The organism is Meiothermus sp. (genome assembly GCF_025060375.1).
Taxonomy (GTDB): domain Bacteria; phylum Deinococcota; class Deinococci; order Deinococcales; family Thermaceae; genus Meiothermus.
Genome location: NZ_JANXCG010000056.1, coordinates 1 through 57,671 on the forward strand (window position 1 = coordinate 1; position 57,671 = coordinate 57,671).

At 65.8% G+C, this 57,671-nt stretch carries 47 protein-coding genes (1 of these 47 running past the window's edge); 30 read left to right on the top strand and 17 right to left on the bottom strand.

Going from position 1 to position 57,671, the window contains the following annotated elements; translation table 11 throughout:
* The first annotated feature begins 480 nt into the window (after nucleotides 1-480).
* Nucleotides 481-1,665: an N-acetylmuramoyl-L-alanine amidase gene (locus NZ849_RS07135; RefSeq protein WP_295405636.1), complete on the top strand. Its 1,185-nt coding sequence runs from the start codon at nucleotides 481-483 to the stop codon at nucleotides 1,663-1,665.
* A 38-nt stretch (nucleotides 1,666-1,703) separates the two neighbouring features.
* Nucleotides 1,704-2,669, top strand: a complete 966-nt coding sequence (locus tag NZ849_RS07140) for a calcium/sodium antiporter (RefSeq protein ID WP_295405637.1) — start codon at nucleotides 1,704-1,706, stop codon at nucleotides 2,667-2,669.
* A 2-nt stretch (nucleotides 2,670-2,671) separates the two neighbouring features.
* Here the strand turns inward: NZ849_RS07140 and holA are convergent, their stop codons facing one another.
* Nucleotides 2,672-3,580, bottom strand: a complete 909-nt coding sequence (gene holA, locus NZ849_RS07145) for a DNA polymerase III subunit delta (RefSeq protein WP_295405638.1) — start codon at nucleotides 3,578-3,580, stop codon at nucleotides 2,672-2,674.
* Nucleotides 3,577-3,900 carry a DUF4160 domain-containing protein gene (locus NZ849_RS07150; RefSeq protein ID WP_295405639.1) on the bottom strand — a complete coding sequence of 108 codons (324 nt, stop codon included), beginning with the start codon at nucleotides 3,898-3,900 and terminating at the stop codon, nucleotides 3,577-3,579. The genes holA and NZ849_RS07150 overlap by 4 nt, the downstream gene beginning before the upstream one ends.
* A gap of 49 nt (nucleotides 3,901-3,949) precedes the next feature.
* Here NZ849_RS07150 and NZ849_RS07155 point away from each other — a divergent pair, with 49 nt between their 5' ends.
* Nucleotides 3,950-4,615, top strand: coding sequence for a hypothetical protein (locus NZ849_RS07155; RefSeq protein WP_295405640.1), 666 nt, complete (start codon nucleotides 3,950-3,952; stop codon nucleotides 4,613-4,615).
* Here NZ849_RS07155 and carA read toward each other — a convergent pair.
* From carA to NZ849_RS07175, 4 genes are read right to left on the bottom strand one after another with little or no spacing between them, the layout of a single operon-like run.
* Entirely contained in the window at nucleotides 4,612-5,778 is a 1,167-nt protein-coding gene (gene carA / locus NZ849_RS07160; protein WP_295405641.1) for a glutamine-hydrolyzing carbamoyl-phosphate synthase small subunit, read from the bottom strand. The genes NZ849_RS07155 and carA overlap by 4 nt on opposite strands.
* Nucleotides 5,779-5,796: 18 nt before the next feature.
* Nucleotides 5,797-6,351: an N-acetyltransferase gene (locus NZ849_RS07165; protein ID WP_295405642.1), complete on the bottom strand. Its 555-nt coding sequence runs from the start codon at nucleotides 6,349-6,351 to the stop codon at nucleotides 5,797-5,799.
* Complete coding sequence (gene argH, locus NZ849_RS07170; protein WP_295405643.1) at nucleotides 6,348-7,742, bottom strand: argininosuccinate lyase; 1,395 nt, start codon at nucleotides 7,740-7,742, stop codon at nucleotides 6,348-6,350. Before argH ends, NZ849_RS07165 begins: the two co-directional genes overlap by 4 nt.
* An 8-nt stretch (nucleotides 7,743-7,750) precedes the next feature.
* Nucleotides 7,751-8,944 carry an argininosuccinate synthase gene (locus NZ849_RS07175; RefSeq protein ID WP_295405644.1) on the bottom strand — a complete coding sequence of 398 codons (1,194 nt, stop codon included), beginning with the start codon at nucleotides 8,942-8,944 and terminating at the stop codon, nucleotides 7,751-7,753.
* A gap of 250 nt (nucleotides 8,945-9,194) precedes the next feature.
* Between NZ849_RS07175 and NZ849_RS07180 the strand changes: the two genes are divergently transcribed.
* The 5 genes from NZ849_RS07180 to NZ849_RS07200 are packed head-to-tail and all read left to right on the top strand — an operon-like array spanning nucleotide 9,195 to nucleotide 14,239.
* On the top strand, nucleotides 9,195-9,749 hold the full coding sequence (locus NZ849_RS07180) for a glycerol-3-phosphate acyltransferase (protein WP_295405645.1): 555 nt from the start codon (nucleotides 9,195-9,197) through the stop codon (nucleotides 9,747-9,749).
* A gap of 43 nt (nucleotides 9,750-9,792) precedes the next feature.
* Nucleotides 9,793-11,187 carry a TldD/PmbA family protein gene (locus NZ849_RS07185; RefSeq protein WP_295405723.1) on the top strand — a complete coding sequence of 465 codons (1,395 nt, stop codon included), beginning with the start codon at nucleotides 9,793-9,795 and terminating at the stop codon, nucleotides 11,185-11,187.
* Nucleotides 11,188-11,203: 16 nt separating this feature from the next.
* Nucleotides 11,204-12,520 (top strand): TldD/PmbA family protein, encoded by a 1,317-nt coding sequence (locus NZ849_RS07190; protein ID WP_295405646.1) that lies wholly within the window; start codon nucleotides 11,204-11,206, stop codon nucleotides 12,518-12,520.
* A 1-nt stretch (nucleotide 12,521) separates the two neighbouring features.
* The gene (locus NZ849_RS07195) at nucleotides 12,522-13,046 is read left to right on the top strand and encodes a DUF402 domain-containing protein (RefSeq protein WP_295405647.1); all 525 of its coding nucleotides are present in this window, start codon (nucleotides 12,522-12,524) and stop codon (nucleotides 13,044-13,046) included.
* A gap of 41 nt (nucleotides 13,047-13,087) precedes the next feature.
* Entirely contained in the window at nucleotides 13,088-14,239 is a 1,152-nt protein-coding gene (locus tag NZ849_RS07200; RefSeq protein ID WP_295405648.1) for a pyridoxal phosphate-dependent aminotransferase, read from the top strand.
* An 18-nt stretch (nucleotides 14,240-14,257) separates the two neighbouring features.
* On the opposite strand, the gene NZ849_RS07205 is transcribed toward NZ849_RS07200, so the two are convergent.
* Nucleotides 14,258-15,118, bottom strand: a complete 861-nt coding sequence (locus NZ849_RS07205; protein WP_295405725.1) for a GNAT family N-acetyltransferase — start codon at nucleotides 15,116-15,118, stop codon at nucleotides 14,258-14,260.
* Between the two features lie 70 nt (nucleotides 15,119-15,188).
* On the opposite strand from NZ849_RS07205, the gene NZ849_RS07210 reads away from it, so the two are divergent.
* Both NZ849_RS07210 and NZ849_RS07215 read left to right on the top strand, forming a co-directional pair.
* Complete coding sequence (locus NZ849_RS07210) at nucleotides 15,189-16,082, top strand: diacylglycerol kinase family protein (RefSeq protein ID WP_295405650.1); 894 nt, start codon at nucleotides 15,189-15,191, stop codon at nucleotides 16,080-16,082.
* A gap of 83 nt (nucleotides 16,083-16,165) precedes the next feature.
* Nucleotides 16,166-18,160 carry a sensor domain-containing phosphodiesterase gene (locus tag NZ849_RS07215; protein ID WP_295405652.1) on the top strand — a complete coding sequence of 665 codons (1,995 nt, stop codon included), beginning with the start codon at nucleotides 16,166-16,168 and terminating at the stop codon, nucleotides 18,158-18,160.
* A 227-nt stretch (nucleotides 18,161-18,387) separates the two neighbouring features.
* Here the strand turns inward: NZ849_RS07215 and NZ849_RS07220 are convergent, their stop codons facing one another.
* The 5 genes from NZ849_RS07220 to aceB form a co-directional block, all read right to left on the bottom strand.
* Entirely contained in the window at nucleotides 18,388-18,987 is a 600-nt protein-coding gene (locus NZ849_RS07220; RefSeq protein WP_295405654.1) for a ribonuclease H family protein, read from the bottom strand.
* A gap of 73 nt (nucleotides 18,988-19,060) precedes the next feature.
* Entirely contained in the window at nucleotides 19,061-19,606 is a 546-nt protein-coding gene (msrA, locus tag NZ849_RS07225; RefSeq protein WP_295405655.1) for a peptide-methionine (S)-S-oxide reductase MsrA, read from the bottom strand.
* A 12-nt stretch (nucleotides 19,607-19,618) separates the two neighbouring features.
* On the bottom strand, nucleotides 19,619-20,398 hold the full coding sequence (locus tag NZ849_RS07230; RefSeq protein ID WP_295405657.1) for a PaaX family transcriptional regulator C-terminal domain-containing protein: 780 nt from the start codon (nucleotides 20,396-20,398) through the stop codon (nucleotides 19,619-19,621).
* A 68-nt stretch (nucleotides 20,399-20,466) separates the two neighbouring features.
* Nucleotides 20,467-22,020: a tyrosine-protein kinase family protein gene (locus tag NZ849_RS07235; protein WP_295405659.1), complete on the bottom strand. Its 1,554-nt coding sequence runs from the start codon at nucleotides 22,018-22,020 to the stop codon at nucleotides 20,467-20,469.
* 154 nt (nucleotides 22,021-22,174) lie between these two features.
* Nucleotides 22,175-23,752, bottom strand: coding sequence for a malate synthase A (gene aceB / locus NZ849_RS07240; protein ID WP_295405661.1), 1,578 nt, complete (start codon nucleotides 23,750-23,752; stop codon nucleotides 22,175-22,177).
* Nucleotides 23,753-23,874: 122 nt separating this feature from the next.
* Here aceB and NZ849_RS07245 point away from each other — a divergent pair, with 122 nt between their 5' ends.
* The gene (locus NZ849_RS07245; RefSeq protein WP_295405664.1) at nucleotides 23,875-24,687 is read left to right on the top strand and encodes an IclR family transcriptional regulator; all 813 of its coding nucleotides are present in this window, start codon (nucleotides 23,875-23,877) and stop codon (nucleotides 24,685-24,687) included.
* 4 nt (nucleotides 24,688-24,691) lie between these two features.
* Here the strand turns inward: NZ849_RS07245 and speD are convergent, their stop codons facing one another.
* The gene (speD, locus tag NZ849_RS07250) at nucleotides 24,692-25,132 is read right to left on the bottom strand and encodes an adenosylmethionine decarboxylase (protein ID WP_295405667.1); all 441 of its coding nucleotides are present in this window, start codon (nucleotides 25,130-25,132) and stop codon (nucleotides 24,692-24,694) included.
* 241 nt (nucleotides 25,133-25,373) lie between these two features.
* Between speD and NZ849_RS07255 the strand changes: the two genes are divergently transcribed.
* The 4 genes from NZ849_RS07255 (at nucleotide 25,374) to NZ849_RS07270 (ending at nucleotide 29,940) form a co-directional block, all read left to right on the top strand.
* Nucleotides 25,374-26,126 (top strand): succinate dehydrogenase, encoded by a 753-nt coding sequence (locus NZ849_RS07255; RefSeq protein WP_295405669.1) that lies wholly within the window; start codon nucleotides 25,374-25,376, stop codon nucleotides 26,124-26,126.
* A 12-nt stretch (nucleotides 26,127-26,138) separates the two neighbouring features.
* On the top strand, nucleotides 26,139-27,968 hold the full coding sequence (locus tag NZ849_RS07260; RefSeq protein ID WP_295405671.1) for a fumarate reductase/succinate dehydrogenase flavoprotein subunit: 1,830 nt from the start codon (nucleotides 26,139-26,141) through the stop codon (nucleotides 27,966-27,968).
* Between the two features lie 2 nt (nucleotides 27,969-27,970).
* Nucleotides 27,971-28,741, top strand: coding sequence for a succinate dehydrogenase/fumarate reductase iron-sulfur subunit (locus NZ849_RS07265; RefSeq protein ID WP_295405673.1), 771 nt, complete (start codon nucleotides 27,971-27,973; stop codon nucleotides 28,739-28,741).
* Between the two features lie 131 nt (nucleotides 28,742-28,872).
* A complete protein-coding gene (locus NZ849_RS07270; protein WP_295405675.1) occupies nucleotides 28,873-29,940 on the top strand; it encodes a GGDEF domain-containing protein in 1,068 nt (355 codons plus the stop codon).
* Here NZ849_RS07270 and NZ849_RS07275 read toward each other — a convergent pair.
* The 4 genes from NZ849_RS07275 to mnmA form a co-directional block, all read right to left on the bottom strand.
* Nucleotides 29,937-30,860, bottom strand: coding sequence for a sodium:calcium antiporter (locus tag NZ849_RS07275; RefSeq protein ID WP_295405677.1), 924 nt, complete (start codon nucleotides 30,858-30,860; stop codon nucleotides 29,937-29,939). The two genes, NZ849_RS07270 and NZ849_RS07275, sit on opposite strands and share 4 nt — an antisense overlap.
* Nucleotides 30,861-30,870: 10 nt before the next feature.
* Nucleotides 30,871-31,791: an alpha/beta fold hydrolase gene (locus tag NZ849_RS07280; protein ID WP_295405679.1), complete on the bottom strand. Its 921-nt coding sequence runs from the start codon at nucleotides 31,789-31,791 to the stop codon at nucleotides 30,871-30,873.
* A 13-nt stretch (nucleotides 31,792-31,804) separates the two neighbouring features.
* Nucleotides 31,805-32,860: an acyltransferase gene (locus NZ849_RS07285; protein ID WP_295405681.1), complete on the bottom strand. Its 1,056-nt coding sequence runs from the start codon at nucleotides 32,858-32,860 to the stop codon at nucleotides 31,805-31,807.
* Nucleotides 32,861-33,142: 282 nt separating this feature from the next.
* Entirely contained in the window at nucleotides 33,143-34,240 is a 1,098-nt protein-coding gene (gene mnmA / locus NZ849_RS07290; RefSeq protein ID WP_295405684.1) for a tRNA 2-thiouridine(34) synthase MnmA, read from the bottom strand.
* A 255-nt stretch (nucleotides 34,241-34,495) separates the two neighbouring features.
* Here mnmA and pyrR point away from each other — a divergent pair, with 255 nt between their 5' ends.
* From pyrR to crtI, 15 genes are all read left to right on the top strand, one after another.
* The gene (gene pyrR / locus NZ849_RS07295; protein ID WP_295405687.1) at nucleotides 34,496-35,041 is read left to right on the top strand and encodes a bifunctional pyr operon transcriptional regulator/uracil phosphoribosyltransferase PyrR; all 546 of its coding nucleotides are present in this window, start codon (nucleotides 34,496-34,498) and stop codon (nucleotides 35,039-35,041) included.
* On the top strand, nucleotides 35,038-35,970 hold the full coding sequence (locus tag NZ849_RS07300; protein WP_295405690.1) for an aspartate carbamoyltransferase catalytic subunit: 933 nt from the start codon (nucleotides 35,038-35,040) through the stop codon (nucleotides 35,968-35,970). Before pyrR ends, NZ849_RS07300 begins: the two co-directional genes overlap by 4 nt.
* Before the next feature lie 2 nt (nucleotides 35,971-35,972).
* The gene (locus NZ849_RS07305; RefSeq protein ID WP_295405693.1) at nucleotides 35,973-37,277 is read left to right on the top strand and encodes a dihydroorotase; all 1,305 of its coding nucleotides are present in this window, start codon (nucleotides 35,973-35,975) and stop codon (nucleotides 37,275-37,277) included.
* A gap of 36 nt (nucleotides 37,278-37,313) precedes the next feature.
* Nucleotides 37,314-37,799, top strand: coding sequence for a hypothetical protein (locus NZ849_RS07310; protein ID WP_295405695.1), 486 nt, complete (start codon nucleotides 37,314-37,316; stop codon nucleotides 37,797-37,799).
* A 464-nt stretch (nucleotides 37,800-38,263) separates the two neighbouring features.
* On the top strand, nucleotides 38,264-38,746 hold the full coding sequence (locus tag NZ849_RS07315) for a hypothetical protein (protein WP_295405698.1): 483 nt from the start codon (nucleotides 38,264-38,266) through the stop codon (nucleotides 38,744-38,746).
* A gap of 8 nt (nucleotides 38,747-38,754) precedes the next feature.
* Nucleotides 38,755-41,481, top strand: a complete 2,727-nt coding sequence (locus NZ849_RS07320; RefSeq protein WP_295405700.1) for a hypothetical protein — start codon at nucleotides 38,755-38,757, stop codon at nucleotides 41,479-41,481.
* Between the two features lie 11 nt (nucleotides 41,482-41,492).
* A complete protein-coding gene (locus NZ849_RS07325; protein WP_295405703.1) occupies nucleotides 41,493-42,617 on the top strand; it encodes a hypothetical protein in 1,125 nt (374 codons plus the stop codon).
* Entirely contained in the window at nucleotides 42,614-48,085 is a 5,472-nt protein-coding gene (locus NZ849_RS07330) for a hypothetical protein (protein ID WP_295405706.1), read from the top strand. Before NZ849_RS07325 ends, NZ849_RS07330 begins: the two co-directional genes overlap by 4 nt.
* On the top strand, nucleotides 48,082-51,462 hold the full coding sequence (locus NZ849_RS07335) for a DUF11 domain-containing protein (protein ID WP_295405708.1): 3,381 nt from the start codon (nucleotides 48,082-48,084) through the stop codon (nucleotides 51,460-51,462). Before NZ849_RS07330 ends, NZ849_RS07335 begins: the two co-directional genes overlap by 4 nt.
* A gap of 42 nt (nucleotides 51,463-51,504) precedes the next feature.
* On the top strand, nucleotides 51,505-52,482 hold the full coding sequence (locus NZ849_RS07340; protein WP_295405710.1) for a folate-binding protein: 978 nt from the start codon (nucleotides 51,505-51,507) through the stop codon (nucleotides 52,480-52,482).
* 73 nt (nucleotides 52,483-52,555) lie between these two features.
* The gene (locus tag NZ849_RS07345; RefSeq protein ID WP_295405712.1) at nucleotides 52,556-53,743 is read left to right on the top strand and encodes a CinA family nicotinamide mononucleotide deamidase-related protein; all 1,188 of its coding nucleotides are present in this window, start codon (nucleotides 52,556-52,558) and stop codon (nucleotides 53,741-53,743) included.
* On the top strand, nucleotides 53,740-54,306 hold the full coding sequence (thpR, locus tag NZ849_RS07350) for an RNA 2',3'-cyclic phosphodiesterase (RefSeq protein WP_295405714.1): 567 nt from the start codon (nucleotides 53,740-53,742) through the stop codon (nucleotides 54,304-54,306). The genes NZ849_RS07345 and thpR overlap by 4 nt, the downstream gene beginning before the upstream one ends.
* Entirely contained in the window at nucleotides 54,257-55,303 is a 1,047-nt protein-coding gene (gene recA / locus NZ849_RS07355; protein ID WP_295405716.1) for a recombinase RecA, read from the top strand. Before thpR ends, recA begins: the two co-directional genes overlap by 50 nt.
* A gap of 199 nt (nucleotides 55,304-55,502) precedes the next feature.
* Nucleotides 55,503-57,245: a ribonuclease Y gene (rny, locus tag NZ849_RS07360; protein ID WP_295405718.1), complete on the top strand. Its 1,743-nt coding sequence runs from the start codon at nucleotides 55,503-55,505 to the stop codon at nucleotides 57,243-57,245.
* 52 nt (nucleotides 57,246-57,297) lie between these two features.
* A protein-coding gene (gene crtI, locus NZ849_RS07365; RefSeq protein ID WP_295405720.1) for a phytoene desaturase family protein crosses the window boundary here: on the top strand, nucleotides 57,298-57,671 show its start. Its footprint extends 1,261 nt past the window's final position; the window shows 374 of its 1,635 coding nt (coding positions 1-374); the start codon lies at nucleotides 57,298-57,300; its stop codon lies beyond the right edge, outside the window.

The following is a 57,671-nucleotide window of genomic DNA, read 5'->3' on the forward strand; positions in this document are numbered from 1 at the left end:
GGAGTTCCCGGGCCTTCCGCGCTCCCCGCAAAACCTCTTTGCCAACCGTGGTAAGCTGCATCCGTGGGGACCCCCTCTCTCCTGGAGTGGTCCCCACATTTTTACTCCTCCAGTCTCACATGTGTCTGGCCGGGTTCAGGGATGGGCCATGCGGCCCCAGCCCCTAGGGTTCTTTTGAGGCCAGCCTCTACGATCCGAACACCCCCGCTCAGGCCTCCGCCATCCTGTCTGCCCCTCCGGTCCTGCTAACCCCGCCCGCACCCCCCCAACTGCCCGGCCCAGGCCGGACAGACCAAGCGGTGTCCGAACCGACGGTTCCGGTTCCAGGGTGCTGAGCAGCGGCCAGGCCACCCTCCCCTCGCAGGCCGGCAAAAACCGCTTGCAACGGTCCGTAGCAAAACCCGAAGGCCATCCCAACTCGGAGACCTGCCGACGAAGACCCATCCTACTTCTCGAAAGAGCCTTTAGACTAAGGCCGCTTTGAGGACCCTACCGCTCCTTTTGCTCCTTTTGGCAACAGGCGTGCGAAGCCAAGACATCCCGCCGGTGCGCGTGGGTGGACACCCGGGTTTCACCCGGGTGGTTCTCGACCTGCCCAAAGGGGCCACCTACGAGATAGAGCCCCTGGGCGCAGCGCTTCGGGTTACCCTGAGAGGGGTAGGGGTAAGCCCTGGGATACGGTTCGTAGAGCGGCCTGAGCTGGCCGGGTACGTGCTGGAACAGCACGAGGATAGGGCGGTGTTGCTGTTGCTCACCCCCCAGGGCGCCACCCCTCGATCGGGCTACCGCACCTTATCCCTCCCCGCTTTGGAAGGGGAGGGTGAGCGGCTGGTGGTTGACCTCTCAGGGGCCTTCGTGGATAGGAGCCCGCTTACCCCACAACCCGCCTTCCGCTTCGTTAGGGCCAGCGGACGGCGCTTCTCGGTGGTGGTGGACGCCGGTCATGGGGGAAGCGACCCAGGAGCCCTAGGACCGGTGGCGGAGAAATGGGTCACCCTGGAGCTAGCCCTACGGGTGCGCCGCTTCCTCCAGGAGGCTGGGGTAGAGGTGGTCTTGACCCGAGAGGGGGATACGGCCCTTTCCGCTGACAAGCGGACCGACCTGTCGTACCGAGCGGCGCTGGCCAACGGCAAACACCTGTTCGTCTCCATCCACGCCAACGCTGCCCCGCCTGGGAAGGCCGAGGGATGGTGTGGTCTGGAGGTCTACTACCACGGCCCACCCGGGGCACGGCCCTTTTTCCCCTCCCCTGCACCGCTGCCCCCCACCCCATCCCCTCTGGTCACCACGCCCATGGAGCTCGCCGCACCGCTTCAGCCGGGAGGGCTCGAGCCCACCCCAACCGACCTCGAGGACACCCCCTCCCCCGCTCCAAGGATGAACTCTCTGCGCCGTCAGGAGCTCTCCCGGAGCCTGGCCAGCCGCGTGCTGGCCCACATGCTGGGGACCACCGCAGCCTTCAACCGAGGGGTGCGCAGCGCCGACTTCTACGTGTTGCGCCACACCACAGTGCCAGCTGTTCTGGTTGAGGTTGGCTACCTTAGCCACCCCCTGGAGGGGTTGAACCTCACCGACCCCCACTACCTCGACCGGCTGGCCTACGGCCTTGCTCAAGGGGTGCTCGCCTACCTGGAAAACGACCACCCGCTGGAACCCAGCCCCTAGGCTGGCAGCGTCCGGCCCCGTCTGCTACCCTACTGGGCATGGACTGGCTCCTGAACCTCCTGCTGATTGCGCTAGGCGTGGTGCTCCTGTACTTTGGGGGAGAGGCCTTGGTCAAAAATGCGGTGGTGTTGGCCCGAAGCTGGGGGGTGAGCACCATGGTGGTGGGGCTGACAGTGGTGGCCTTCGGGACCAGCAGCCCCGAGCTGGCCGCCAGCCTGGCAGCCGCGCTTTCAGGCAGTCCAGCCATCGCCCTTGGGAACGTGGTGGGCTCCAATATCCTGAACATCTTGCTCATCCTGGGCCTCACAGCCCTAATTCAACCCATCAGAACCCAGGCCCTTTTCATCAAACGGGAGATGCCCATCTTGATTGGAACCACGGCCCTGCTCTTTCCCATGGTCTACTTTGACGGGCAGATCGGCCGCGGGGAGGGAATCTTGCTGCTGCTTCTGCTCGGCCTTTACATCTGGTTCCTGTTCCGGGATGGTGAGGAAAGCGCGGAGGTACAGCAAGAATTCGACCAGGAGTACGGCCGGCCCTCGCAGGCAAGCTGGAAAAGCTACCTTGGGGTCGTTCTAGGGCTGGTGCTGCTGGGCGTGGGGGCTCGCGTCCTCACGAAAGGATCGGTTGCCCTGGCCCAGGCCCTTGGGGTGCCCGAGCTGGTCATCGGCCTCACGGTGGTTGCTTTGGGCACCAGCCTCCCCGAGGTGGCGGCCTCCATTACCGCCGCCCTGCGGCATGAGCCGGACATCGCTTTGGGCAACATCGTAGGCTCAAACATCTTCAACATCCTGGGTATCCTGGGCGCCACGGCCTCGGTGGCGCCGATAAGCCTCCCTTGGGAGAGCGTGGCCCGGGACGCATGGGTAATGCTTGGGGCCAGCCTTTTGCTCTGGCCTTTTCTGGCCACAGGGCTACGCCTAGGGCGACGCGAAGGTGGGGTTTTTCTGGGCCTGTATGCCCTTTACATCGTCTGGATTCTGCACAGCTCGCAAGGGGCCTAGCCCTAGGGGGAGCAAAGCCCCACCACTGCCCGCTCCAGGGCCAGGCGTGGGTCCTTCCCGGTTTTGGCCGCCAGCTCGGCTTCCAAAAGGATTTCCAGGGCCCGCCCCACTGCCTCGCCGCTCATCCCCTTGGCCAGGGACAAGGCCTGCTTGGCGGCGAGAGGGTGAAGGCCAAGGGCTTTCGCCAAAGCCCCCTCCCCAAGGAAAGGTTCATCCCGCAGGAGGGCCCAAGCCTTGGCCACCTGCACGTACTGCCAGGAAAGAGCCGCCAGGATGCGCAAAGGGTCTTCACCCCGCTCCAGAAGGTCGCGCCCTAGGCGCAAGGCTTGGGTGAGCCGGCCCTCCGCAGTGGCGCGCACCAGCTCAAACCCCGAAAGGGGAGGGTCCAGGGCCACCAGGGCCTGTACCTTTTCCAGGGTGAGGGGAGGGGTTGCTAGGGTGAGCTTGCGCAGCTCCTGATCGAGGGCCTCCAGGCCCATGGGGTTCTCCCTACCCCCCACCAGGCCAGCCAGGTAGGAGGCAACCGCCCCGCTCAGCCTAAGCCCGTGGTGGCGGGCGCGGTTGGCTACCCACTGGGCCAGCTCCCTGGGGCCTGGGACGGGGTGGTCGCGCCTTTGGGCCCTCTCGGCGTACCAGCGGCCCCGGGACGCGCTCGGCTTGGGATCAAGGAGCAGGACCACAGCCCCTTTAGGCAGGGCTTCCAGCACCTCCCGCAAGGGCTTCCAGTCGGCCTCGGCCAGCTCGCGCAGGTCCACCAGGGCTCCACCAGGACCAAACAGCCCCCCCTGAACCTCCTGAGCCACGAGAGCGGCGTCGGGAGGCACCAAGCGGAGCGGAAGACCCTGCAGGCGGGCCTCCTGCAGGAGGGCCTCGCGAGCTAAGAAGGGCTCACCGGTGAAGACCAGTATCATTGCGCCGGCGTCTCGGTCTCGGGCGCGGTGGAAAGGGGGGCGGGCTTTCGAGGGTCTTCCTCCTCAGGAAGCCGGACCCCTTGGGTTTTGGCGTAATCCCACCAGAGCTGCAGGAGCTGGGGCTCGAGCTCCATGGTCATCCCCTGGGCCCGGTTGAGCTCGTTGCGGGGCAGGCCGTTGTTGACCACCAGCCCCACCGGGTCTAGGGTAAACTTGGCCCAGGCCTGGCCGTCCCGGGTCACGTACACATGCGGCTTCTCCTGGGCGCTGCCCGACTTTACGTAGAAGCGGAAACCAGCGCGGCGCAAAAGGGTCAGCACGCCCTTAGTCTACTGTCTTGAACCCAGCGCCGGTAGAATTGCAGGAGCGGTGCTGCGGCTTCGGTTTATCCTGGCTCTGGCCATACTGGCGGGGTTCTTCTTCTACAGCTGGCGCGGCTTGGGCGAGCTTTTCCGGGAGCGAGGCCGCTACACCGATGCGCTGGGTCTGATCCCCGCGGCCACCCCTCCACTGCGGTTTGGGGTGCCCTCTTTGCAGGAGCTGGCGGTCCGCTACCACCTGGACCCCAAACAGGCCACCTGCGCCCTCTGCCATGTAGGGGCCGAGGGGAGTGGGAATTTCAACCCTTTCGGCCAGGACTACCGGGCCGCAGTGCAGCGGCTCTTAGCGGAGATGGAAGGTGCCGAGCGCAAGAGCATCTTCCAGCTCAGCCCGACCCAGGTTCGCCAGGCCCTCGCGGAGGCTACCCGCGACGGTTTGGACTCGGATGGGGACGGCTACGACAACGACCTGGAGCTGCTCTTCGGCTTCCACCCCGGGGACGGGGCCTCTCGGCCCAGTCGGCCGGCCGAGGTTCTGCTGGTCCATCGGGAGCGGCTACGCCAGGCGGCGCGCTCGAGCCAGCTCGAAGCCCTCCTGCGCCGGGGAGCAGGAAGACCAGCGGACCCGGGTTTCTGGGGTCACCCGGAAGGAGGCATCCCCCTAGTGCGGCTCGAGCGGCTGGCGCTATACCAGGCCGCGCTGGAGGCCCCCTAGATGCCCAGGCTCCCCACCCGCTGCTTCTCCACCGGAAGCCCAGTCAGCCCGTTGAAGGCGTCTACCTCCTCCAAGAAGCGGTGGAACAGGTAAAGCGAGTCGTGGGGGCCAGGACAGGCTTCGGGGTGGTACTGGACGCTGAAGACCGGATAGCGCAGGTGGGCCATACCCTCCAGCGTCCCGTCGTTGAGGTTGATGTGGGTAGGCCTGAAGTCCTTGAGGGTGTCAGGGTCTACCGCGTAGCCGTGGTTTTGGCTGGTGATTTCAATCTTGCCGGTGAGCAGGTTCTTGACCGGGTGGTTGGCCCCCCGGTGGCCGAACTTGAGCTTAAAGGTGCGCCCCCCTGCCGCCAGGCCCAGCAGCTGGTGCCCCAGGCAGATGCCAAAGGTAGGCAGAAGGCCCATCAGCTTCCAGAGGGTCTCGTGGGCGTAGCGGGGCATGCTAGGGTCGCCGGGTCCGTTGGAGACGAAGAGGCCGTGGGGCTCTAGGGCCATAATCTGCGCCGGGCCGGTCTTGCCCGGCACCACGATCAGCTCAAACCCCAGCTCGGCCATGTAGCGCATCTGGGCGTGCTTGATGCCGAAGTCCATCACCACCACCCGGCGGGAGCCTTTGAAGGTGGGGAACTGGTAGGGTAGCGGGGTGGAGACCTCCGGCGTCATGTCCCGCCCGTCAATGTCGGTCCAGCGGCGCGCCTCTTCCTGCAGGGCCGAGAGGTCTTCTGGGGTAAAGCGATGGTCAGGTGAACCAAAGTAGCTGGCATGGGCAATCACCCCCTTGAGCACACCCCCCTCGCGAATTTTGCGCACCAGGGCCCGGGTATCTATGCCCTCCAGCCCCACCACACCGGTGTCCTGAAGGAACGCCTCCAGGCTCTGCTGAGCCCGGGGGCCCGCAGCATAGCGGCTGAACTCCCGGGCCACAAAGCCTCGCACCCAGGGCCGGTTGCTCTCCATGTCAAAGACGTTCACCCCATAGTTGCCCTGGTGGGGGTAGGTCATCACCACAATCTGCCCGTTGTAGCTAGGGTCGGTCAGGATTTCCTGATAACCGGTCTGGGCGGTGTTGAAGACCACCTCCCCCACACTCTTGCCCCGGTGCCCAAAGGCGTAGCCGTGGTAGACGGTCCCGTCCTCCAGCACCAACACTGCGCGCTCTCTCATCTCATCCCCCACTCCATCCTACGGGCCACTGGTGGGCCTTTTGTAAGCCTCTTCCGGGCTCAGGATCTTGGTCACCCCAATCTCACGGCAGTTGTCGTAAAAGGGGCAGGCGCTGCACTCGGCGTAGACCTTGGGCGGCAGGGCTTCGCGGGTGGTCACGTGGTAGCCCAGGCTGGTGAAGAACCGAACCTGCAGCGTCCAGGCGAAGATCTGAGGAATGCCCAGGTCCTTGGCCTCCCGCTCGGCGGCCAGGGCAATCCAGCGCCCCAAACCCTGCCCCTGCCGCTCAGGGTGGATGGCCAGCCCCCGCACCTCAGCGATGTCGTGCCAAAGGATGTGCAGGGCCCCGCTCCCAACGATGTGGCCGTCCTCGTCCTCAAGTACGAAGAAGTCGCGCAGGTTCTCGTAGAGGTGGTTGTGGCTGCGCACCAGCATCAGGCCCCGTTCGGCCCAGTATCGGATGAGCTGGTAAATCTGGTCCACATCCTTTATGCGGGCCTTGCGCAGCTCCACGTCGGCCTCGCGGCGCACCTTGGGCAAAGGGGTGGTGGCCAGTTCAACGGGGTCGCTCATGCCTCTACCTCAATCTTGGCCTGGCTAAGGGCCTGCCGCACCGCTTCAGGCGCGGTACCCCCGTAGCTTTTTCGGCGGTGGATGGCCGTCTCCAAACGGGTGAGGGATAGGGCCTCCTCGCCGAACAAAGGATGGAAGCCTTGCAGCTCAGCGAGGCTCAGGTCGCGCAGCTCCTTGCCCGACTCAGCGCAGTGGCGCACAACGCGCCCTACCACATGGTGGGCCTCCCGGAAGGGCACCCCCCGCAGGGCCAGGTAGTCGGCCAGTTCGGTAGCCAGGGAAAAGCCCGACTCGGCGGCTCGAGCCATGGCTTCGGGGTTCCAGCGGAGGCCCGGCAACATGGCCGCAAGCAGCCGGACCGAGGCCCGGTAGGTGTCCACCGCATCGAAGAGGGGTTCCTTGTCCTCCTGGAGGTCTTTGTTGTAGGCCAGGGGAAGCCCCTTGGTCAGGGTGGCCAGGGCCACGAAACTCCCCAGCACCCGCCCCACCTTGGCCCGGATCAGCTCCGCGTGGTCGGCGTTCTTCTTCTGGGGCATGATGGAGGAGCCGGTGGAGAAGGCATCCGGCAGGGTTACAAAGCCGAATTCAAAGGTGGAGTAGAGGACTATCTCCTCGGCCAGCCGCGAGAGGTGGACCTGACCAATGGTCAAAGCGGCCAGAGCTTCTAGGACGAAGTCGCGCGAGGCCACCGCATCCAGGGAGTTGCGCATGGGCCGGTCAAAACCCAGCGCCTGGGCCGTGTAGTGGCGGTCTATGGGAAAGCCCGTTCCCGCGAGCGCCGCCGCTCCCAAAGGGGACTCGTTGAGCCGCCTTAGCGCATCCTGGATACGTCCTGTGTCGCGGGTCAGCATCTCGTAGTAGGCCAAGAACCAGTGGGAAAGGAGGACCGGCATGGCCCTCTGCAGGTGGGTATAGCCGGGCAGGACGAGGGGAGGCTCGAGGTACCGCTCAGCCTCCTCCACCAGCACCCTGCGCAAGGTCCTGAGTTCCTCCAGCAAGGCGGTGAGCTCACCCCGCAACCACAACCGCAGGTCAGTGGCCACCTGGTCGTTGCGGCTGCGAGCGGTGTGCAGCTTGCCCCCCACCGGGCCCACCAGCTCGGTGAGGCGGGCCTCTATGTTCATGTGCACGTCCTCGAGCTCCTCCCGCCAGGGAAAGCGGTCCTCCAGAATTTCCTGGCGCACCCTCAGAAGCCCCTGGCGAATCTGCTCGGCCTCCTCGGGGCTCAGGATGCCCTGGCGGGCCAGCATGGCCGCATGGGCCAGCGAGCCCTCAATGTCCACCAGGGCGAGCCGCTGGTCGAAGCTCCAGGAGGCGTTGAACTCCTGCGCAATCTTGCTGGGCGCCTCGCTGAAGCGCCCTCCCCAGGTCCTCTGCAGCTTCCCGCTCAACGCCCCTCCTAGTCCTTGGGCTGGGCCTTGGCCCGCACCCGAAGGCGCAGCGCGTTCAACTTGATGAAACCCTCGGCGTCGGCCTGGTTGTAGCCGCCCTTCTCGTCAAAGGAGACCAGGCTCTTATCGTAAAGCGAGAGCGGCGACCTGCGACCCACCATGATGATGTTCCCCTTGTAGAGCTTGAAGCGCACCGTTCCGGTCACGGTCTTGGCCACATGGTCCATATAGGCCTGCAGGGCCTCCCGCTCGGGGGCAAACCAGAAGCCGTTGTAAACCAGCTCAGCGTACTTAATCCCGAGTTGGTCGCGCTGACGCAACACCTCCCGGTCCACGGTGAGGCTCTCTATGGCCCGCCGGGCGTGGTAGATGAGGGTACCCCCCGGGGTCTCGTAGACCCCGCGCGACTTCATGCCCACAAAGCGGTTTTCCACCAGGTCTACCCGCCCAATCCCATGCCGCCCACCGATCTCGTTGAGCCGGGCCAGCAGGCTCGCAGGGGAAAGCCGCTCGCCGTTTACCGCCACCACGTCGCCGCCCTCGAGCTCTAGCTCCACCAGCTCAGGCTCATCGGGGGCGTCCCAGGGGTCCTGGGTCATGCGGAACATCCCCGAGGGGGGCTCAGCCCAAGGGTCCTCCAGAACGCCGCCCTCAAAGGAGTTGTGCAGCAGGTTGGAGTCCACGCTGTAGGGTTTTTCGGGGGTAGTGGGCACCGGGATGCCGTGGAGGGCAGCGTACTCCATCATCTGCGTGCGGCTTACCAGGTCCCACTCCCGCCAAGGCGCAATGACCTTTATGTCGGGTTTTAGGGCATAGGCGGTGAGCTCAAAGCGCACCTGGTCGTTGCCCTTGCCGGTGGCCCCGTGGGCGATGGCCTCAGCCCCCTCCTCCTGAGCAATGCGCACAAGGTGCTTGGCGATGAGGGGGCGAGCAATAGAGGTACCCAACAGATAGTAGCCCTCATACAAGGCCCCGGAACGCATCATGGGAAAGACAAAGTCCCGCACGAACTCCTCGCGCAGGTCCAAGGCGTAGGCCTTGGACGCCCCAGTTCTCAAGGCTTTCTGCCGCGCCTCTTCCACTTCCTCGCCTTGACCAATGTCGGCGGTGAAGGTGATGACCTCGGCGTTGTAGTTCTCAATCAGCCACTTGAGGATAATGCTGGTGTCCAGGCCGCCGGAGTACGCAAGCACGATCTTCATCCATTCACCTCTTGAGCCGGGAAGACGCCCCGCACGAAGCTACACACTACAGCCTCGCCCCGGCGGACACAACCACCGTCCACCCCCAACGCATCGCATAAGTATACGAAGCCCCTCCTGGTCAGTCAAGTTCTCTCCCCCGGAGGGCAGGAGAAACCGCCTCCTTATCTGCATTTTTATAAAAGCCGTGGGGACAGCCCGCCCAAGCCTTCACCCCAACGGGGAAGGGGGCTTCTGGTAGCCTGGGCCCATGGAGTGGATGTACGCCGGTCTGGCCGGCTACCTGCTGGGCTCGCTGCCCTTCGCCTACTGGTTTGGGATACTGCAAAACAAGAACCTGTTGACCGAAGGCTCAGGAAACATCGGTGCCCGCAACGCCTGGCGGGTGCTGGGGGCGGTGCCTGGGCTTATGGTGCTGGTGCTGGACATCGCAAAGGGCCTGATGGCGGTGGCCTTGGGAGAGTTCCTGGCCCAGCACCCTGGGGGAGGGCTCCTGGGGGGAAGCCTGGCGGTGTGGGGCCACTGCTACTCAGTCTGGCTCCTGGGACGGGGCGGAAAGGGCATTGCCCCCAGCCTAGGGGTTCTCTTCGCAGTCCACCCAGCGCTGCTGGGGGTGGCCTTTGGGTCTTTCGGGCTGGCCTACCTGCTCACCCGCCACCCCTACCGAAGCGTTCTGCTTTCAGCGCTGGTCTTTCCGCTGGCCTCGAGCTCGCTGGGGGCAAGTCTGGCCTACCTCTGGTTCGGCTTTGGGGTGGCTGTACCAGTGGTGCTCAAGCACCTGGCCGATTGGAACCGACGTCCCTAAGACACAGCCCAAGGAGCTGCTAAGCTTGCCCTAGGTGAGAAGGATGCTGGACGAGACGCTGGTTAGCGAGGTGTTGGGACAGGCCCGAAGAGGAGGGGCCAGCTTTGCCGAGCTGTACGTGGAGCGCTGGCGGCGGCGGGCTGTGCGGCTGCTCTCTGGCGAGGTGAAGGAGGCCACCAGCGGGATAGAGTACGGGGCAGGGCTCAGGCTCTTCTACGGCACTGAGGTGGTCTACGGCTACACCAACGACCTAAGCCCAGAGGGGCTGCTGGAGGTCAGCGAGACCTTGGTGCGCTTGAAGGGCCAGGCCGGCCAGGTGGACCAAGCCGGGCGGGGCGGGCTCGACTTTCGCAAGGCGGTGGCCCAAGGGCTGCACGCCCCGGTGGTACCCCTTTCCGCACGGGACAAGCGCTACCGGCTGGAGCGCCTTCTGGAGGCCGAGGCGGGGGCCCGGGTGGGCCCCGAGATCGTACAGGTGCAAACCCAGCTTCTGGAGTGGGAGCAGGAGGTGCTGGTGGCCAACAGCGAGGGGGCCTGGTGCGAGGACCGCCGGGTGCGCACCCGGCTCTACGTAACCGCCATCGCCCAGGGCGAGGGGGGCCTACAGACCGGGGTGGCAGGACCAGGCCTCTCGGTGGGCCTGGAGCTCTTTGACCGCTACCCCCCTGCTGAGGTAGGGCGCAAGGCGGGCCTGCAGGCCCTCACCAACCTGCGGGCCAAGCCCGCACCGGCAGGTCCTATGCCGGTGGTCATCGGCAACGGCTTCGGGGGGGTCATCTTCCACGAGGCCTTAGGTCATCTGCTCGAGACCACCTCCGTGGCCCGCAAGACCAGCGTCCTGGCCGACCGACTGGGCGAAAAGGTGGCTGCCGACTGCGTGACCTACATTGACGACGGAACCATCCCGCACGGCTGGGGCTCCTCGGAGTTCGATGATGAGGGCCGGCCTACCGAGCGCACCGTGCTGATCGAAAACGGGGTGCTGAAAAGCTACATGGTAGACCGCTGGGGCAGCCTCCTCACCGGCTACCGGCCCACCGGCTCGGGCCGCCGCCAAGACTACACCTTCGCCCCCACCAGCCGGATGCGCAACACCTTCATTGCCCCCGGCAACACGCCCAAGGAGAAGCTCTTTGAGGGCGTTGAGTTCGGCCTCTATGCCGCCGACTTGGGCGGCGGACAGGTGTTGCCCGGCTCTGGGGAGTACAACTTTGCCGTGAAGGAAGGCTACATCATCCGCCATGGGCGCGTTGAGGAGCCCGTGCGGGGGGCCATGCTGGTGGGCAAGGGTCCTGAGAGCATAAAGCGCATCGTGGCGGTGTCGGACGACCTGGAGATGGGCCCCGGTATGTGCGGCTCGCTTTCGGGCAGCCTACCGGTGGAGGTGGGCCAGCCCCACCTGCTCATTTCGGAGATTGTGGTAGGGGGACAGGCCTGAGCCTGAGGGAGGGCACATGACCTTTGAGGAAGCCAAAGACTACCTTTTGCGCAAGGCTCGGGAGCTGGGGCTGGAGCTCGAGGTGCTGGCCGCAAAGAACCGCGAGCTCGCGGTGCAGGCCCGGGAGGGCCGGATTGAGGAAATCACCCAGGCCAACCAGGGTGGCGTGGGGGTCCGGGCAGTGGTGGCGGGCAAGACCGGCTACGCCTACACCGAGGAGCTGACCCCAGAAGCCCTGGACTGGGTCTTGCAGGAGGCCCGCGAAAACGCCCTGTTGCAATCGGAGGCAGGGGGGTTCCTACCGGTCGGCGGAGCGCTGGGCCGGCACGACCTTCTGGGCGAAGGGCTTTCGGCCCCGCTGGAGCAAAAACGCCAAAAGGCCCTGGACCTCGAGGCGGGCCTGCGGGTTGACCCTCGGGTCAAACAGGTGCAGATGACCCGTTACGCCGAGCACGAGACCCAGGCCATCCTGGGCTCCACCGGGGGGGTCTCTGGGGCTTTCCGCAACGGCTATGCCCTGCTCCTGACCAACGCCGTGATGGGCGAGGGGCAGAGCCTCAAACAGGGCTACGAGTTCGAGCTGGCCAAGGAGTTCCACGCTCTCGAGCCAGGCCGCACCGCCCAGGCGTTCCTACAGAACACCGGCCGCCTGCTGGGGGCCCGCCCCCTCAAGACCGGGCGCTACAGGGCCTACTTTGAACCCAAAGCCTTCGCCCAGCTGCTGGGCACCATGGGCTGGTTCCTGCTCTCGGCTAAGAACGTGCTGGAGGGTAAGAGCCTCCTGGCAGGCAAAATCGGCCAAAAGGTAGCCTCGGAGATCTTCACCCTGGTAGACGACCCCACCCTCCCGGGCGGGCTGGCCTCCCGCCCCTTTGACGCCGAGGGCACCCCCTCCAAGCGGACGGTGCTTATTGAGCGGGGGGTCTTGCGCACCTTCGCCCACAATGCCGAAACCGCCCGCAAGATGGGGGCCGAGAACACCGGCCACGCCGCCCGCAGCTACAAGGGGGTGCTGGGCGTCGCCCCTACCAACCTCTTCGTGGAGCCGGGCCAGGGGGTCAGACCCGACAGAGGGGTTGTGATCACCGACCTGATGGGCCTGCATGCTGGGGCCAATCCCATCTCGGGCGAGTTCAGCCTACAGGCCCTGGGCCTCTGGGTGGAGGGGGGCGAGGTAGCCTACCCGGTGGAGAACTTTACCGTGGCGGGGAATTTCCTGGAGCTCCTCTCCCGCATCACCGCCTTGGGAACGGAGCTCGAGTGGAACCCCATGATGGGCATCGTGGGCTCGCCCATGGTAGAGGTAGCCGAGCTGTCCTTTGCTGGGGCTTAGAATGCGCGGCTACCGGGTCGGGCAGGCCCTGCGGGTTGAGTTTTGGAAATACCCCGGCCACACCCTCCACTACTGGTGGGAAGCAGAGGTGGCCGAGCTACGGGAGGAAGGGGTGCTGGTCCACATGCCGATCGGCTTTCGCTTCCACCACGAGAGCAAAGGGCGCGTGGTGGAGGTGCCCCACCAGGCCTACGTGGCCTTCTTTGCGGACCGCTGGTACTCAGGAGGGCCCGACCTGGACGCCCAAGGACGGGTTCTGGAGTACTACTGGAACATCCAGACCCCTCCGCAGTTTGAGGAGGGCCGCATCTGGCAGTACGACCTAGAGATAGATGTCCGGTGCAAGGCCGACCACACCTGCCAAACCCTGGACCTAGAGGAGTTCGCCACCAAGCTCCCGTTCTATCCAGCCGAGTGGGTGGAAAGGGCCAGGAAAGCGGTGGAAGAGGTGGAGGCCCATATGCGGCGGTGGGCCTGGCCTGTGCGGCCGCCAGCCCAGGGAGGAGACTGGCTGGAGCGGGTCTGAGGGCTTGACCCCACACCCCAGGCGGGGGACAATCTACGGATATGCGAGGCCTGTCCAACCGTGTCCGGACCCTGAAGCCCTCCGCCACCGTAGCGGTGAACGCCAAGGCCATGGAGCTACGGCGACAGGGGGTAGATCTCATCGCCATGACCGCCGGGGAGCCCGACTTCGACACCCCTCAGTTCATCAAGGAGGCGGCCATACGGGCCCTGGCCGCGGGCAAGACCAAGTACGCCCCGCCCGCCGGCATCCCAGAGTTGCGGGAGGCCATCAGCGCGAAGTTCAAGCGCGAAAACGGACTGGAAATACCCCCGGAGGCCACCGTGGTCACGGTGGGCGGCAAGCAGGCCCTATTCAATCTCTTCCAGGCTATCCTCAACCCTGGGGACGAGGTCATCGTCATCGGCCCTTACTGGGTTAGCTATCCCGAGATGGTGCGCTTCGCCGAGGGGGTGCCGGTGGAGGTGCTCACCGGCCCCGAGTCGGGCTTCATCCCCGACCCTGCCGATATCGAGCGCAGGATAACCTCCCGCACCAAGGCCATCGTGGTCAACTCCCCGGGAAACCCCACCGGTGCGGTCTACCCCAAGGAGGTGCTCACGGCCATCGCCGAGCTGGCCCAGAAATATGACCTCTACGTGGTTTCCGACGAAATCTACGAGCACCTCATCTACGAAGGCGAGCACTTCTCCCCCGCGCGGGTCGCCCCTGAGCATACCATCACCGTCAACGGCGCGGCCAAAGCCTTCGCTATGACTGGCTGGCGCATCGGCTATGCAGGTGGCCCTAAAGAGGTCATCAAGGGCATCATCGATGTTTCCAGCCAGTCCACCACCAGCCCCGATACCATCGCCCAGTGGGCTATGGTGGAGGCCCTAAACAACGTGGAGGAAGCCCAGCGCTTTATCACCATGGCCCGTGAGGCCTACCGGGCCCGTCGGAGCATCATCGTGGAGGGGCTCAACGCCCTGGGCCTGCCCACCCCGCGGGTTAGCGGAGCCTTTTACGTTCTATCCGATGTCTCGCGCGTAGACCCCGACGAGCAACGGGCCGCGCTCAGGCTGCTCAACGAGGCCCGGGTAGCGGTGGTCCCGGGCACCGACTTCGCCGCCCCACGGCACGTGCGCTTCAGCTACGCCACCAGCGAGGAGAACATCCGCAAGGCCTTGGAGCGAATCGCGGCCGTTCTCTAGGCGAGGCGCTCCTCTAGCCTAGAACTCCATAGCGTAGGTCATCACCGCGCTCTCTTCGCGAAAACCCAAACCGCGGTAGAGGGTCTGTGCGGCTTTTTCGTGGTCATGGGCCCGCACCCGGAGGAGCTCAACGGTGGGCTGGGCAAAGGCCCAGTCGGCCACAGCACCCAGCAGGGCCCGCCCCAGGCCTCTACCCCGGGCCTCGGGCACCACCCCAATGTAGGCCACCTCAGCCTCCTTGTCCCCCAGCTCGAGCTCAGCCAGGCCCACCGCCTGCCCCTTTCGGCTGTAGGCCAGGAAAAGCTCCACCCCAGCCTCCAGAAAGTGCTGGCAGAGCTCCTCGTCGGTCCAGCGCAGGCGCAGGCTCCAGCCATCCTCAACCCGGCTGTAGAGCTCCCGGTAGACCTCAGGGTCACAGCGCTCAACCCGCTCAATCCGAAAACCCTGGGGTACCGGGCAGGAAAGGTCGGCCCGCCCGATGGTGTAGAAGTAGGTGGTGTGCTGGGCAGAAAAACCCATCCCTTCCAAGAGGCTTCGGACCCTTTGGTTGCGGGCCTCAGGAAAGGCGTACAGGGCAGAATAGCCCCGCTGGCGGGCTTTGCGGATGAGGTGGGCCAGCAAGGCCCGGCCATCCCCTCCTCGGACGATGGGGCCCTCGAGCGCCGCCCCATCCCAAAAGGGCACCAGGGCCCCGTAGCCCTCCACCCGACCTCCCTCGAGCCAAACCCAGGCCTGCTCCTCGCCCACCAGAAGCTCCCACCAAAGGCCTTCGGGGGTACGGGCCTCTGGGGCCAGAGCCCGACGCTCGGGGGCCTGATCCATCCAGGCCAAAAGTTCGGCGAGCTGGGAAAGGTGCTGCTGGGTCACCGGTCGGTTCACCGCACACCCCCGCAAACGGCGTTTTTCGTATTGTACTACGCCCACTTTTGTTAGAATCGGGCCACGCAAAATGAGCCCTTATGTCCTCTTTGTCGTCAATCCCGCCGCCGGGCGGGGCAGGGTCGGCCGGATGCTGGAGCACCTGCAGCGCCTCATCCAGCGGCGGGCGGATGGCCTGAGGGTCGAGGTGGCGGTAACCCAACGCCCCGGCCATGCCACCGAGCTGGCCCAGAAAGCTCCCTCCCAAAGCCGGGTGGTGGCCGTGGGCGGTGACGGCACCGTCCACGAGGTGGTGCGGGGCCTGGCAGGCTCGGACAAAGCCCTGGGGGTGGTGCCCATCGGCAGCGGCAACGACTTCGCCCGGATGGTGGGCCTGCACCGGCTCGGGCTGGAGGCTGCGGTGGAGGCCGCGCTGCGGGCCCCAGCGCACCCTGTGGACCTGGGCCTGGTCAACCAACAACCCTATGGGGCCAGCCTGGGCATCGGGTTTGACGCCGCAGTGGCCCGCAAGGCCCTAGAGGCCCCCACCCTTTTGCGGGGCATGCCGCGCTACTTGTACTCTCTCTTCGGGGTGCTCCGGGAGCTCGAGCTGCCGCAGCTGGAGCTTTACCAGAACGACCGCCTGCTCTACCAAGGCCCGAGCCTGCTGGTAGCCCTGATGAACGCGCCCACCTACGGCGGTGGCATCCCCATCGTGCCCCAGGCTGTACCCACCGATGGGCTGCTCTCGGTGGCGGTGGCAGGCAGGTTCAGCCGGCTGGGGGTGGTGGGCATCCTGCCCCGTCTGCTGACTGGCCGGCACGTGCACCATCCCCGGTTGCGCTTCTTCCAGGGCGAGGCCTTCCTAGCCCGCTTCGATCGCCCCGTCCCTGCCCATACCGACGGTGAGCTGATCCCACCCTCCACCGAGTACCGCGTGCAGGTAGTGCCTGGGGGCCTTTCGGTGGCCGGCTTTGGAGGGTGATGTGTAACCACACCAGCCATGGGCTGGCCTGGTACATTAGGGAGCATAGGGCTCAGCGCCCCCACAGGAGAGGATTGGCATTGGTGAACGAGGCCAGTTGGAAGCTATTCGCTCCGCTCTCAATTGAAGGGGCCACCCTCCTGATCGAACACCAGGACCTGCCCTCGGGCATGGCCATCCGGTTGGGAGGGGCAGGGGGGGTGGTGCTCAAACCCCAGGAAGCCCAGGAGCTCCTGCTCAACCTGCTCACCGGCGAGTCCTGGGTCAGCAGCCGGTTGGTCTGGGCCGCCCCCCGGCTGCACATCGGCCAGCGAGGCTACAACCTGAACGAGCGGGCCAAACTGGCCCTGATTGAAGCCCTGCAGGCCCTCTTAGTGGAGTCGCAGGGAACCGCCATCAACCCCATGCCCAAGGAAACCTGGCAGCGGGCCTTGCTCGAGCTCTCCCGCCAGCGCTTCGTGGGCGTGGAGGAGGCCCTGCCCAAACTGGGAGAGATGCTCATCGGGCTGGGGCTGAAGGGCCTTTGCCTGTGGCTGCGGGAGGCCAACCAGACTGCTTTGAAACCCGTGGGGCAGTACCCCGAGGCTGCTCCCCTCGAGGCCCTCTCCCCCGAGCGCCAACCGGTCTACTTTCAGGTGCTGGAGCACAACCTCCTCATCGCCGCCGAGGACGCCCGCCAGGACGCCCGCATGAACGAACTGCGCGAAATTCTGCTAAGCCGCGGCCTGGGCGCGGTGCTGCAGGTGGTTCTGCACAGCGAGGGTGGCCTGTGGGGCCTGCTTTGGCTTGAAAGCCTCCAGCCGCGCAAGTGGAACCCCAGCGACGAGACCATGGCCCTGGCCGTGGCCCAAGTCATCGAGCGCATCCTGCGTCCGCTGAAGGACGAGCTCAACATCCAAGCCCCTGAGCGCCGCTCACTTGCGGTGCGGCGCAGTGAGTTTGAAATCAACCTAGCCCAGGCGCTTTCGCTGGCCCAACGCCATGGCCGTTCGCTGGCCCTAATGCGCATCCGAGTGGAGGGGATGAACCGAGCCCAAACCGAGCAGGCCGCCCGCGAAATCGCCTACACCCTTCGCCAAAGCGATTCGCTGGCCTATCTGGGGGAGCAGGGCTTCGCCCTCCTGCTCTCTGAGGTGCGCTTCACCGCAGGGGCCAGCCGAGTAGCCCACCGCCTTCTGGGCCGGCTCCGGTCAGCCTTATCCGGACTCAAGGTGGGCATTGGGATTGCAATGTACCCTCAGGACGCCACCAGCGCAGAGGGCCTTTGGACCCAGGCCGAGCAGGCCTGCGCCAAGGCGCTGGAAAGCGGCGGGGGCATCCGCCTCCTAACCCCAGGGGCCAGCGAGCTCCAGGAGGCCCTAAACCAGAATAGCCTGACCCTGCACTTCCAACCGATCTACAGCCTGGGCGACCTCGAGCTCGCAGCAGTGGAGGCTCTGGCCCGCTGGCCCAAGCCCAAGGGGCTCTACCAGGCAGGAGACTTCCTGCCCCTGGCGGAACAGGCGGGTCTGCTGAGCGCACAAGACCGCTGGACTTTGGAAAAGGTTCTGGAGCAGGCCGCGCTCTGGAAGCCCTCCGGGGTAAACGCCCGCTTCAGCGTGAACATCTCCGCAGAAACCCTAGCCGATCCCAACTTCCCTACCCTGCTGCGGGAGATGCTCTCCACCAAACGGCTCCCCGCCGACACACTGATCCTGGAATTCAAGGAAGAGGCCATCCTAAGCGACTTAGAGACCGCCAGCCGCAGCCTGGAAATCCTGAAGCACCTGGGGGTGGACATCGCCTTGGACAACTTCGGCACCAATCCCTTGCCCCTCACCCAGCTGAGGCGCCTGCCGCTGGACTGGATTAAGCTCAACCCCGCCCTATCTACCTCAGAAAACGCGCCCCTGGCCAAGGCCGCCATTGAGATGGTGCACGCCGTGGGGGCCAAAGCAGTGGCCAAAGGGCTGGAGGAGCAGTCCCAGCTCAGCCGCATGAAGGAGCTGGGGGCTGACCTGGGCCAGGGGCACATCCTGGGCTGGCCGGTGCCTGCAGAGGACCTAGGGGCCCTCTTGGTCTGGGGTATCGGCTCCTGAGCCATGGTCGAGGGCGCCCTACTCCGGCTCCTCCTCTGGCCACTGCCAGGCCTGCTGGCCTTCCTGTCTGGGCGCGCTTTCTGGGCAAGGCGCACCCGGGTAGGCCTGGGGCTGCTCCTTGCCGCCCTACTGACCGCTACGCTGAGCAAGCCCTTCTGGGTGGGTCTGGCGTCCCTCCTCGTCGGAGGGCTGCTCGGGCTAACCTCCCCCCGGAAGCACCGCTAGGTCTACTTCCTCCCAAAGTCGGCGGGGTTCTCCCCCCAGCGCTCGGTCTGCCACTTGAGGATGGGGTTGGTGTAGGCGTTGGCGTGGAGCCAGGCCTCTGCCTCCGCAATCCGCTCAAAAAGCTCGGCGCTGGCCGGGGTTCGGGCCAAGCCGGTACGGGCCTTTTTCTCCTGGACCCAGCGGATGGCGTTCAGGGAGTCGGTGTAGATGGGCCAGTTCCAGCCCCTCTCCTTGCAAAGCCTTAGGGCCTCCACAATGGCCAGAAACTCCCCCACGTTGTTGGTTCCGCGAGCAAGCCGCTGGCGGAAGAGCTCCCGACCGGTTGCGGTCTCCACGCCGCGGTACTCCAGCACCCCGGGGTTGCCGCTGCAGGCCGCGTCCACCGCCAAGCTCGGAACGATGGGGGAAGGCCCCCCGAACGCCCCCTCTCCGGAGCTCCGGTGGCCCTCCAAACCCCTAGAAAAGGCCCTCTGGGCCTCACCCAGGCTGCCGAAGGCCTTATACCGGGCTCCGGAGAAGCCCTTGACCTGGGCCTCTGCCTCAGCCCAGGAGTCAAACACACCGGTTTGGCGCCCTTTCCACACCACATAGTAGCGACCCATCGGGCTAAGTGTACCCTACTGTGCCCTTTACGGGCGGCCGCTGCTGCACAGCCGCCCTACACCGGCGAGCGGCCTACGGGCCGGGGTCTGAAAGCTCGGGGAATTTCTGGAAAAACCGGGCCAGCTTGGGCGCGATTACCAAAGCGCAGTAGGGCCTGTGGGGGTTGCGCCGGTAGTACCCCTGGTGGTATTCCTCAGCTGGGTAAAAAGCCTCAAAGGGAAGCAGCTCGGTCACCAGGGGCTTATCCCAAACCCGGGCCGCCTCGAGCCGCCGCATGACCTCCTGGGCCGCTTCCTTCTGGGCAGGGGAGTGGTACAGGATGATAGAGCGGTACTGGGGGCCCACATCGTGGCCCTGCCGGTCCTTGCTGGTAGGGTCGTGGATGGCGAAAAAGACCTCTAAAATTTCGCGAAAGCTGACCTCGCTGGGATCAAAGGTAAGCTGCACCACCTCGGCGTGGCCGGTCTGCTGGCTGCAAACCTGCTCGTAGGTGGGGTTGGGCAGATGCCCCCCGGCATAGCCTGAGACCACCCGGCGTACCCCCTTCACCCGCTCAAACACCGCTTCCAGGCACCAGAAGCACCCGCCCCCTAGGGTGGCCACTTCCAACTCAGCCATTCCCCATCCCCCTCAGTCCGCCGCCACAACGCGGACCGGAAAAAGCGGGCGGGCCTGCTGGGCCAACTGCCCCCTTAGCTCCAAAAACCGCTCCTTGGCCTGCTGCCCCAAGAACCCCGGTGGGGTAAGTTCGGGTGGCAAGCCCGGGTCAAGAAAGAGGTTCTTGCGGGCCTGATGAATCAAGTGGGTCAGCCGGGCAAAGGCCTCCTCGGGGGTTTTGGGTCGTGCCAGAGGCTGGGCCAAAAAGGCCTGGTAGCGGGCCTGAGCCTCCCTTAGGTTGAAGGCCTTCTCCACCAGCCCAGCGGAAGGGGTGGCGGAGAAGCGCTCAGCTTGGAAGAGCTCCACATAGTTCTGAAGACCGTAGAAGCCCACCAGGTCGCGGGCCGCCTCGAGCGAGGCGTTGGGGCTTATCCAAACCCCTGGGGCCGGGGTACCGAAACCCAGGAGAATCAGCTCGTTGCGGAAGCGGTCGCGCACGGTGCGCTTGGCCTCGGGGACCGCGTAGACCAGAATGCGCCAGCGGCCGTCCCAAGGCCCCCCATAGCCATACAACCGCTCCCTCACCCGCTCCACCTGCCAGGCCACCCGGGGCGAGAGCCGGTAGTAGGCGCGCCGGCCCTCCTTTTCAGGAATGATCCACCCCCGCTTCACGCTGCGGGATACTGCCGCCCGCACGGCAGGCTCACTAAACCTCAGCAGTTGCATCCAGCGAATCAGGTCGCCCACCCAGGCCCGGTTTTCCGGGTAGAGGTACTCCATGTAAAGGGTGAACAGGTACGACCGTGCCCGCATCGGGCCCAGTCTAACCCCAAGAGCCCCACCTTGCCAGACAGGCATGAGCCCCCTAAGCGAGAGGGGCTTCACCACTGCGTGCGCAGGGGGTCCTGCTCCTGGCTGTTCGGGCGGCGCCAAGACCCCTCATAACGCTCCAAGTACCCTCTGGAGGTGGCCAAAATCCCCTCTCCCGGCCGCAGCTGGTTGACCACCAGGCCCAACACCTGGGCCCCAATTCGGGTGAGGTTATCCACCGCAACCTTCAGGCTGCGCCGCCCGGTGAGGCCTACGCTGACCACCACCAGCACCCCCGAAACCTGGGGAGCCACCACCAGGGTATCGGTCACCGCGAGCACCGGCGGGGTATCTATGATGATGGCCTCCCACTCCCCTGCCTCGCGCAAACGGCGCAGGAAAGGGCGGAGCTGCTGGGAGAGGAGCCCCGAGGGGTCGTCCACGCTCTGCAAGCAGGGCAGCAGGGAAAGCCCCCGCTCTACCTGATGGGCAGCAACCCCAAAAAGCGGATCCCGCAGCACCGAAATCACATCCGGTCCACTTTTGATACCGAACTCCGTGTGCAAAACGGGGCGATGCAGGTCCAGGTCAATGAGTAAGGTGGGCTTCCCGGTACGGGCGTAGGCCCGGGCCAAGGCGATGGCCACACTGCTCTTGCCGTCCTTAGCCTCCGGGCTGGTCACCGCCACAATCTTAGGCCCCTCCTCGCTCATCAGCCCGCGATTGACGTAGGTGCGCAGGTAGCTGGCCGCCTCTTTGGGCAGATTGCGGTCTGGGCCCAAAAGCCGGGGGAACTCCCCCAAGACCTGCAACCCGGTGAGCTCCATGGCCTCCTCGCTGCTGCGCACCGTGCGCACCAGGGCCTCCCGCAGGACGAAGAACAAAACCCCCAGGGCCAGGGTCAGCATCCCCGCCAGCAGCGCGTTGAGCAATGGACGGGGCGCCACCGGCCGAAGGGGAACCTCGGCCAGGTCCAGCAGGCTGAGCTGGCCGGTGGCCCCCTGCTCCAAGGCCCGCACCAGGTCCAAATCGCGCAGAAGACTCCCCTGCAAGCTGCGCAAGCCCTCCCGGCGCTCAGGCGAGCTGGCGCTTCGCTCCAGATCGGCCTGCACGGTGCGGAGCTGGGCCTCGAGCGAAACCCGGTACCGGCTAAAGCTGCCCCGCACCCGCTGGTCATCCCAACGGCGCAGAGCATCGGCCCACTCGTTGGCCAGCCGGGCGGCTCGAGCCGGGTCGTTGTCCCTAACGCTCAGGATAATGACGCTCGACTGCCGCCCGTCCACGGTACGCACCCGCAGCCGGCGGCGAAATTGCTCGAGGGTCTCCTGACCCTGAGAACCGCCTAGGGTTTCCTTGAGGACCTGGCTGCTCAAGGCCGCCTCACGGTAGGCCTGGCTGTCCAAGGGGCTAGCGACGGGCAGGCTGTTGAGACCGCTGGAAAAGGCAGTGGGCTGGGCTGCCAAAAGCCGGGCGGTAGCCTGGTAGACCGGGGTCTGCAAACGGGAGAAAAAGTAGACCCCAAACGTAGCCCCCCCGCAGAGCAAAAGCAGGAGCCATCTATGCCGCCAAAGCCGTTTGGCAAGCTCGGCAAAGTCCACCCTGATCAGGCCCGGAAGCTCCCTCATCTGGAGCGGATTGTACTACGAAAAAAAACTCCCAACCCCATCGCAAAAATGGGCATTACCCTCGGATTTACGCAACATATCCGCCCCAAAGGCCACGGGCCCAGGGGCGGCGATGGGGGTTCACCTTGGCTTAACGCTGCGCGTTGCGCCAACCTCAAGGCCGCAGGCGCTCGTAGGCGGGCAGGGTGAGGAACTCCTTGAACTCAGGCTGCAAGACCAGCTCATCCAAAAGCTCGGCCGCGGCCTCCAGGTTCCTCAAACCCTGCAGCTTGGCCATCTCCTCCTGCTTGAGCTGCCGGTAAAGCTCTGGGGTAAAGGGCCGCCCGTCGTCCAGCTTTGCCCCCTTACGAAGCCACTGCCAGAGCTGGGAGCGGGATATCTCGGCGGTGGCTGCGTCCTCCATCAGGTTGAAGATCGCCACCGCTCCGCTTCCCCCAAGCCAGGCCGCGATGTACTGTAGGCCCACGCTGATGTTGTTGCGCACCCCAGCCTCGGTGATCTTGCCGCCCGGAACCTCAAAATTGAGCAGATCCTGGGGCTGCACCTTCGCGTCCACATCCTCCCGCAAACGATCCTTTTGGTGAGGCTTCTCCCCCAACACCCGGTCAAAGACCGCCATGGCCACCGGCACCAGGTCGGGATGGGCCACCCAGGTGCCATCAAAGCCGTCGCCTGCTTCCCGCTCCTTGTCCTTGGTGACCTGCTCGATGGCCCGGGCGTTGACCTCGGGGTCCTTTCGGCTTGGGATAAAAGCCGACATCCCCCCAATCGCGTGGGCACCGCGTTTGTGACAGGTGCGCACCAAAAGCTCGGTGTAGGCCCGCATGAAGGGTACGGTCATGGTGACCTGGGCCCGGTCGGGGAAGAGCACCTCATGGGTAGCGAACTTCTTAATGCAGCTAAAGATATAGTCCCAGCGACCCGCATTGAGGCCCGCGGCGTGTTCGCGCAGCTCGTAGAGGATTTCCTCCATCTCAAAGGCCGCCAGGATGGTCTCAATAAGCACCGTGGCCCGGATCGTGCCCCGAGGGATTCCCAAGTAGTCCTGGGCGAAGTTGAAGACCTCGTTCCAGAGGCGGGCCTCGAGGTGGCTCTCGAGCTTGGGCAGGTAGAAATAAGGCCCACTACCCCGCTTCAGCAGCTCGTGGGCGTTGTGGAAGAAATACAGACCAAAGTCAAATAGGCTGGCCGATATGGGCTCCCCGTCTATCAGAAGGTGACGTTCCAAAAGGTGCCAGCCCCTGGGGCGCACCACCAGGGTGGCCGTCCTCTCGGCCAGCCGGTACTCCTTCTCTGGGGTGCTTAGGCTAATCGTGCGGCGCACCGCATCCATCAGGTTCTGCTGGCCTTGTACCACGTTTTCCCAGGTGGGCGAGAGGGCATCCTCGCAGTCGGCCATGAAGACCTTGGCCCCCGAATTGAGGGCGTTGATCATCATCTTGCGCTCGGTGGGACCGGTAATCTCCACCCTGCGGTCGGTGAGGTCGGGGGGAGCAGGCGCAACCTTCCAGTCCCCCTCCCGGATAAAGCGGGTGTGCTCCAGAAAAGCTGGCTTCTCACCAGCAGCTATGCGCTGGGCCACCTCTGCGCGGCGCTGGAGCAGACCCTTCCTAAACGCGCCAAACTCTCGCTGCAGGCCCGCCAAAAAGGCCAGCGCCTCCGGAGTCAGCACCGTTTCAGAGGCGGGCAACCTGGGGCCTAGTATCTCCACACCACGGGGCATCTCGCTCATAAGCCTCTCCCTTTCGCCATCTTCGCCGTCCAAGCCTAGCGCCCACCCACAATATTTGTCAATAGATGACGCTTTTTTGCATCTATTGAAAAACTCCAGCGCCTGGCGTAGCCTGCTAAGGTATGGAGGCCAAACGCCGCCCTGGACGCAACCGAAAGGCCGAGGTGGGGGAGGTGAGGACGCTCGAGCGCGGCCTGCACCTCCTGGAGGTGCTCTCCGAAGCCGAAACCCTATCCCTCTCCGAGCTGGCCCGAAGAACCGAACTCTCGCCCAGCACCGCCTACCGGCTCCTAGAGACCCTGCGCCGGCGGGGCTTTGTGGACTGGGACGAGGGCAAAGGACTCTGGAAGGTGGGCCTGCGGGCCTACCAGGTGGGTTCAGCCTTTCTAACCCGTGGGGGCCTCATCGAGGCCGCGATGCCGGAGATGGAAAAGCTGGTGGACGAACTCAACGAGACCGTCAATCTGGCCGTCTTAGACGGAAACGAGGTGATCTACATTGCCCAAGTGGAGGGCCGACAGCTCATTCGCATGTTCACCCGAATAGGAGCCCGGGCCCCCATCTACTGCACCGGCGTGGGCAAAGCCCTGCTCATGGAACACTCCGAGGCTGAGATACGCCGAATCGTGGGGGCTGGCCCTTTCAAGCCCTACACCGCCAAGACCATCACCACCCTAGAAGGCTTCCTGGAAACGATGAGGGAAGCCCGACAGAAGCGCTACGTGCTGGACGACGAGGAGCGGGAGGACGGGGTGCGCTGCATTGCTGCCCCCATCCACGACAACCGGGGCAAGGTGGTGGCCTCCATGTCCCTTTCTGCTCCCACCACCCGTGTGCCCGATGAACGGCTACCCGCCCTAGGGGCCCGCATCCGCCAAGCTGCCGATGCGGTCTCCATCCGGCTGGGCTGGTCGCCTGCCTCCACCTCCGGCTAGGTCCCTAGCCCAGCCGCGCCTGCAGGTACTCGCGCTCCCCCGCCACAATTTGGCGGGCCAGCTCCACGTCCTTGGGGTACTCCTTGCCCCGGTTAATCAGGTACGTTTCATAGCGGCCAATCTCAAACCGCTCCACCACGTACCCCAGCGCCTTACCCAGGTCAAACTCCTTGCAGGAAAAAATGTCCACGCTGATAAAGCGTTGGGCCGGGAAGGTGTGGATGGCGATGTGGCTTTCCGCGATGATAACCACACCCGTAATCCCCTCGGCCTGCCCCAAAGCGGCTGGGTAACAGCGCACCACCGGGGGCAACACTTTGGTCATCTCCATCTCCTCGGGCAGCCGGTCCAGGACCTCCCGGACCAGTTCGGGGTCGGCTAGCTTCTCTGCATTGGCATGGTAGCCGTCAATCATCAGGTGCGGGCCAAAACCAAACAGTTCCAACCTCGTAACCTCCCAAAAGCCGGCGGGGTTCCCCGCAGCTCTTGTCAGACGGCCACCCGGGCCTCTTGACAGCCCCCCATTATGGGGTAGGGGGGGGTGGGTGTCAATCTCATGATCAAGCGCCTTACCTAACAGGAGAAAGCCTATCTGGATGGGGCCACTTCGGAATAATTACACCATCCGGCGCTTTGTGGGCCTCTTTAGTTTCCCCCCATACCTCAGAACGAGTATAGTTAGGAGGATGAGCACGAAACCTGTAACGGGCACAGAAAGTCGGCAGACAGAACGGCAGGACAACTGGTGGATTGAGCCCCTGTTCACTGTGCTGAGCCTGGGCTTGTTCGGAATTTACGCCCTCTGGGTAGCCTGGAACCGACAGCACTTTGAATATGGCCCCTACCTATCCCCCTTCTACTCCATACCTCTGCCCGGCGTTCACGCCAAGGACCTGGAGTGGCTCCCCATCTCTCCGGCTTTCCTGGTGCTCTGGATTCCCCTGGGTTTCCGGGCTACATGCTACTACTACCGCAAGGCCTACTACCGGGCCTTCTTCTGGGACCCCCCAGCCTGTGCAGTACCCGAGCTGCGCAGGGCGTACAGAGGGGAGCGAGCTTTCCCCTTTGTGCTCAACAACCTGCACCGCTACTTCTGGTACCTCTCAGTGCCGGTGGTGGCCTTCCTCTGGTACGACGCCATCCGGGCCTTCTTCTTTGAAGACGGCTTTGGCGTGGGCGTGGGCAGCCTAATTATGCTGGGGAATGTCATCCTGCTCTCCTACTACACCTTCTCCTGCCACGCCTGGCGGCACCTGGCAGGGGGTTGCCTCAACTGCTTCTCCAAGCACAAGACCCGCTACACCCTGTGGCAACGCATCACCCGCATCAACGAAGGCCACGGGTTCTGGGCTGTCATCAGCATGCTCTCGGTATGGTTCACCGACGTTTACATCCGCCTGTGCTCGATGGGAACCATCACCGATATCCGGCTGTTCTGAGGGAGCCAAGCTATGGAATCCTACACCGTTCACGACTACGACGTGCTGGTCATCGGCGCGGGAGGAGCTGGGTTGCGCGCGGCCATTGCAGCCATGGAGATGGGCGCCAGGGTGGGTGTGGTGACCAAGAGCCTCCTGGGCAAAGCCCACACCGTAATGGCTGAAGGGGGGATGGCCGCCGCTCTCGGTAACGTTCGCCCAGAGGACAACTGGAAGGTTCACTTCCGGGACACCATGAAGGGCGGGGGCATGCTCAACAACTGGAAGATGGTGATGAACTACACCAAGGAAGCCCCGGAGCGGGTGCGGGAGCTCGAGCGCTGGGGCGCGGTTTTCGACCGCACGCCGGACGGTAAGATCAACCAGCGCAACTTCGGCGGCCACTCCTACCCCCGCCTGGCCCACGTGGGCGACCGCACCGGTCTGGAGCTCATCCGCACCCTGCAAGACCATGCGGTAAAGCTAGGCGTCCACGCCCACATGGAGACCACCATCTACCGCCTTCTGACCGACGCAGGCCGGGTGGTGGGGGCCCTGGGCTTCAACCGCCAGACCGGCGATTTCCTGGTTTTTCGGGCCAAGGCGGTGGTGCTGGCAACCGGGGGCCTGGGCCGGATTTACCAGATCACCTCCAACTCCTGGGAGTGCACCGGCGATGGCTTCTCGCTCGCCAGCATGGTCGGCGCCGACCTGATTGACATGGAGTTCATCCAGTTCCACCCCACCGGAATGGTCTGGCCGCCCAGCGTGATGGGCATCCTGGTCACCGAAGGGGTGCGGGGCGAGGGGGGCGTTCTCAAGAACAGCCTGGGGCGCCGCTTCATGTTCGACAACATCCCCGAGCGCTACAAAGGGGAGTTCGCCGAGACCGAAGAGGAGGCCGAGCGCTGGTTGCAGGGCGACCGCACCGCCCGCCGCCCACCCGAGCTGCTGACCCGCGATGTGGTGGCTCGGGCCATCCGCAAGGAGGTGAGCGAGGGCCGGGGCAGCCCCCACGGGGGGGTCTACCTGGACATCGCCAGCCGGCGGCCGGCCGACTACATCAAAAAGAAGCTTCCCAGCATGTACCACCAGTTCATGAAGCTGGGCAACCTGGACATCACCAAAGAACCCATGGAGGTAGGTCCCACCTGCCACTACGTGATGGGCGGGGTGCGGGTGGACCCCGACACCCAGGCCACCAATGTGCCGGGGCTGTACGCCGCTGGAGAAGTAGCGGGTGGCCTCCACGGGGCCAACCGCCTGGGGGGCAACTCGCTTTCCGACCTGGTGGTGTTTGGCCGCCGGGCCGGGATAGCTGCCGCCGAGTACGCGGCCCAGCAGAGCGGTTCGTTCCAGGTAGATGAAGCCCAGGTTCGGGCCTACATCGCCGAAGCCCTCCAACCCTTCAACAACCCCCAGGGCGAGAACCCCTTCACCCTCATGAAGGAACTGCGTGCCTCCATGCAGAAAAACGCTGGAATCATGCGTGAGGAGGGGGAGCTGAAGGCCCAGCTCGACATTCTGGCTGACCTCAAGAAGAGGGCCTGGAACACCTCGGCCTCCGGGAGTCGGGCCTACAACCCAGGCTGGCACACCGCGCTGGACATCCGGCTGATGGTAGAGGTCTCAGAGGCGGTGGTGTTGGCCGCCCTGGCCCGCAAGGAAAGCCGTGGAGGCCACGCCCGGCTTGACTACCCGGACCCGGACCCCCAATTTGCCAAAATCAACCACGTCATCAAGCGCAACCCTGACGGTAGCCTGAGCGTGGTGGCCGAGCCGCTGCCCGAGATGCCCGAGGAGCTGCGCAGGATTGCCGAGGCCAAAGACCTAAAGGAGCTGAGCGAACCCGTAGGAGTCTGAAGATGCCTAGCGTGACCTTTAGAGTTTTCCGGGGCGACCAGACCGGCGGTGAGCTGAAGGACTACACCGTCGAGGTGCAAGAGGGCATGGTGGTGCTGGATGTAATTCACAAAATCCAGGCTGAGCAGGCCCCTGACCTCGCCTGCCGCTGGAACTGCAAGGCTGGAAAGTGCGGTTCTTGCGGGGCCGAGGTTAATGGTAAGCCCACCCTGATGTGCATGACCCGGCTGGACACCATCGACACCAGCAAGCCGGTCACCGTCCGCCCCATGAAAACCTTCCCGGTGATTCGCGACCTGGTCACCGATGTGAAGTGGAACTACGAGGTCAACAAAAAAATCAAGCCCTTCACCCCAGCCCCCGACACCAACTGGATCATGTATCAGGAGGACGTGGACCGGGTGCAGGAGTTCAGAAAGTGCATTGAGTGCTTTCTGTGCCAGAACGTCTGCCATGTCCTCCGCGAGCACAACGAAAAAACCGGCTTTATCGGGCCGCGCTTCCTGGTGCGCACCGCAAGCCTCGAAATGCACCCCCTGGACGTGGAAAACCGTCTGGACATGCTTAAAAACGAGGGGGGCATTGGCTATTGCAACATCACCAAGTGCTGCACCGAGGTCTGCCCCGAGCATATTCGCATTACCGACAACGCCATCATTCCCCTGAAGGAGCGGGTGGTGGACGAGTACTACGACCCGGTGATGGCCTTCTTCCGTCGGCTTTTCGCAAGTAAAAAGCGTCCAGAGACAGCTGGCACAGCGGCCGACGACTAGTTAGCCCAGCTGCGGCCCCCTCGAGCCGGCTCGAGGGGGCCTCCCCATCGCGAGCCCCACAACCCCCGGGCAAAGGAGGGCAGAAGGGATCGTTGAAGTTTTAGAAACAGGTGTGGAGAATATGAAAAGCCGTGGCCAGAAGTGCACCCCAAGACCAGGACATCACCGTCCCCATGCGGGCTCGGGTGTACTTCTTCATGTTGCCCGTGGTGGCCTGGGCTGCCCTCTTCTCCTGGAGCCAGCTTGAGCTGGAAAAGCAGGAAAGCTTCTACGAAAGGTATTCCCTGCCCCTGATGGCCCTTTGGCTGATGCTCTGCTGGGCAGGCCTTCTTCCCCGCTGGATGCCTTTCCGCTGGGTGGAGCAGGGCATTTTCTGGGGAAGCGCCACCCTGATGGTGCTCAACGTCTACTACAACCTCCTGGCCATCGCCCGGGAGGGCCTCTGGGGTTCCTCGGTCTGGCTAGCCATTATCTTTGTGATGGCCTACTTTGTCTTCGAGCCGCGCCTGGCCTGGCGGGTTTCGCTGGGGCTCTTTCTGGCCTTCCTGCTCGCCGGCTTTCTGGCCCTTGCCCCCCAGGTGGCCCAGGGAGTTAAGCTCGACGGCAACGGGCTGGTCCAGCTCTACGTTTCCCAGCTCAGCTACCTGGTTTTGTTCCGGGTTCTGGTGTTCTCCAAGGAACACGGCCTAAGGGCCCAGCTCGAGGCCGCCCACCTCCACCACCTGGCCCATACCGACCCCCTAACCGGCGTGGCCAACCGCCGCTCCATCCTGAAAAGCCTAGAAGAGGCCTTGCTCCGCCACCAGCAGACTGCAGAGCCCCTCTGCCTGGTGTTGCTTGACCTAGACCGCTTCAAACAGATCAACGACTGCTACGGCCACGAGGTGGGGGACCGGGTGCTCGTGCAGGCCACCCGGGTCCTGCAACAAAACCTGCGGCCCGGCGACCAGCTGGGCCGCTGGGGCGGGGAAGAGTTCATGCTGCTGCTCCCCAACACCTCTTTGGCGGAGGCAGAGGAGCTTTGCGCGCGCCTTCAGCCTCTCCTGGCCCAGCACGATCACCTGCCCCCTGTCTCGGCCAGCTTTGGCGTAGCTGCGGCCCTCCCGGGGGACAATCCAAGAAGCCTCATCGCCCGAGCCGACAGCGCGATGTACGCCTCCAAACAGGCTGGGGGCAACCAGGTAAAGGTTGCGTCTTAGGCCAGCCCGCTCAACTTCAGCACAAACAGCCCATACATGAGCAGAAAGAGCATTCCCTCCCAGCTCGAGATGCGCCGGTCCTGCACCAGAAGGTAGAACAGCAGTGAAGAGCCCACAAAAAAGGGCAGGGCAAACCCCGCCAGTTCGGGCGGCGCTTTGACCGTGCCGTAGACAGCCCCTGCGCCCACCACCACCAGCGCATTAAATACGCAAGATCCCAGAATATTGCCCACCGCCAGCGAAGACTTGCCCTGACGTGCCACCATAAAGCTTACCACCAGCTCAGGCAGGGTGGTGCCCAAGGCCAGAATCGTGACGGCTACGATGGCCAGAGGCACGCCCATAGCGGCGGCCAGGGCCTGAACGCTGCCCACCGTCCACTCAGCTCCAAAGTGGAGGCCCACGGCGCCGAGTCCTACCATCAGCAAATCGCGGGGGACCAACCGGGAGCGGGGCTCACCATCCTCTCTGCTACCCTCTCTGAGGAAATACACCACATAGACCCCGTAAACAGCCAGCAGGAAAAGCCCCTCCACCCGGCCCACCACCCCATCAAACATCACCACCCCCAACGCGAAGGCCGAGCCCACCAGAAAGTGCAAATCTATGGCGATGTAGGCCTTGCCCAGGTAGACCGGGCGCACCGTTGAGAACACCGCGCTCACTCCCAGAACCAGCAACAGGTTGGAAACATTGGCCCCCAGCACATTGCCGCTCAAAATCTGGGAAACCCCCCGGCTCACCGAGAAAAGCCCCGTGACCAGCTCAGGCAGCGAGGTGCCCACCCCCACAACGATAACCCCCACCATGAAGCTGGACAAACCCAACGCCAGTCCAATGCGCTCGGCGGCCCCCACAAGCAAGCGAGCCGATAGAAGCAACAGGGCTAGACTGGCCGAAAAAGCGAGGAAGTGGAGCATTGAGAGGATACTACTCGAGCCAGGCCGCAAGAGCCCGCTCTACCAGGGCCAGGAGAGCCGGTGTGGTCTTGTGCCCTAGGTCGGGATAGAGCACCAGGTGGTCCTCGGTCAGGGGGCCGAAGCCGGTGGGCTTTCCCAAGCAAGCCCGGCGCTTGGTCAGGGGACCGGTCCAGGGCTGGCCCCCCTGGGTTAGGGCCACCCGGTAGACCCTTCGCCCCATGGCCTCCCGCTCCGCAGCCAGGCGGCAGCCCTGGGTAGCCGGCACCAATGGGTCGTTGCCGGCCTGGAGGATAAGCAGAGGAGCCTCGAGCGCCCGGGCAAAGGCCAAGGGGTTTCGCTCGGCGTAGCAGCGCGGGCAGGCCTGCGGGCTGCCGCCCACCAGGGCCTGGCGGCGGGCCACTGCCTCGAGCCTACCCGCCGAGCGCAACAGCTCGAGCTGCTCCACCAGGTCGGTGGGCCCCAGCACGTGGGCCACCCCGGCCACCCAAGGCGCCCCCTGGGCCGCCTTCAGGGCCACACAGGCCCCCATGGAAAAGCCCACCAGCGCCACCCGCTCGCTCCCACCGTGGTCCCTCAGGGCCCGGACCAGGGGGGGCAGGTCAGCGGCCTCATCGCCGCACAGGCTAACCCGGCCCTGGCTCTTCCCCTGCCCGCGCAGGTGGGGCAGGACCACCAGGTAACCCCTCTGGGCCCAACCCCAGCAAAGCGCACGCAGGCTCGCGGTGGGCCCCCACTGCCCGCCGTGCACCAACAAAACCGTAGGGAAAGGTCCCTGCCCGTCGGGGCGACAAACTTCCACATAAAGCGCCACATCCCGCCGCAACCAGCCCTCGTAGCGCTGCACCGGCTCAGCGCTGGACGGGCGCAACTCCAGCCGGGGACCGGCTCCGTCCCGCCCGCACCCTGCCAGAACCAGCAGGGCCAGCCCCACCCACCACCCCAACCTACCGACCAAACATCCACCTCGAAAACAGGCTCCGCCGCACCAGCCAGGCCAACCCTAGGGGAAGGCCCAGCGCCAGCACCCCATAGATGGCAAAAGCCGGCACAAACCCCAGCGGCTCAGGAAAGCCCGGCGTGCGCTCCAAAAGCCGCATGACCAGCGGATGAATCAGGTAGATCTGCAGGGAGTACCGCCCCAGCAGGCGCAAGAATGGGGCCAGCGGGGAGCCGCTCAGGCGCACTGCCAACCCAAGGAGCAAAAAGGCCATCGCCGTGGTGTAGAGCCAGTGCCCTACCTGATAGGCCATGGTGTTCACCGGCAGCCCCATCCGGGCCTCAACCGCATTGGGAAGGTAAAAGGCCAAACCCACCGCCACCACCCCCAGCGCCGCTAGCCGCCCCCGCCGCAACAGCTCATCGAGCCGCTCGAGCTGCCCGGCCAGCCAGACCCCCAGGGCAATCGCGGGCAGGTACCAGAGGATCACGCTGCCCGGATACTCAAAGCGGTAGACCTCGCGGTTGAAAAAGTAGACCCCCAGGGTCAGCAAGCCCCCACCCAGCATCACCCCCCAAAAGGGGAGCCGCCACCTCAGCAAGGGCAGGAGCAGCGGCAGAAGCAGGGTGAGCTGGATAGCCAGCACCAAGAAGTAGAGGTGAAAGTAGGCCTTGCCCCACAGGAGCTGATGGGGGATGCGTCCAGGGTCAAACCACTGGGGAAACTCGTGGTACCGCCAGAGGAGGTAGAGCCCGCTCCAGAGCAGATAGGGCCAGACCACCCGCAGCAGGCGGTTTTGCGCGTAGCGCAGGGGATGAAAGCCGCGGATGAGGGCCGCCCCCAGCACCACCGTGGTGAGGAACAAAAAGGCTGGAACCGCAAAATGGAGCACCCGGTTCAGGACCACCAGCAAGAACCATTCGGCGCTCCCCTGCTCCATCATCCGCAGGAATCGGCCCGAAAGGTGGTGGAACAGGACCTCGAGGATGGCCAGGCCGCGAAACACCTCCACCCAGGGAAAGCGGTCCGGCTCGGCTTGCGCGGGGCGAGGAGGCGCCGGCATCACCTTATCCTATGCCCCTCCTATAAAGAGTTTCTTAAGACCAGACCCTCGGCCCTCCTGGGTCTGCCGGGGCAAACAGGGCGCACGCCGCAGCCACGTGCCGCGACCCCCTACCGAAAAAACCGCAGCCAAAGATACCACCGGGCTTCGTTCAAAAAGGGGAAGGAGGTAAGCGCCGCTGGGAGCGCCCTCAGGGCGCCCAGGCTGCACCACCTAATCAGGCGGCACCGACCGGAGCCCCAAACGCTACCTCAGCCGCGGGCAGGGAGGAGCACCCGGCCACTAGCCGAAGCACTGCAGGGGCCGGTTCGAGGCCTCCCAGAGGTTGTGCAGGGGTTGGACGATAATCCCCCCGCCCAGGAGCCGTTCGCCCTGGTACAGCACCGCTGACTGGCCGGGCGCAACAGCAAACTGGGGCTCTTCAAACCGGATTACCATCCGCCCTGGGGTCATCTCCTCCACTCGAGCCGGCACCGGCCGGGTGCGGTAGCGCACCTGCACCTCCAGCCGCTCAGGCACGCCGCTTGGCTCCAGGAGTAGGTTGACCCCTTGGGCCTCCAGCCCCCCCCACATGCAGGCCTCGCGGGGGCCCACCACCACCTCGTTGCGGGCCACATCTACCCGGACCACGTAGCGCTCGAGGTGGCTCTTCCAAAGACCCAGCCCCTTCCGCTGGCCCACCGTGTAGAACTGGGCCCCGCTGTGCTCCCCGATCTGCGCACCGGTCTCCAGGTCTATGAGGGGCCCTGGCCTAGCCCCAATGTGCTGGGCCAAAAAATCCTTCAAATCACCCTGCACAAAGCAGATGTTCTGACTCTCGGGCTTTTTAGCCGTGGGCAGGCCAAACTGCTCGGCCAGGGCCCGCACCTGGGGCTTCTCCAGGTGGCCCACCGGAAAGAGCAGGTGAGGGATGGCTTCCTTGGGCGTGCCCCAGAGGAAGTAGGTTTGGTCCTTCCTGGGATCACCCCGGTAGAGCCCGCCCTCTCGGTTGATCACGTAGTGACCGGTAGCCACGTAGTCGCAGCCCAGCATCCGGGCCTTTCGCAAAAGCGAGTCAAACTTAACCCGGGTGTTGCAGCTTACGCAAGGGTTGGGGGTCTGCCCTGCCCGGTAGCCCGCGATGAAAGGAGCGATGATCTTTTCCTGGAACTCCTCGCGGTAGTCGAGCAGGTAGAAAGGAATACCCAGGATATCCGCGACCCGTCGGGCCTCGTAGGCAGCATCGGGCGAGCAGCAGGTCTCAAAGCAATCCCCCTGCTTGTTGTCGGGCCAAAAGCGCATCATGGCCCCGATAACCTCATAGCCCTGTTCCTTGAGCAGAGCTGCGCTTACGGAGGAGTCTACCCCCCCGCTCATGGCCGCCAACACGCGCTTACCCATAACCACAGCGGAGCCCCGTGGGCCCCTAGACCCAGTCTAACCCACCCCTCTAGGAGCCTGCGCACACTCTGTTGACGGGCCAGGCCACCTGGGCTTAGCATAACGGGCGGGCTTAGGCCCCTACCTTTAAGCCGATCCGGTGAGGTCGGAAAGGAGTGTCAATGCACGCTAAGCAGACCACAAATATTCGGTGCGCCCAAATGGGCGTGTTTTTTTTGGGCTCGAGCTGGGTAGGCTAGGCTTGGAGGGAAAGCCATGACCTTCAAGTCTCGCATCCTCAACGCCGACGAGGTACGCCGCGCCCTAACCCGCATCGCGCACGAGGTCATAGAGAGGAATAAGGGCACCCAGAGACTCTGCTTTGTGGGGATCCACACCCGTGGCATCAGCCTGGCCAAGCGGCTGGTGGAGCTGGTGGAGCGTTTTGAGGGGCAGCGGGTGCCCATGGGCATTCTGGACATCACCCTCTACCGCGACGACCTGACCGAGATTGGCCTGCAGCCCCGGGTGCGCGAAACCCGCATCCCCTTTGACCTCAACGGCAAGGCTGTGGTGCTGGTGGACGACGTGCTCTACACCGGCCGCACCGCCAGGGCGGCCCTCGATGCGCTGATCGACCAGGGCCGACCTAACCGAATCTACCTGGCAGTGCTGGTGGACCGAGGGCACCGCGAGCTGCCCATCCGGGCCGACTTTGTGGGAAAGAACCTCCCCACCTCCAGGAGCGAGGTGGTGAAGGTAAAAACCGTGGAAGATGACGGCGAGGACGCAGTAGAGCTATGGGAGATGGAGGAGAAATGAGCGAACCCAGCCCCCCCAGCTTTCCCAAGCACCTTTTGGACTTCAAAGACTGGAACCGCGCTCAGCTCGAGAGCCTGCTCGAGACCGCCCAGATGATGCAGGAGGTGCTCGCGCGCCCGGTCAAGAAGGTACCGGCCCTCAGCGGGTTTACCGTGGCCACAGTTTTCTTTGAGCCCTCCACCCGCACCCGAATCTCCTTTGAACTGGCCGCCCGGCGCATGTCTGCCGATGTGGTGAGCTTTGTGAGCAGCGCCAGTTCCACGGTCAAGGGCGAAACCCACCGCGACACCCTGCGAACCCTCGACCAGATGGGCATAGACGCCTACATCCTCCGCACCGATGCCGCTGGGGTTCCCCACCAGGCCCACCGCTGGCTAAGGAAGCCGGTCATCAATGCCGGGGACGGCTGGAGGGCTCACCCCACCCAGGCCCTTCTGGACGCCTTCACCCTCAGGGAGCGGTTGGGAAGCCTGGAGGGCAAAAAAATCGCCATTGTGGGCGACATCCTGCACTCACGGGTGGCCCGCTCCAACGCCGAACTCCTGCCCATGCTGGGGGCCTGCGTGGTGGCCTGCGGACCGTCCACCCTACTCCCCGGCCACCTGCCTGGGGTCCGCCTAACCACCAACCTGCGGGAGGCCCTGGAGGAAGCCGATGCGGTGATGGCCCTGCGGCTCCAGAAGGAGCGGATGGACAGGGGGTTGCTCCCGTCTCTCCCGGAGTACATCGCAGGCTATCAGATCACCGAAGCCCGCCTGGCCTGGGCCAAGCCTGAGGCCCCCCTCCTCCACCCCGGCCCCATGAACCGCGACGTGGAGATAGAGGGCACCCTGGCCGACTCACCCCGCAGCTTGGTGGAGCGCCAGGTAGCCAATGGGCAGGCGGTGCGGATGGCAGTGCTGTACCACGTCCTGGTAGGGAAAAGGTAGGGATGAAAGGCGATATTCTTTTCAAGGACGCAACCTTGGTGGATGCTCGGGGAAAGCACGGCATAGCCGATGTGCTGATCGGCGAAGGGCGCATCCTCTCGCTCTTCGGGGGCGAGGCCAAGCGAACCATAGAGGCCAAAGGGCTTTACCTGTCACCAGGCTTCCTCGACCTGCACACCCATCTGCGCGAACCCGGTCAGGAAGTAAAGGAAGACCTGCAAAGCGGTCTGGAAGCGGCGGTCCGGGGTGGCTACACCGATGTGGTCTCCATGCCCAACACCTCACCCGTGGTGGACAGGGCCGAGGCCGTGCGGGCGTTGAAGGAGAAGTCGGCTCGCATTGGGTTCGCCCGGCTCCACCCGGCTGCGGCCCTGACCCAAGGGCAGGAGGGACAGCTCCTCTGCGAGGCCCGGGCCCTGCGCGAAGCTGGAGCGGTGCTGCTCAGCGACGACGGGCGCACCAATGAGGACGCGGGGGTGCTGGCCTTGGGCCTACGCTACGCAGCCTCCTGGGGGCTTCCGGTAGCCGTGCACGCTGAGGACGCAGGGCTCCGGCGGGGTGGGGTGATGCATGAAGGAGAGGTCTCCTGGCGGCTTGGCCTGCCCGGAAACCCTGCCTATGCGGAGACCGCCCGCATTGCCCGCGACCTGGAGGTGGTGCGCTATGTCTGGGAGGGTCTTGGGGTGCGGCCCCAAGGCGAAACCTTGCTCCACATCCAGCACCTGAGCACCAAGCGGGGCCTCGAGCTGGTCCGCCAGGCTAAGCGGGAAGGGCTCCCGGTCAGCACCGAGGTAACCCCCCACCACCTGACCCTAACCGAGGCCCACCTGGAAGGCCTCGATCCCCTTTACAAGGTGGCCCCACCCCTGCGCACCAAGGCTGATGTGGAGGCCCTGTTGGAAGGGCTTTTGGAAGGCAGCATAGACTGCGTCGCTACCGACCACGCCCCCCACACCGAGGACGAAAAAGCCCTGGACCTGCTCCGGGCACCTTTCGGCATCCCCAGCCTAGAGGTGGCCTGGCCGCTGCTCTACACCAAGCTGGTGGAGGAGCGGGGCTTCCCCCTGCCCACCCTGGTGGCCCGCTTCAGCAGCGATCCCCGGCGCATCCTGGGGCTCCCTCCCATCCACCTCGAGGAGGGCGCCGAGGCCAGCTTGGTGCTCTGGAATCCCTCCCAAAAGCGGTCGGTAGACCCCCGCGGCTTTGCCTCCAAGGCCAAGTACAGCCCCTGGGCGGGCTGGACGCTTCTGGGCTGGCCGGTCCTGACCCTGGTGGAGGGGCGGGTGGTTTGGGAGGCAGATTTTTAGAAAAACCTCACATGAGGCCCTGTTATGCTGCATGCGATGAGACGTTGGACCCTCCTAATCCTCCTCTCAGCCAGCCTATGGGCCTGCAGCCGCGCACCCCTGTCGGTGCCCGTAAGGGACTTTAATGTTGACGTTGCGCTGGTGCGCTCAAACCAGGCTGTCTTCGTAAAGCAAAGCTTTGACAGGCCGCCCGTCAGCCTGAGCCGCGTGGCCCTGGAGGGCACCCTGAGGTACCAGCAGACCTCTGCCCAATTTACCTTCTTCGTGAGCGACGAGGAGCCCTGCCAAAACCAGACCCAGGGTTTCTACCTGTGCGATCCCAACGCCCCCCACATTGAGCGGGCCGGCACAGCCGATTTCCGAAGCGGACCCTCGCAGCCTCTACAGCTCACCGCAGAACGGCTCACCCAGGGCATCAACAGCGGCAACCTCTGGATAGGGGTACGGCTGGAAAGCAGTCTGGCCACGGCGGGAACCCTGGAGTTCCGGAATATGGTGGCCCGGGTGGCGGTGCTGCCTTAGGCCCCCACCGGGCCTCAAAGCCATGCGCGGTGCCTCTTGGCGCACTGGCCGGGGAGAAGCGGCCACCGCCACAGTTCAAAGCGGGTTCACCGGCCCAACCGAGGCCTCGCTGCTCAAGTCGTGTTACCTGCTAAATCCCCCTTTGCAGGCAAAAAGCGCTTCCTGGGGGCTTCAAGCGAGGGAAAATCGGGGCCATACACAGCCGGGGGCTGGGGCGCTAGGTGGGGCCTTTCCAGGGGCTAGATGAAGCCTTCTCCTCGGCCCAGCCCACAGGGGCGTTACATCTCGTTACGCAGTCTTTTGCCCTAAAAAAGGGGATTTTTTCTCTATTGGGAAGACCTATGGGAGAAAAAGGGGCCTACCCCCTGGGGGTAGGCGTGACAAACGCACCGCAGCCTGCAGCCGGGGTAGCTAACCTGGAAAGCTGGGTCGCACAAAGGCGACCCCAGCACGACGGAGGAAGGATGCGTCTATACCTATTGGCTCTCGCCCTAGCGCTTTTGGGAAGCGCCCTAGCCCAAAGGGAGGTTCGGCTCGACCTCAAGGCCTTCCGGGTAGTCTCCATAGACCAGGGAGGCCGGGTGGTGGAGCGGCTCGAGCCTGCCCTGGAGGTCCGGCCCGGGCAGCTCATTGAATACCAGCTCAGCGCTCAAAACACCACAGACAAACCCCTCCGCCAGGTGGCCCTGGTCATCCCGGTCCCCAAGGAGGCCGTCTTCCAGGGGGCCTTTCCCCTCGAGGGAGCCCGGCTAGAGTTCAGCTACGATGGCGGGCGCACCTACGGCCAGCCCCCGCTCAAGCGCAAGGTCCGGATGGTGGAGGGCGGCCGGGAGGTAGAGAAAGAGGTAGAGGTAAAGCCCGAAGAGTATACCCACGCCCGCTGGACCCTGCCCGAGCTGGGCGCCCAGCAAACCGTTTTCCTTAGGCTCCGTGCCGTTGTTCGTTAGGAGGAAAGATGCGAAGAATCAAGCTCAAAGGACCCCTAGCCATCCTCGTCGCGCTGGCCCTGATTGGAATTGCCCTGGCCCAGCCGACCCCAGCAGGCACCAGCATCAGCAACCAAGCCTCGGCTCGCTACGTTGACTCGGCCGGCCAGCCCCGCACCACCACCTCCAACCAGGTGGTCACGGTGGTGCAGCAGGTCTACAGCCTCACCATCACCCCCAACGGTTCCTCAGAGGCCCTCCCAGGCCAGACCCGCTCGGCCCTGCCCGGCGCTACGGTCTACTTCGCCTACACGGTGAGCAATACCGGCAACGGCACGGATACCATCGCGCTCACCACCCCCCAGGGCACCGCCGACAACTTCAACCTCACGGGGGTCACGGTCTACCGGGACGACAACTGCAACGGGGCCCTGGACGCCGGTGAAACGGCGGTCTCGAGCCTCACCCTGAGCCACCAGGGCACCCCAAGCAGCTCGGCCTGCGTGGTGGTGGCGGCCACCATCCCCGCCGGGACCCCCGCCGGTCAGTACGCCAACCTAAACCTGGTGGGGACCTCCTCGGGCGGCCCCAGCGACAGCGACAACTGGGCGCGCGCAAACGTTACCGCCGCCGCAGCCCTCACCGCCAACAAGTCGGCCAGCCCCAGCGGCCCTGTGACCCCCGGGACCACCATCACCTACACCATCTTCGGGCAGAACACCGGGGGCAGTGCGGCGAGCGGGGTGAGCGTTCCCGGGCTTAGCGGCAGCGGTATCCTGATTCGGGACATCATCCCAGCCGGCCTGGAGGTAAACAGCCTGCCCACCGGCAGCGCGGGTGCTGGAACCGTGCAGATCGTCTACTCCGCCGACGGCACCAACTGGGCGCCCCTGACCGCCAGCAACCTGCCCCTCGTCGGCAACGGCTCTGTGGCGGTCGGGATGTTCATCAGCGGCAGCGGGGCCTTCTTCCCGCAGGGCGCCTCCTACACCTTCAGCTTCCAGGCCCGGGTGCCCCTGAGCGCTCCGGCTGGAACAGCCTACACCAACGCCGCCACCGTTCGGTTCAACGACGGGACCCAGCAACAGGTCGTCACCACCAACGGCACCACCAACCCGGTGGCTGCGAGCCCCAACGTGGCTGTGGGGCCCTACGGCTACCCCACCGGGGGCGCCACCGGAAGCTACACCGCGGGGAGCTACACCGTAGGGCGGAGCGGGGATACCCAGAGCATTACCTCCGCCTATAGCGGCAGCGTTGTGATTTTCCGCCACACCCTGCGCAACACCGGCAACGCGGCGGACAGCTTCACCCTGAGCCACTCGGGCGCCCCTTCGGGCTGGGTCTGCCAGTTCCTGGCCGACGATCTGACCACCCCCCTCTCCGGCCCAGTGGGCCCGGTGAGCGCAGGCGGGGACTACAGCTTCGCCCTGCGGTGCGCCATCCCCGCTGGCTACACGGCCACCACCGCCCAGACGATCACCGTCACCGCCACCAGCCAGGCCGGACCGACCCAGTCGGACAGCACCACGAACCTGGTCCAGGCGGTGGTCTCTGGCTACGCCGTAGACCTGGCCCGCCTTGGCAGCGGTGGCGACGGCGACCCATCCAACGACAACCCCCCTTCTGCGAGCGCCAACCCGGGCACCCAGGTGAACTTCCCCATCGAGGTGGTCAACACCGGGAACAATCCCGACAGCTTCAACCTGAGCGCTACCCTCCCGTCGGGATGGAGCGCCCTTTTCTATCCCGATGCGAACTGCGACGGGGTCATGGACACCCCCACCCCGAGCCCCATCACCAACACAGGGGTGATCAACCCGGGTGGGGCCAACCGGCGCTGCTACATTGCGGTGGTGCAAATACCGGGCGGCACTGCCCCCGGTGCCAACCCCATAAGCCTTCGGGTGGACAGCGCCACCGACACCGACCCCGGCACCCCAGGCATCCAACCTGCCTCCTCGGACACAGTATCCACCACCGTCAATGTGAATCTGGTGGTTGGCCTCGCGCTTGACCCCGACCGCTCCGGCACGGTCACCAGCCCGGGCACCATCACCTACACCCATAACCTCACCAACACCGGAAACGCCAATGCCACGGTGAGCATCCCGGCGGTGACGAGCGCCTACGGCTGGACCTACGAACTCTCCACCGACGGCAGCACCTGGAGCGCTTCCCTCTCCGGCATCTCGGTTCCCGCAGGGGGCAGCGTGCCCCTGTACGTGCGGGTTCAGGTCCCTGGGGGCCAGCCCATTGGCCGTAGCGAGACAGCAACCCTCACCGCCAACGCCACCTACCCGAGCGGCACCGCGAGCGACACCGCGACGGTCACCACCACGATTGTGGGTGGCGAGCTCAACCTCACCAAGTCGGCAGTGAGCTACGCAGGGGCCACCACCACGGTGCGCCACCCGAGCGGGGCTCAGGCCTACCCCGGTGACCAGATTGTCTACACCGTGGTGGCGAGCAACATCGGCACCGGCAGCCTCACCAACGTTCGGGTATCCGACCCGCTGCCCGCCCACACGACCTTCGTGAGCGCCTCGGCCACCGCAAGCGGTTTTGGCAGTGGGGCACAGGTGCTCTACTCCACGAACGGGACCACCTGGAGCACCACCCCACCGACCTCCCTGCCCACAGGGGGCATCCTCTACGTGGGCGTGGACACGGACGGAAACGGCACCATTGACGGGGGCGATGTCATGCCTGCCGGGGCCAGCATCACCCTGAGCCTGCGGGTGCAGGTGCAGTAACGGAGGCAACCATGAGGGGGGTCTGCGCACTCATTCGGGATGTCGTCAGACCCCCCCTTTTCCTTTTCATCTTTGCGCTGAGCCCCGCCCTAGCTCAGATGGTTATCCGCAACCAGGCCACGGCCCAGGCGGACGGGCAAACCCGCCCCTCCAATGTCGTGGAAACCCGGCTGGACCTCCCTCTCCTCTTCTCCAAGGGGGTGGACCGCAAGGAGGCCACCGTGGGGGACCGCTTGGTCTATACCCTGACCCTGGTGAACCCGGGGCAGGCCGCGCTGCTCGTGGACCTGGAGGACCAGCTTCCGACAGGGACCCAATACGTTCCCGGCACCGCCCAGCCAGTGGTGGCCGCGCATGGGGAGGGGCGGCTGCGCTGGGCCGGCCTCCGGCTGGACCCAGGGGGCCGGCTGGTCCTCACCTATGCGTTGCGCGTCCTCCCTGGGGCCCCTGAGCGGCTGGTCAACACCGCCACCGCTACCGCCACTCGGGAGGGCCCAGGAGACCAGGTCAACGCAGTCCTCTCGGCCACGGCATTCACGCGGGTAGGCGCGGGTCCTTTGGCCCCACCGAACGCCCTACTGGGCCGGGTCTATCTGGACACCGATGGGGACGGCCGGTACACCCCGGGAGTGGACATCCCCCTGCCCGGGGCTCGAGTGGTGCTCGGCGACGGGCTGCAAACCCTCACCGATGCGGAGGGCCGCTACGGCTTCCGCAACCTGGCCGGGGGGGTCTGGACGGTCACCCTTGATCCCGCCTCGGCCCCCTTCCCTCCCCTCCCTCACCCCGAGGCCTTGGGCGACGGCTACCGGCACCGGGTACGGGTGGAGGGGCTCACCGTAAGCGACTTCCCCCTGAGGGCCCCGAGCGGCGTCGTCAGCGTGGCCCGCGAGACGGTCCTCCAGTTTGGCCCCCTGAAGGTGCACAAGCGGCTCCTCGAGCTGCCCCAGGGGGTGCGGGTGGTCCTGGTCCTGCGGAGCGACGAGGCGCTTTCCGACCTGACGCTCACCGACCCGCTGCCCGGTGGGGGGGAGCGGCGCTTCCACTTTGAGGTCTTCCAGGGCGAGCAGACCCTCACCTACGACCTGCCGGGCGGATTCCTGACCGACCCCCAGGTGCGCTGGAGGTACCCGTGAGAAGCCTTGGCCTCCTCTTCCTTCTCCTCGCGGGAGTGGCCCTCGCTCAACCCCGCACCGACCTCAAGGGCATCGTGCCGGGGGACGCGCTGGGCTGGGAGGTGCGGGACTTGCGAGCCAGCGTGGTGGTAGGCAAGCCCACCCTCCTAAACCTGCAGATCTACTCGCCTGGTTTTGACCCGAACGACTACCGCAGGGGCCTCCGGGGCGGGGAGGAACTGGGCGACGAGCGCTACGACGGGGGACGGGGGGAACTGGTGGCCGAGTTCACCCTTGCTCGAGGCGAGCAGATTGTGGTCCAGAAGACCTACGGGGTGGAGCCCCACCGCTGGGACCTTTTCTTTAGGGGACCCCTGGAGCCCGGGGTCTACACCCTCTCGGCCCGCTTTAGCGGCCGGGGCAAGAACGCCTTCCTCTACCGCATCCAGACCCGGGAACCCGACGCGGCTGAGCTCCTGGTTGAACCCGGCCTACAGCTCTACGACGTGCGCGGGAGGGGCTGGGTGGAGCCCCTGCACCTCCTGGTGGAAAGGGAGGCCCTGCCCGTGCGGGTAGGCTTCTACGATGAGGACGGCCCCAGGGAGATGGAGGCCCGGGTGCGGCTGCCGGATGGGCGCGCAGTGCCCCGCCCGGTCTCCGGCGACCGAGGCTGGGCTCACTACGAGATTCGCCAACCGGGGTTCTACACCTTTGGCTTCCGCCGCGCCCCGGGCGCAACCCAGCACTCCAACACCATCGGTGTCCGGCTGGACGCCTGCGTGGAGGTTGAGCGGGAGGCCTTCCGGGTGGTGGCCCCACGCCCTGTCTCGGTGAGGGTGGTGGACACCGAAGGCCGGCCCCTGAGAGCCCCTACCGCGGTTGAGGGGGGCAGTACCCGCACCGTTCGTCTGGCCTCCTTGCCCGAGGGGTACCGGCTGTTCCAGCTCGAGGCGCGGGGCGGTGAGCACCTTGGGGGTGGCGTCCTCCGCTTCGGCTGTGCAGGAGGTGAGGCCCGCTTCGTGCTGGAGAAGCACCCCGAAGCTACCCGGCCCCCGGTCGCGGAACCCGAGCCCCCAGCCACGCTGGAGCTTGGGGCCGCTCTGATTACCCCCAGCGGGGAGGAACCCTTCCCCCTGAGCGTGCAGGTGGGCGAGCGTCGGCTTGGGCCTGGCCGCTATGAGCTACCTCCTGGAAGCTATACCTTGATGCCTGAGCTAGAAGGCGCCCGCGTCGAGGGGCCCTCCTCGGTCAGGCTGGAAAGTGGTGAGGTTAGGCGGATAATCTTCAGGGTTTACCCGGAAGTACAGCTCAGCCTGGAGGCCAGCCGCACCACCCTGCGGGTCGGTGAGGAGGCCACCCTGACGGCCCGGGTCCGCACGGCCTTCCCGCATACCCTGCCCGCTGAGATAGAAATGGAGCTGCCCCCCTGCCTGGAGGCCCTGGGGGCGACCCGCCTGACCGCCCCCGTGGCCGGGGGCCGCGACGCTGTGCTTGCCCTGCCGGTGCGGGCTGCCTGCCGGGGGGAGCTCGAGGTGGAGGCCCTCCTGGCCCCCTGGGGGCAGAGGGCCAGGACCCGGCTGCACCTCGTCCAACCCGCCGCCTTCACCCTGGAGAAGGAGGCCCTTAGCCCCACCGCGGCCGTGGGGGAGGAGGTGGTCTGGCGCCTGCGGGTGAGGAACACCGGCGACGAGGCTGGGTCCGTGCGGGTGCAGGACAGCCTTGCCGCTGGACTGCAGGGCCTGCCGCTCGACCAGAACATAAAACTGCTGCCCGGCGAGGAGCGCACCCTCGAGGTGCGCACCCGCGTGACCTCCGAGGCCCCTCCCACCCTTACCAACACCGCCCGGCTGCTTGACGAGCAGGGCCAAACCCTGGTTGAGGTCCGCGCTGGAGTGCGAACCCTCCGAGCGGTGGCCGGACTCTCCCGCTCGCTGGACAAGAGGGTGGTGGTCCCCGGCGAGGAAGTGGAGGTGCGGCTGGTGGTGCGCAACACCGGCGAAGCCCCCCTGCGCTACACCCTGGAAGACGCCTACCCCGAGTGGCTGGAGGTGGACGCCCCACCCCGATTCAGCGGCGAGCTGGCCCCCGGCGGAAGCGCTGTCCACACCTACAGGGCTCGGGTGCGCTTTGGCGCCCCAGCCGAAGGGGCCTTCCAAGCCAGGCTCCAGTCCAATGGCGGCGACCTGAGCGCACCGGATCGCCTCCAGCGCACCCTGGTGCACCTGGAAAAGGCCGTGGAGCCCGCACGGGTGCTGGTGGGCGGCGAGGCCACCTTCACCCTTCGGGTAGGCAACCCCACCGACCACCCGATAACCCTCAGCCTGCTGGAAGCCCCAGGCGAGGGGTTAGCGCTGCGGGGGAATCGCCCCTCGAGCCTCACCTTAGAGCCCGGGGAGACCCGCGAGGTGCGCTTTGAGGCCAAAGCGGAGCAGGCCGGTGCTCTGGAAAACGGGGCCACCGCTTTTGTGAACGGGACCCCAGCCTCCTTCCCGGCCAGGGCCACCCTGACCGCCCTCCCCCCCCTGGCACCGACGCGGGTCTCTACCGTGCGGCTGGAGTTCAGGGTAAAAGGGACGGGGGACCGCCTTCTCCTCACCCATCGTCCACCCGAGGGGGGCCAGTTTGAGCCCGGCTCGGCCCGGCTGGACGGCCGGCCCCTGGAAGACCCCCGCGTGGACGGGGAGGGCCGGCTCTACTTCGAGCTGCCCTACCAGGCCCAGGGGGTGGTCTCCTACGAGCTGCGCCACCGCGAGGCCCTGCCAGCTCTGGAGGCGCCCACCCTAACCCTGCGCATGGGCGACCGGGAGGTGTACCTGCAGGGCCAGCAAACCTTTGCCAGCCTCCAAAGGGCCCGGCCCACGGAGGTCAGGCTGCGCGAGGGCTTCATCCAAGAGCCCCTGCCCGGCACGGTCTTCCGGGTAGACAGGACCCGGGTGGTGCTGCAAACCCCCTACGGCCTCGAGACCCGCCTGACTCTAAACGGCCAGCCGATAGACACCAAGAACCTGGGCGAGGCCACCTACGACGAAGAAAACGGCCGGCAGACCCTCCAGTTCTATGGCGTACCCCTCCAGGAAGGGCGCAACCTGATTGAGGTGGAGACCCCGGTAGGCTCCGACCGGGTGGAGGTCTTCCTGGTAGGCCGTCCGGTCCGGCTGGAGGTGCGCCCTCTGCGGCTTTTGGCTGACGGCCGCACCCCTTTGGAGCTAGAGGTACGGGCCCTAGACGCCCTAGGCCTGACCGCGGGCTTTGGCCCGGTCACGGTGGAAACGAACGTTGAGCCCCTCGAGCCCGACGCCTTCCCGCTCCTGTCGGGCTACCAGGTGCCCCTCAAGGACGGGCAGGCCCTCCTGCGGCTCCGGCCTACCGCCGCCCCCACCCCTCTGCGCCTGCGGCTGACCTTCGAAGGGCTTTCAGCCCAGGCCGAGTTCTTCGCCCTGGGCCGCCAGGAGGGGCTGTGGCAGCTTCAGGGCAGCGCGGGGGTGCGGTTGGGCGAGAGCATCCAGGCGTTTGGAATGGGGCGCGGCTACCTAGAGGCCCCCCTGGAGGGCGGCGTCCTGCGGGCCGCCCTGGATGGCTCGCTGCGCTTTGAGGAGGGCCGGCCCCAGGTGGAAAGCGGACTGCGGGGGCTCCCTGACCCCACCGGGCGCTTCCCCCTCACGGGCGCAGGGAGCGAGGCCCAAAGGCCCCTGCCGTCCAACGATCCGGTGGCCCTGCGCTATGACCGGGAAGGCTTCAGCCTGGGCTACTTTGCTGACCAGCTGAGCGTGTTTGGCCTGAGCGAACTGCCCCAGGGCACCGCCCTGCGCCTCGAGACCCGCCAGGACCTAGCCCTGCAAGGCTTTGCGGGCTGGCTGCCGGTGGGCAGCAAAACCGACCTGATCGTGCCCGATGGCACCCGCTTCTACAAGCTGAGCGGGCCCGCCGAACCAGGCAGCGAGCAGGTGGTGCTGCTGGTGGGGGCTAGCGAAAGGCGGCTGGAGCGCCTAAAGGACTACGTGCTGGACGCTTCAAGCGGCATTCTGACCCTCTCCGAACCGCTTTGGCCCAGTAGCTCCGACTTCCAGCCGGTGCGGCTGCGGGTGGTGTATGCCCCGCTGGGCGGCGCCCGCGAACTGGGCTACGGGGCCGGGGCGCGCTGGCGGGTGGGCGACTTTAGCATTGGGGCAGGGGCCGCCTACCTGCCCGGCAACGGCTGGCGCTACGGGGCCGAAGCCGCCTACCAGCTTCCTGGGTTTGGCCTGCGGGCCACCTACAGCCGGGGCAGCGCCGAGCGGTTTGGCCTCGAGCTCTCCGGCAAGAATGGCCCCCTGGAGTCCACCGCCCACCTGAGCTACGGGGGCAAGCTCCAGGGCCAGGCCCAGGTGGCCTACCGCCTGAGCGAAGCCGACCGGGTCTCGCTCGAGCACCAGACCGGCGAGACCAACCGCACCGGCCTGCTCTACACCCGCCGCCTGAACCCCGCCTTCTCGGTGGGGGGCGGGCTGGGTTACACCTGGGAAACCGCCACCCTGCTGGGCCTGGGGCGGCTGGGCTTTAGCAGCGGGCCCCTGAACACGGAACTCACCCACGCCCAGCCCTTCAGCCTGACCCAGAGCGCCGCCACCCGCCTGCGGAGCAGCTATGCCTTCGACGCCAACCTGAGCGCCGAGGCCGACCTGACCCAGACCTGGGGCCTGGGCCTCTCGGGGAGCCTGGGCCTCAAGCAAAAACTGGGCAGCGCCAACCTGGCCCTGGCCTACCAGCTGCCCGGCGCGGCGGGAGAGGGCAACCGGGCCCGCTTTGGCCTGGAAGCGCCCCTGCCCCTTACCGATGGCTGGAGCCTGAATGCCAGCGCAGGCTACGAGCGCAGCCTCTCCACCGGCAGCGACCAGCTGGCCTTTGGCCTGGCCCTGCGCTACCAGGCCGAGCAGTTCAGCGCCACCCTGGGGGCCGAGACCGCCTGGGCCGCCGGCCAGCCCAAGCTGGTGTGGCGGGCCGGGGCCACCGGTCAGCTCGATGCCCAGCAGACCCTCTCGCTGGACGCCAACTACCAGATATTGCCCGTCCTCGAGGGTCGCGTTACCCTGGCCTACGCGCTGCGCGGGCGCGACGCCTCGCTCCTGAGCTACCACCGGCTGAATAGCGGGGGTGAGCGGGTGCTCGAGGGCGCCCTGGCTGCCAGCTATCACCCCGGCCTGAGCTTCCAGCTCCGGCCCAGCCTGGCCTACCGCCTCAAACTCGACGACCCCACCGGCCACACCTACGGGCTGGGCCTGGGCGGCAACTACTACCTCACCGACTGGCTGGGCCTGGGGGCCGCCGTCTACTACCAGCTCCAGCCCGGAACCCAGAGCAGCGCCACAGCCTGGTCGCTCGAAGCCAGCTTCCGCCTGGTGGAGGGCCTTTGGCTCAACGCAGGCTACACCCTGGGCGGCTTTGTGGGCCCGACCCCCGAAACCGCGCCCGGCTTCTACCTCAGGTTCGACTTCCTGGGAGGCTCTCGGTGAAACGGACGACCCCCCACTGGAACGAGCTGCGCCTGTACACCGCAAGGCTCCTGCTCCTCCCCCTCCTGCTCGCGCTGAGCCTGGCCCAGGCCCAGGTGGTGCGGAGCTTCACCAACGTGTTCAACAGCAACACCACTGGCAACATCGTAGTGATCGGCAATACCCTGATGACCTGCGGCACCAGCACCGTCACCCCCAGCAACCCCCCCACCTGCAACACCAGCGACACCAACCTGAGCAACAACCGTTCGATGGTGTTGGTTGACTTCGACGGCGACAGCTCCACCTCCAACTCCTCCCGCGCCACCCTGAGCCTGCCAAGCGGGGCCCAGGTGCTCTTCGCCGGGCTCTACTGGGGTGCCCGCGCCGACCCCAGCAGCACTACCCGCAACCAGATTCACTTCCGCCCACCAGGAAGCGGCTACCAGACCCTAAACGCCGACTGGCTTGAGACCATCACCACCCAAGGAGCTGCCACCAGCCGCCCCTACGCCGCTTTTCGCGACGTAACCAGCCTGGTGCAAGCTGCAGGCTCGGGCGACTACTGGGTGGCAAACATCACCGCCCTTACCGGCAACGACAGCCTGGGCTTTTACGCCGGCTGGAGCCTGGTGGTGGTCTACCAGCACCCCGCCGAGCCCCTCCGTCGCCTGACCGTAGCCCAGGGACTGGCCGTGGTGAGCAGCGGCAACAACGTAAATCAAACCGTCTCCGGGTTGCTGACCCCTGCGGTGGGCGCCGTGGAGGCCCGGGTAGGTGCGGTAGCCTGGGAGGGCGATGCGGGTATCCCGGGTGACCAGCTCCAAATCCGGCCCACGGGCGGTGCCACCTGGGCCAGCCTCTCCGATGGGCAGAACCCGGCCAACAACTTCTTCAACTCCAGCGTGAGCACCCTGGACAGTCGGTTCACCAACAAACAACCCGACTACGTGAACCAGTTCGCCCTGGATGCCGACGTGGTGCAGTACAACGGCCTGCCCAACGGCACCACCTCGGTAGACCTGCAGTTCACCTCCACCCAGGACGTCTACTTCCCCCAGGTGCTCACCTTCGCGGTGAACATCTACGCCCCTAACCTCACCACCACCTTCACCAAGACCGTGACCGACCTCAACGGGGGCAACGTGCTGGTGGGCGACATCCTGGAGTACACCATCAGCTTCACCAACACCGGAGGGGACGGGGCCACCAACGTGGTGGTGCGCGACCCGATTCCCCCAGGCACCCAGTACGTGCCGGGAAGCCTCCAGGTGCTCTCCAACGCCACCGGTGCTCCTACCGGTACCTTCACCGACGCCAGCGGCGACGACATCGCTGAGTACAGCAGTGGGTGCAGCGAGCTATCCGGAAGCCCCGCATGCGTGCGCTTCCGGCTGGGCATCGGAGCAGGGGCCACCCAAGGGGGCCTGATCCTCCCCAGCCAGGGGGCCAGCGTGCGCTTTAGGGTGCAGGTGCTGCCCAGCGCCGCCGGGACGACCCTGACCAACACTGCCCAGATCAGCTACAACAGCCAGACCCTGGGCACAGCCTTCAACCAGAGCGCAAGCGCCACGGCCAGCGCCAGCGTGCCCACCCCCCCGAGCCTGAGCAAGGCCTTCAGCCCCAGCAGCATCCCTGCAGGCGGCACCAGCACCCTCACCCTTACCCTCACCAACCCCAACACGGCCCCTGCTACCCTTGCTGCCGCCCTGGTGGACAACCTCCCTTCAGGCCTAGTGGTGGCCAGCCCCGCAGGCGCCACCACCACCTGCCCGGGCGGCTCGGTTGCGGCCAGCCCAGGGAGCAGCACGGTGAGCTTGGGGAGTGGGGCCCAGATTCCAGCAGGCGGGTCCTGCACAGTGAGCGTGAACGTGACGGGCAGTACCCCCGGCAGCTACACCAACACCCTGCCCGCCGGAGCCCTCCAGACCAACCAGGGCAACAACACCACCGCAGCCAGCGCCACCCTGAACGTCCTGGGAACCAGCCTTTCGGGCCGAATCTACGCCGACCAACAGCCCAACGGCACCCTCGAGCCCAGCGAGGGCTGGAGCAGCGGACCTACCGTGTACGTGAACCTGGTACAGAGCGGCTCGGTAGTGCAGTCAGTAGCGGTAGGCCCGGGCAGCGGCACCTATACCTTCAACGCTGTCCCCCCCGGTAGCTACACCCTGGTGGTGGCCACCAGCCCCACAGCCACCACCCCCACAGCCCCCGCAGGATGGCTTTTTGTCAACCCAGCGGGCACCCGGAACGTCAACGTGGGGACGACCCCCATCGCCAACCAAGACTTTGGCCTCTACCACGGCTCACGCCTGCAGGGCCGGGTCTTCTGGGACGACGGCCTGGGTGGGGGCACCCCTAACGACGCCGTGCAAAACGGGGGCGAGGCCGGGATAGGAGGGGTCCTTGTGGAGGCCACCGATGGGAACCAGTCGGTGAGGACCACCACCGATGGTGCCGGCCAATTCAGCCTCTACGTACCCCACACCTTTGGTCCCAACCTCACCCTGCGCCACGCCCAAAGCCCGGCCACCGGCACCAATGTGGGCGGGGGTGCAGTGGCCCTGGCCGCTACCTACGGCGACCCAAGCGCCCAGGCCCGCACCATCGCGGGCTTTACCCCAGGGCAGGTCTACAGCGGCTACAACTTCGGCGTGGTGCGGCCCTCCCGCCTCGAGCCCGACCGCTCGGGGCAAGCCACAAGCCCAGGCACCATCACCTACAGCCACCTCTTCCGGCCGGGTACCCTGGGGAGCGTAAGCCTCGGGGTCACCGGAGGGAGCTTTGGCTACAGGCTGAGGTGGGACGCAAACTGCAACGGCAACTTTGACGCCTCCGAGGTCTTCGCCCCCCCACCCCTTGTGCTGAACGTGGACGCCACCTGGCCCCGCGAGACCGATGGGAGCCTGCGGGCCTGCGCGGTGGAACTGGAGGTACAGGTGCCCGGAGGGGTAGCCTCCGGCACCGTGGACATAGCCCGGCTGGGCCTCAGCCTTACCTGGACGGGCAACCCGAGCGCTGTGGAGGCCAGAGCACTCCTGGACGCCACCACGGTCCTTCCCTCGGGAGGGCTTTCCCTACGCAAGGAGGTGCGGAACGTGACCCAAGGCACTCCCTTCAGCAGCGCGGGTGGGGGCCGGCCGGGCGAGGTGCTGGAATACTGCATCAGCTACCAGAACCTGGGCAGTAGCCCCATCACGAGCGTGGTCATCACCGACCCTATCCCCTTCTTCACCCTCTACCAGCCAGGTAGCCTCAGGCTCAACGGGAACCCCCTTACGGAGGCGGCAGACGCCGACCCTGGGGAGGTGAGCGGGGGTGTGGTGCGGGTAGGGGTGGGGAACCTGACCCCCGGCGCGGGAGGCAGCGTCTGCTACCAGGTACAGGTACGGTAAACCCTTTCACAACAGGCCCTTCTAGGGGAATAAACTGAGGGCATGTCGCTGGCGGCGTTTCACCAGGCGCAAGGGGCAGTGTGGGACCGGGAGGGTGAGGTAGAGGTACCCTGGAGCTACGGAAACGTGGAGGAGGAGGTGGAGGCGCTCTACCGGGGAGCGGCGTTGCTGGACTTTTCCGAACACGGCCTTCTGGAGCTGAGAGGGGCGGATCGGGTGGACTTCCTACACAACCAATGCACTTCCGACATTCGGGGAATGCCCAAAGAGAGCTGGCTCGAGACCCTCTTCCTAAACGCCAGGGGCCAGATTGAGCACCTGGGTCGGGTCTTCCACCTTGGGGAGGCCCTTTGGGTAAGCTCCCCCAGCGCCCAGGCCCTAGCCCAGCGCTTCCGCCGCTACATCGTCTTTGACCAGGTGGAGGTAGAACCCCTGCCCCACTCCCTCCTGCGCCTGCAAGGCCCCCAGGCTGAGGCGGTGGGGCAGCAGCTCCTCCCCCTGCCCCCCCGCTGGAGCCTGAGCCGGCTTTCCGGTGGGGTGGTGGCCCGCGACGAGCTGGGCCTTTGGTTGCTGCTCCCGACCCCACAGGCCGCAGATCTAGCCCCTCAACTGCTGGAGCACGGGGCGACCCCAGTGGGCCGCCAGGCCTGGCACATCTGGCGGGTGGAGCAGGGGCAGCCCGACCTGGCTGAAGCCTTGGGGGAACTGCCCCAGGAGGCGGGCTTGGAGGGCCGGGTGAGCTACAAAAAGGGCTGTTACCTGGGCCAGGAGATCATGGCCCGGCTCGAGGCCCGGGGCCAGACCCGCTACCGCCTGATGGCCTTGCTGGGGCAGGCCCAGATACCCCCCGGGGCCGAGGTTTTTCGCGAAGGCAGACCCGTGGGGCGGGTGGGTACCGCGGTGGAATCGCCGGAATGGGGTGCGGTGGCCCTGGCCCTCCTGCGCAAGGAGCTGCGCCCCGGCGACCAGGTCAGGGTGGGGGAGTGGTCGGCCACGGTGGCCTCCCTTCCGCTGGAGTAGCATCTCCCCTCCGTATGATGGAAGGAGGGGGTGGCGGTGTTTTTCAAAGAAAGCGGAAAACACCGGCTTTGATATGTCTTTGGCAGAGATAATCGGAGTGGGGGACGAGCTGCTCTACGGCGAAACCGTGGACACCAACACCGCGGAAATCGCCGCCAGCCTTCGGCCCTATGCGCTGGAAGTGCGGCGCACCCTGCGGGTGGCCGATCACCTGGAGACCCTAGCCCTGGAGGTGCGCCGGGCCTGGGAAGGGGCCCGTCTGGTGGTCCTTTCGGGGGGGCTCGGCCCTACCCCGGACGACATCACCCGCGAGGCAGTAGCCCAGGCCCTGGGGGAGGAACTGGAAATCGACCTCGAGGTGCTGGCCCAGCTGGAGGCCCTCTTTGCCCAGAGGGGATGGCAGATGCCCGAGGCCAACCGCAAACAGGCCATGAGGATCCCCTCGGCTCGCTGGATCCCTAACCCCCGGGGCACCGCACCCGGCTGGTGGGTGCGTCGGGACGGCAAGGACCTGGTGGCCCTGCCCGGTCCGCCAGCGGAGTGGCGACCCATGTGGGCTGAAACCCTACCCCAGCTTGGTCTGCCCCCCCGCCCCTACAAGCAGGCCACCCTCAAGACCTTTGGTCTGGGGGAATCGCGGATTGTGGAGCTTCTCGGCGAGCTGTTCCAGCGCAACGGCGAGGCCCAGGTGGGCACCTACGCCCACGCAGACGGGGTAGCGGTGGTGGTGCGCGGAGAACCCGAGGCCGTAGAACGCCTTGTGGACGCGCTCCGCTCGAGGCTGGGCGGGGCAGTCTGGGGAGAGGACGGGGATAGCCTACCCGCACTGACCCTGGAGCAGCTCCAGGCTCGAGGCGCCACTCTAGCCACCCTGGAGTCCGTAACAGGCGGTGCGCTGAGCGCCCTGCTCACCTCGGTCAGCGGTGCCTCTAGGGTCTACCTGGGGGGGCTTATGGCCTATCATCCCCAGGCCAAGGCCCACCTGGGCCTTCCGGCCGAAGGTACGGTCTCGGCCGCTACTGCCGAAGCCATGGCTGCTCTGGCCCAGGAGCGGTTCGGCGCCACCTACGGCCTGGCCACCACCGGCGTAGCCGGCCCAGAAGAGCTGGAGGGCCAGCCGGTGGGCACGCTGTACGTGGGCCTGGCAGGCCCGGAAGGGGTGCGCTCGAGGCACTACCGCCTGCCGGGGGCCAGCCGCGAGGTACTGCGCCAGCGCGCCGCCCACGCTGCTTTGGCCTTCCTGCTGGGAGAGCTGCGATGAGGCTTTTCTACGCCCTTTTCCCCCCCCGAGCGGTGCAGCAAAGCCTGGCCCAGATTCAGGAAAAGCTGCGCCCCTACAGGGGTTGGAGGCCGGTACAGCCCCACCAGATGCACATCACCCTGCTTTTCCTGGGAGAACAGCCCGAAGCGCGCCTCCCGGAGCTGCGCCAGACAGGAAGGGAGGTGGCCGCCCGGGTACCCGCCTTTGAGGTAACCCTAGGGGGTACCGGCTACTTCCCCGCCGCTGGCTCCCCACGGGTCTGGTTCGTCAAAGCCAGCGGGGTCGGCTTGGAACCCCTGGCCTCCGGGCTCCAGCAGGCCTTAGGGATAGGGGAGGGCACCTTCCGCCCCCACCTTACCCTAGCCCGGAAAAAAGGCCCCGCACCCCGGGTGGGGCCGGTGGTGGTAAATCTGCGCTTTACCGCCCGAGCAGTATGCTTGGTGGAGTCAAAGCTGGAACCCGCAGGAGCAAGGTACCGTGTTCTGGAGGCGTTTCCGCTGAATGGGAGTGGGTATGGACAAGGAGAAGCAGAAGGTTTTAGAGGGCACCCTGAAGACCATTGAAAAGCAGTTTGGCAAGGGGGCCATCATGCGCTTGGGGGAGGCCCCCAAACAGCAGGTGGACGTGATCCCAACCGGAAGCCTGGGCCTGGACATGGCCCTAGGGGTGGGCGGCATCCCCAAGGGTCGGATCATCGAGATTTACGGGCCGGAGTCTGGCGGCAAGACCACCCTGGCCCTCTCCATCATCGCCCAGGCCCAGCAGATGGGCGGGGTGGCGGCTTTCATTGACGCTGAGCACGCCCTCGACCCCCTGTACGCCAAAAGCCTGGGGGTCAACATAGACGATCTGCTGGTCTCCCAACCGGACACCGGCGAGCAGGCCCTGGAGATCGTGGAGCTTCTGGCCCGCAGCGGGGCCGTGGACGTGGTGGTGGTGGACTCGGTGGCAGCCCTGGTGCCCCAGGCCGAGATAGAGGGCAACATCGGGGACGCTTTCGTCGGGGTGCAGGCTCGGCTGATGAGCCAGGCCCTCCGCAAGCTCACCGCGGTACTGGCCAAGAGCAACACCGCCGCCATCTTCATCAACCAGATTCGCGAAAAGGTAGGCACCACGTACGGCAACCCGGAAACCACCCCCGGCGGCCGGGCGCTCAAGTTCTACGCCTCGGTGAGGCTGGACGTGCGCAAGCAGGGCCAGCCCATCAAGGTGGGCAACGCGGCGGTGGGCAACCGGGTCAAGGTCAAGGTCACCAAGAACAAACTGGCCCCTCCCTTCCGCGAACACGAGATTGAGCTGTACTTCGGCAAGGGCATAGACCCTCTGGCCGACCTGGTGAGCATCGCCATTGCCACCGAGGTGATCAGCAAATCCGGCTCCTGGCTCTCCTACGGCGAGGTGCGGCTTGGTCAAGGCAAGGAAAAGGCCGTGGAGTTCCTGAAGGGTGAGCCCCGGCTGGCTCAGGAAATCCGTGAGAAAGTTCTGGCCCAAGCTGGTAAGCTAGCTGTACTGACGGCCTCTTCCGAAGAAGGCGAAGCGGCAGAGGCTGCCGAGGTTTAGACGAGACTTGTGGGGTTCTCCCAGGATGAAGGGCCCGGTAGACATGGGGGGAAGGATTTGCTCGGCGGACGGCTGGGCTGAGGGGCTTGAAGGCGGTCCGGTGGCCGCAGGGCGTCGGGCCCAAAGCCCAACCCGCGCTTTTTAGATAGACATCCACCCGACCCGGAACTGAGAGAACCTCCTTGCCGAGGAGGTAGCGATGGCTTTTACGATTCTGGACGCAATATTGGCGCTGATGGTGCTCGTGCTGGGGGTGGCGGTGGTGGTGCTGGCCCAGCGCAGCGCCCGGCTGGCCGAGGTCAACAAAGGTGAACTCGAGGCAGCCCACCGGGAAGCCCAGAAAACCCTGGAGGCAGCCCGTCGGCAGGCCGAGGCGGTCTTGGAGCAGGCCAGGGCCCAGCTAGAGGCAGCCCGCGAGGAGGCCCAGAGCCTGCGGCAAAGCGCGCTTTTGGAGGCCCAAAACCTGCGGCAAAGCGCCCAGGCCGAGCTCGAGCGGCTACGCCAGCAAGGGGAAGAGCGGCTGCGGCAACAGCTGAGGGAAGAACGTGAGCGGCTACAGGCCGGTCTGGAGGCGGAGCGAGCCTCCTTGAAGGCCGAACGGGAACGCTTGCAGAGCGAGCTGCAGGCCATCCGGGCTGAGCGGGAGGAGCTCAGGCGGGAGGCTGAGAGGCTCACCCGGCGCAGCGAGCAGCTTGACGCCCGCGCGGCCCGGCTGGATGAGCAGGAAGAGCGGCTGGACACCCTGGAAAGAAGCCTCCAGAACCGCGAGGCCGAGCTAGCCCAGCGCGAAGGGCAGATCGAATTGAAGCTCCAGGAAGTGGCCGGGATGAGCCGGGAGGAAGCCCGCAACCTGCTCCTTTCCCGGCTGGACGCCGAACTGGAGGAGGAGAAGGCCCTGCGGGTCAAGGCCAACCTGGAGAGGATTCGGCTGGAGGTCAAGCGCGAGGCGCAAAAGCTGCTGGCCCTGGCCGCACAGCGCCAGGCCTCCGAAACCGCCGCAGCCCTGGCCGTCTCGGTGGTGCCCATCCCTTCCGATGCCATGAAGGGCCGCATCATCGGGCGCGAGGGACGCAACATTCGCACCTTCGAGGCCCTCACCGGGGTCGACCTGATCATCGACGACACCCCCGAGGCAGTGCTCCTCTCCAGCTTCAACCCCGTGCGGCGCGAGATCGCCCGCATGGCCCTGGAGCAGCTCGTGGCCGATGGCCGCATCCACCCCAGCCGCATCGAGGAGGTGGTGGAAAAGGCCAAAAATGAGATGAAGACCTTTATCTACGAGCGAGGGGAGGAGGCCGCTTTGGAGGCCGGGGTGGTGGGTCTCAAACCGGGCCTGGTGCAGCTTCTGGGGCGGTTGCACTTCAGAAGCTCCTACGGCCAAAACGTGCTCAAGCACTCCATCCAGGTAGCCCACCTGACCGGCATCATGGCCGCCGAGCTGGGGTTGGATGCGGTGCTGGCCCGTCGGGCGGGACTGCTGCACGACCTGGGCAAGTCGGTGGACCGCGAGATTGAGGGCACCCACGTGGAAATCGGCGTTACCCTGGCCACCCGCTTCGGCGAGCCCAAGGAGGTTGTAGACGCCATCGCCCACCACCACGATCCCGAAAACGGCGAGACCCTCTACGCGGTGCTGGTGGCCGCCGCCGACGCCATCAGCGCGGCCCGCCCCGGTGCACGGCGCGAGAGCCTGGAGGAGTACCTCCAGCGCCTGGAGCAGCTCGAGCGCATCGCCCTCTCCTTCCCCGGGGTAGACCACGCCTTTGCGGTGCAGGCCGGGCGCGAGGTGCGGGTCATCGTGAAGCCCGAGCGCATCTCCGATGCCAAGGCGGTGCTGCTGGCCCGGGAGATTGCCGGACGCATTGAGCGGGACATGAATTACCCAGGCCAGGTGCAGGTCACGGTGGTGCGGGAGAGCCGGGCAGTGGAATTCGCCAAGTGATTTGTAGCCCTGCCGAAAAACCCGCCTAAGGACCACGGGTATCCTCCTTGATATGGCGCAGACTGCAATCGTAATCGGCTCGGGCATCGGCGGGCTGGCCATGGGCATCCGCCTTCAGAGCCTGGGCTTTGAGACCACCATTCTGGAAAAACTGGACGGCCCGGGTGGGCGGGCCTACACCAAGCGCGTAGATGGCTTCACCTTTGACATGGGGCCCACCGTGATCACCGTGCCCCACTTCATCGAGGAGCTATTCGCGCTGGAGCGGGGCCAGCCGGGGCTTCACCTACCCGACTTCCCAGAGTCGGTGCGAGAGGGGGGTAAAGGGGTGCGGGAAGGCCTATCGGGGGGAGCCCACACCAGCCGGTATGTGCAGATCGTGCCTATCCGGCCCTTCTACCGCATCTACTTCGACGACGGCAGCTA

Bases quoted from the DNA above. Each gene is read 5' to 3' on its own strand.
- NZ849_RS07140 (WP_295405637.1), top strand. From the start codon at position 1,704: ATGGACTGGCTCCTGAACCTCCTGCTGATTGCGCTAGGCGTGGTGCTC.
- holA (WP_295405638.1), bottom strand. From the start codon at position 3,580: ATGATACTGGTCTTCACCGGTGAGCCCTTCTTAGCTCGCGAGGCCCTC.
- carA (WP_295405641.1), bottom strand. From the start codon at position 5,778: ATGAGAGAGCGCGCAGTGTTGGTGCTGGAGGACGGGACCGTCTACCAC.
- NZ849_RS07165 (WP_295405642.1), bottom strand. From the start codon at position 6,351: ATGAGCGACCCCGTTGAACTGGCCACCACCCCTTTGCCCAAGGTGCGC.
- NZ849_RS07175 (WP_295405644.1), bottom strand. From the start codon at position 8,944: ATGAAGATCGTGCTTGCGTACTCCGGCGGCCTGGACACCAGCATTATC.
- NZ849_RS07180 (WP_295405645.1), top strand. From the start codon at position 9,195: ATGGAGTGGATGTACGCCGGTCTGGCCGGCTACCTGCTGGGCTCGCTG.
- NZ849_RS07185 (WP_295405723.1), top strand. From the start codon at position 9,793: ATGCTGGACGAGACGCTGGTTAGCGAGGTGTTGGGACAGGCCCGAAGA.
- NZ849_RS07190 (WP_295405646.1), top strand. From the start codon at position 11,204: ATGACCTTTGAGGAAGCCAAAGACTACCTTTTGCGCAAGGCTCGGGAG.
- NZ849_RS07195 (WP_295405647.1), top strand. From the start codon at position 12,522: ATGCGCGGCTACCGGGTCGGGCAGGCCCTGCGGGTTGAGTTTTGGAAA.
- NZ849_RS07200 (WP_295405648.1), top strand. From the start codon at position 13,088: ATGCGAGGCCTGTCCAACCGTGTCCGGACCCTGAAGCCCTCCGCCACC.
- NZ849_RS07210 (WP_295405650.1), top strand. From the start codon at position 15,189: ATGAGCCCTTATGTCCTCTTTGTCGTCAATCCCGCCGCCGGGCGGGGC.
- NZ849_RS07220 (WP_295405654.1), bottom strand. From the start codon at position 18,987: ATGGGTCGCTACTATGTGGTGTGGAAAGGGCGCCAAACCGGTGTGTTT.
- msrA (WP_295405655.1), bottom strand. From the start codon at position 19,606: ATGGCTGAGTTGGAAGTGGCCACCCTAGGGGGCGGGTGCTTCTGGTGC.
- NZ849_RS07230 (WP_295405657.1), bottom strand. From the start codon at position 20,398: ATGCGGGCACGGTCGTACCTGTTCACCCTTTACATGGAGTACCTCTAC.
- NZ849_RS07235 (WP_295405659.1), bottom strand. From the start codon at position 22,020: ATGAGGGAGCTTCCGGGCCTGATCAGGGTGGACTTTGCCGAGCTTGCC.
- aceB (WP_295405661.1), bottom strand. From the start codon at position 23,752: ATGAGCGAGATGCCCCGTGGTGTGGAGATACTAGGCCCCAGGTTGCCC.
- NZ849_RS07245 (WP_295405664.1), top strand. From the start codon at position 23,875: ATGGAGGCCAAACGCCGCCCTGGACGCAACCGAAAGGCCGAGGTGGGG.
- NZ849_RS07255 (WP_295405669.1), top strand. From the start codon at position 25,374: ATGAGCACGAAACCTGTAACGGGCACAGAAAGTCGGCAGACAGAACGG.
- NZ849_RS07260 (WP_295405671.1), top strand. From the start codon at position 26,139: ATGGAATCCTACACCGTTCACGACTACGACGTGCTGGTCATCGGCGCG.
- NZ849_RS07265 (WP_295405673.1), top strand. From the start codon at position 27,971: ATGCCTAGCGTGACCTTTAGAGTTTTCCGGGGCGACCAGACCGGCGGT.
- NZ849_RS07275 (WP_295405677.1), bottom strand. From the start codon at position 30,860: ATGCTCCACTTCCTCGCTTTTTCGGCCAGTCTAGCCCTGTTGCTTCTA.
- NZ849_RS07285 (WP_295405681.1), bottom strand. From the start codon at position 32,860: ATGCCGGCGCCTCCTCGCCCCGCGCAAGCCGAGCCGGACCGCTTTCCC.
- mnmA (WP_295405684.1), bottom strand. From the start codon at position 34,240: ATGGGTAAGCGCGTGTTGGCGGCCATGAGCGGGGGGGTAGACTCCTCC.
- pyrR (WP_295405687.1), top strand. From the start codon at position 34,496: ATGACCTTCAAGTCTCGCATCCTCAACGCCGACGAGGTACGCCGCGCC.
- NZ849_RS07300 (WP_295405690.1), top strand. From the start codon at position 35,038: ATGAGCGAACCCAGCCCCCCCAGCTTTCCCAAGCACCTTTTGGACTTC.
- NZ849_RS07305 (WP_295405693.1), top strand. From the start codon at position 35,973: ATGAAAGGCGATATTCTTTTCAAGGACGCAACCTTGGTGGATGCTCGG.
- NZ849_RS07310 (WP_295405695.1), top strand. From the start codon at position 37,314: ATGAGACGTTGGACCCTCCTAATCCTCCTCTCAGCCAGCCTATGGGCC.
- NZ849_RS07315 (WP_295405698.1), top strand. From the start codon at position 38,264: ATGCGTCTATACCTATTGGCTCTCGCCCTAGCGCTTTTGGGAAGCGCC.
- NZ849_RS07320 (WP_295405700.1), top strand. From the start codon at position 38,755: ATGCGAAGAATCAAGCTCAAAGGACCCCTAGCCATCCTCGTCGCGCTG.
- NZ849_RS07325 (WP_295405703.1), top strand. From the start codon at position 41,493: ATGAGGGGGGTCTGCGCACTCATTCGGGATGTCGTCAGACCCCCCCTT.
- NZ849_RS07340 (WP_295405710.1), top strand. From the start codon at position 51,505: ATGTCGCTGGCGGCGTTTCACCAGGCGCAAGGGGCAGTGTGGGACCGG.
- NZ849_RS07345 (WP_295405712.1), top strand. From the start codon at position 52,556: ATGTCTTTGGCAGAGATAATCGGAGTGGGGGACGAGCTGCTCTACGGC.
- thpR (WP_295405714.1), top strand. From the start codon at position 53,740: ATGAGGCTTTTCTACGCCCTTTTCCCCCCCCGAGCGGTGCAGCAAAGC.
- recA (WP_295405716.1), top strand. From the start codon at position 54,257: ATGGACAAGGAGAAGCAGAAGGTTTTAGAGGGCACCCTGAAGACCATT.
- rny (WP_295405718.1), top strand. From the start codon at position 55,503: ATGGCTTTTACGATTCTGGACGCAATATTGGCGCTGATGGTGCTCGTG.